Annotated in this window: 53 protein-coding genes (2 of these 53 only partly in view); 8 read left to right on the forward strand and 45 right to left on the reverse strand. The window is 54.4% G+C overall.

Going from position 1 to position 57,671, the window contains the following annotated elements:
* The 24 genes from MJO47_RS03390 to nadA all read right to left on the reverse strand — a co-directional run.
* Positions 1–170: the beginning of an efflux RND transporter permease subunit gene (locus tag MJO47_RS03390; RefSeq protein ID WP_253959710.1), read on the reverse strand. 4,273 nt of this gene lie to the left of the window's left edge; 170 of the gene's 4,443 nt are visible here — the first part of the coding sequence; its start codon is at positions 168–170; its stop codon lies beyond the left edge, outside the window.
* Positions 167–1,339: an efflux RND transporter periplasmic adaptor subunit gene (locus MJO47_RS03395; RefSeq protein ID WP_253959711.1), complete on the reverse strand. Its 1,173-nt coding sequence runs from the start codon at positions 1,337–1,339 to the stop codon at positions 167–169. Before MJO47_RS03395 ends, MJO47_RS03390 begins: the two co-directional genes overlap by 4 nt.
* A 2-nt stretch (positions 1,340–1,341) precedes the next feature.
* A complete protein-coding gene (locus tag MJO47_RS03400; RefSeq protein WP_253959712.1) occupies positions 1,342–1,782 on the reverse strand; it encodes a MarR family winged helix-turn-helix transcriptional regulator in 441 nt (146 codons plus the stop codon).
* An 86-nt stretch (positions 1,783–1,868) separates the two neighbouring features.
* Positions 1,869–2,873 carry a 4Fe-4S binding protein gene (locus tag MJO47_RS03405; protein ID WP_253959713.1) on the reverse strand — a complete coding sequence of 335 codons (1,005 nt, stop codon included), beginning with the start codon at positions 2,871–2,873 and terminating at the stop codon, positions 1,869–1,871.
* Between the two features lie 132 nt (positions 2,874–3,005).
* Positions 3,006–3,437, reverse strand: a complete 432-nt coding sequence (locus tag MJO47_RS03410) for a YqaA family protein (protein ID WP_253959714.1) — start codon at positions 3,435–3,437, stop codon at positions 3,006–3,008.
* Positions 3,438–3,530: 93 nt separating this feature from the next.
* Positions 3,531–3,689: a YqaE/Pmp3 family membrane protein gene (locus MJO47_RS03415; RefSeq protein ID WP_253959715.1), complete on the reverse strand. Its 159-nt coding sequence runs from the start codon at positions 3,687–3,689 to the stop codon at positions 3,531–3,533.
* Positions 3,690–3,742: 53 nt separating this feature from the next.
* Positions 3,743–4,423, reverse strand: coding sequence for a serine protease (locus MJO47_RS03420; RefSeq protein ID WP_253959716.1), 681 nt, complete (start codon positions 4,421–4,423; stop codon positions 3,743–3,745).
* Positions 4,424–4,500: 77 nt separating this feature from the next.
* Entirely contained in the window at positions 4,501–6,111 is a 1,611-nt protein-coding gene (locus MJO47_RS03425) for a BCCT family transporter (protein WP_253959717.1), read from the reverse strand.
* 235 nt (positions 6,112–6,346) lie between these two features.
* Positions 6,347–7,750: an efflux transporter outer membrane subunit gene (locus tag MJO47_RS03430; protein ID WP_253959718.1), complete on the reverse strand. Its 1,404-nt coding sequence runs from the start codon at positions 7,748–7,750 to the stop codon at positions 6,347–6,349.
* A gap of 1 nt (position 7,751) precedes the next feature.
* A complete protein-coding gene (locus tag MJO47_RS03435) occupies positions 7,752–10,889 on the reverse strand; it encodes an efflux RND transporter permease subunit (RefSeq protein WP_253959719.1) in 3,138 nt (1,045 codons plus the stop codon).
* Positions 10,890–10,900: 11 nt separating this feature from the next.
* Positions 10,901–12,076 carry an efflux RND transporter periplasmic adaptor subunit gene (locus tag MJO47_RS03440; RefSeq protein WP_253959720.1) on the reverse strand — a complete coding sequence of 392 codons (1,176 nt, stop codon included), beginning with the start codon at positions 12,074–12,076 and terminating at the stop codon, positions 10,901–10,903.
* Between the two features lie 71 nt (positions 12,077–12,147).
* Complete coding sequence (locus tag MJO47_RS03445) at positions 12,148–12,756, reverse strand: TetR/AcrR family transcriptional regulator (protein ID WP_253959721.1); 609 nt, start codon at positions 12,754–12,756, stop codon at positions 12,148–12,150.
* Between the two features lie 201 nt (positions 12,757–12,957).
* On the reverse strand, positions 12,958–13,494 hold the full coding sequence (purE, locus tag MJO47_RS03450) for a 5-(carboxyamino)imidazole ribonucleotide mutase (RefSeq protein ID WP_253959722.1): 537 nt from the start codon (positions 13,492–13,494) through the stop codon (positions 12,958–12,960).
* A 333-nt stretch (positions 13,495–13,827) separates the two neighbouring features.
* Positions 13,828–14,274, reverse strand: coding sequence for a class II SORL domain-containing protein (locus tag MJO47_RS03455; RefSeq protein WP_253959723.1), 447 nt, complete (start codon positions 14,272–14,274; stop codon positions 13,828–13,830).
* A gap of 415 nt (positions 14,275–14,689) precedes the next feature.
* The gene (locus tag MJO47_RS03460; RefSeq protein WP_253959724.1) at positions 14,690–16,072 is read right to left on the reverse strand and encodes a tetrathionate reductase family octaheme c-type cytochrome; all 1,383 of its coding nucleotides are present in this window, start codon (positions 16,070–16,072) and stop codon (positions 14,690–14,692) included.
* A 212-nt stretch (positions 16,073–16,284) separates the two neighbouring features.
* Positions 16,285–17,712: a cardiolipin synthase gene (gene cls / locus MJO47_RS03465; RefSeq protein WP_253959725.1), complete on the reverse strand. Its 1,428-nt coding sequence runs from the start codon at positions 17,710–17,712 to the stop codon at positions 16,285–16,287.
* Positions 17,713–18,385: 673 nt separating this feature from the next.
* Positions 18,386–19,045, reverse strand: a complete 660-nt coding sequence (locus MJO47_RS03470) for a TrkA family potassium uptake protein (protein ID WP_253959726.1) — start codon at positions 19,043–19,045, stop codon at positions 18,386–18,388.
* Positions 19,046–19,069: 24 nt separating this feature from the next.
* Positions 19,070–20,410, reverse strand: a complete 1,341-nt coding sequence (locus tag MJO47_RS03475; RefSeq protein ID WP_253959727.1) for a TrkH family potassium uptake protein — start codon at positions 20,408–20,410, stop codon at positions 19,070–19,072.
* 122 nt (positions 20,411–20,532) lie between these two features.
* On the reverse strand, positions 20,533–23,346 hold the full coding sequence (gene uvrA / locus MJO47_RS03480; protein WP_253959728.1) for an excinuclease ABC subunit UvrA: 2,814 nt from the start codon (positions 23,344–23,346) through the stop codon (positions 20,533–20,535).
* Entirely contained in the window at positions 23,343–24,374 is a 1,032-nt protein-coding gene (gene pdxA / locus MJO47_RS03485; RefSeq protein ID WP_253959729.1) for a 4-hydroxythreonine-4-phosphate dehydrogenase PdxA, read from the reverse strand. Before pdxA ends, uvrA begins: the two co-directional genes overlap by 4 nt.
* A gap of 117 nt (positions 24,375–24,491) precedes the next feature.
* Complete coding sequence (locus tag MJO47_RS03490) at positions 24,492–25,442, reverse strand: SurA N-terminal domain-containing protein (RefSeq protein WP_253959730.1); 951 nt, start codon at positions 25,440–25,442, stop codon at positions 24,492–24,494.
* 21 nt (positions 25,443–25,463) lie between these two features.
* Positions 25,464–26,393 carry a peptidyl-prolyl cis-trans isomerase gene (locus MJO47_RS03495; RefSeq protein ID WP_253959731.1) on the reverse strand — a complete coding sequence of 310 codons (930 nt, stop codon included), beginning with the start codon at positions 26,391–26,393 and terminating at the stop codon, positions 25,464–25,466.
* A gap of 102 nt (positions 26,394–26,495) precedes the next feature.
* Entirely contained in the window at positions 26,496–29,987 is a 3,492-nt protein-coding gene (gene mfd / locus MJO47_RS03500; RefSeq protein WP_253959732.1) for a transcription-repair coupling factor, read from the reverse strand.
* A gap of 74 nt (positions 29,988–30,061) precedes the next feature.
* Positions 30,062–30,976: a quinolinate synthase NadA gene (gene nadA / locus MJO47_RS03505; protein WP_253959733.1), complete on the reverse strand. Its 915-nt coding sequence runs from the start codon at positions 30,974–30,976 to the stop codon at positions 30,062–30,064.
* Positions 30,977–31,131: 155 nt separating this feature from the next.
* Here nadA and tatA point away from each other — a divergent pair, with 155 nt between their 5' ends.
* From tatA to MJO47_RS03525, 4 genes are read left to right on the forward strand one after another with little or no spacing between them, the layout of a single operon-like run.
* Positions 31,132–31,449: a twin-arginine translocase TatA/TatE family subunit gene (gene tatA, locus MJO47_RS03510; protein ID WP_253959734.1), complete on the forward strand. Its 318-nt coding sequence runs from the start codon at positions 31,132–31,134 to the stop codon at positions 31,447–31,449.
* 36 nt (positions 31,450–31,485) lie between these two features.
* A complete protein-coding gene (gene tatC / locus MJO47_RS03515) occupies positions 31,486–32,253 on the forward strand; it encodes a twin-arginine translocase subunit TatC (RefSeq protein ID WP_253959735.1) in 768 nt (255 codons plus the stop codon).
* A gap of 39 nt (positions 32,254–32,292) precedes the next feature.
* On the forward strand, positions 32,293–33,216 hold the full coding sequence (locus tag MJO47_RS03520; RefSeq protein ID WP_253959736.1) for an ABC transporter ATP-binding protein: 924 nt from the start codon (positions 32,293–32,295) through the stop codon (positions 33,214–33,216).
* Positions 33,213–34,007, forward strand: a complete 795-nt coding sequence (locus tag MJO47_RS03525; protein ID WP_253959737.1) for an ABC transporter permease — start codon at positions 33,213–33,215, stop codon at positions 34,005–34,007. The genes MJO47_RS03520 and MJO47_RS03525 overlap by 4 nt, the downstream gene beginning before the upstream one ends.
* A 32-nt stretch (positions 34,008–34,039) precedes the next feature.
* Here the strand turns inward: MJO47_RS03525 and MJO47_RS03530 are convergent, their stop codons facing one another.
* From MJO47_RS03530 to MJO47_RS03540, 3 genes are all read right to left on the reverse strand, one after another.
* Positions 34,040–34,972 (reverse strand): HD-GYP domain-containing protein, encoded by a 933-nt coding sequence (locus MJO47_RS03530; protein WP_253959738.1) that lies wholly within the window; start codon positions 34,970–34,972, stop codon positions 34,040–34,042.
* Positions 34,973–35,005: 33 nt separating this feature from the next.
* Entirely contained in the window at positions 35,006–35,575 is a 570-nt protein-coding gene (locus MJO47_RS03535; RefSeq protein WP_253959739.1) for a hypothetical protein, read from the reverse strand.
* A gap of 174 nt (positions 35,576–35,749) precedes the next feature.
* Positions 35,750–36,460, reverse strand: a complete 711-nt coding sequence (locus MJO47_RS03540) for a GntR family transcriptional regulator (RefSeq protein ID WP_253959740.1) — start codon at positions 36,458–36,460, stop codon at positions 35,750–35,752.
* A gap of 308 nt (positions 36,461–36,768) precedes the next feature.
* Here MJO47_RS03540 and MJO47_RS03545 point away from each other — a divergent pair, with 308 nt between their 5' ends.
* Complete coding sequence (locus MJO47_RS03545; protein WP_253959741.1) at positions 36,769–37,554, forward strand: TIM barrel protein; 786 nt, start codon at positions 36,769–36,771, stop codon at positions 37,552–37,554.
* On the opposite strand, the gene dinB is transcribed toward MJO47_RS03545, so the two are convergent.
* The 18 genes from dinB to rpmH form a co-directional block, all read right to left on the reverse strand.
* Positions 37,551–38,744 carry a DNA polymerase IV gene (gene dinB / locus MJO47_RS03550; protein ID WP_371926619.1) on the reverse strand — a complete coding sequence of 398 codons (1,194 nt, stop codon included), beginning with the start codon at positions 38,742–38,744 and terminating at the stop codon, positions 37,551–37,553. The genes MJO47_RS03545 and dinB overlap by 4 nt on opposite strands.
* A gap of 63 nt (positions 38,745–38,807) precedes the next feature.
* Complete coding sequence (locus MJO47_RS03555; protein ID WP_253959742.1) at positions 38,808–39,221, reverse strand: F0F1 ATP synthase subunit epsilon; 414 nt, start codon at positions 39,219–39,221, stop codon at positions 38,808–38,810.
* Between the two features lie 57 nt (positions 39,222–39,278).
* Positions 39,279–40,685 (reverse strand): F0F1 ATP synthase subunit beta, encoded by a 1,407-nt coding sequence (gene atpD, locus MJO47_RS03560; RefSeq protein ID WP_253959743.1) that lies wholly within the window; start codon positions 40,683–40,685, stop codon positions 39,279–39,281.
* A 60-nt stretch (positions 40,686–40,745) separates the two neighbouring features.
* Positions 40,746–41,612: an ATP synthase F1 subunit gamma gene (gene atpG / locus MJO47_RS03565; protein ID WP_253959744.1), complete on the reverse strand. Its 867-nt coding sequence runs from the start codon at positions 41,610–41,612 to the stop codon at positions 40,746–40,748.
* Positions 41,613–41,636: 24 nt separating this feature from the next.
* Positions 41,637–43,145: a F0F1 ATP synthase subunit alpha gene (gene atpA, locus MJO47_RS03570; RefSeq protein WP_253959745.1), complete on the reverse strand. Its 1,509-nt coding sequence runs from the start codon at positions 43,143–43,145 to the stop codon at positions 41,637–41,639.
* A 9-nt stretch (positions 43,146–43,154) separates the two neighbouring features.
* Positions 43,155–43,697, reverse strand: coding sequence for an ATP synthase F1 subunit delta (gene atpH / locus MJO47_RS03575; protein WP_253959746.1), 543 nt, complete (start codon positions 43,695–43,697; stop codon positions 43,155–43,157).
* A complete protein-coding gene (locus tag MJO47_RS03580; RefSeq protein ID WP_253959747.1) occupies positions 43,694–44,272 on the reverse strand; it encodes an ATP synthase F0 subunit B in 579 nt (192 codons plus the stop codon). Before MJO47_RS03580 ends, atpH begins: the two co-directional genes overlap by 4 nt.
* Positions 44,273–44,292: 20 nt before the next feature.
* Positions 44,293–44,718 carry an ATP synthase F0 subunit B gene (locus MJO47_RS03585; RefSeq protein WP_253959748.1) on the reverse strand — a complete coding sequence of 142 codons (426 nt, stop codon included), beginning with the start codon at positions 44,716–44,718 and terminating at the stop codon, positions 44,293–44,295.
* A gap of 208 nt (positions 44,719–44,926) precedes the next feature.
* Positions 44,927–45,334, reverse strand: a complete 408-nt coding sequence (locus MJO47_RS03590; RefSeq protein WP_253959749.1) for a polymer-forming cytoskeletal protein — start codon at positions 45,332–45,334, stop codon at positions 44,927–44,929.
* Positions 45,335–45,360: 26 nt separating this feature from the next.
* The gene (locus tag MJO47_RS03595) at positions 45,361–46,215 is read right to left on the reverse strand and encodes a ParB/RepB/Spo0J family partition protein (protein WP_253959750.1); all 855 of its coding nucleotides are present in this window, start codon (positions 46,213–46,215) and stop codon (positions 45,361–45,363) included.
* Between the two features lies 1 nt (position 46,216).
* Positions 46,217–46,981, reverse strand: coding sequence for a ParA family protein (locus MJO47_RS03600; RefSeq protein WP_253959751.1), 765 nt, complete (start codon positions 46,979–46,981; stop codon positions 46,217–46,219).
* Positions 46,982–47,091: 110 nt separating this feature from the next.
* Positions 47,092–47,781: a 16S rRNA (guanine(527)-N(7))-methyltransferase RsmG gene (gene rsmG / locus MJO47_RS03605; RefSeq protein ID WP_253959752.1), complete on the reverse strand. Its 690-nt coding sequence runs from the start codon at positions 47,779–47,781 to the stop codon at positions 47,092–47,094.
* Positions 47,778–49,643 (reverse strand): tRNA uridine-5-carboxymethylaminomethyl(34) synthesis enzyme MnmG, encoded by a 1,866-nt coding sequence (gene mnmG, locus MJO47_RS03610; protein WP_305882391.1) that lies wholly within the window; start codon positions 49,641–49,643, stop codon positions 47,778–47,780. The genes rsmG and mnmG overlap by 4 nt, the downstream gene beginning before the upstream one ends.
* A gap of 26 nt (positions 49,644–49,669) precedes the next feature.
* A complete protein-coding gene (mnmE, locus tag MJO47_RS03615) occupies positions 49,670–51,037 on the reverse strand; it encodes a tRNA uridine-5-carboxymethylaminomethyl(34) synthesis GTPase MnmE (RefSeq protein ID WP_253959754.1) in 1,368 nt (455 codons plus the stop codon).
* Between the two features lie 160 nt (positions 51,038–51,197).
* On the reverse strand, positions 51,198–52,811 hold the full coding sequence (yidC, locus tag MJO47_RS03620) for a membrane protein insertase YidC (RefSeq protein ID WP_253959755.1): 1,614 nt from the start codon (positions 52,809–52,811) through the stop codon (positions 51,198–51,200).
* Between the two features lie 21 nt (positions 52,812–52,832).
* On the reverse strand, positions 52,833–53,042 hold the full coding sequence (gene yidD, locus MJO47_RS03625) for a membrane protein insertion efficiency factor YidD (RefSeq protein WP_253959756.1): 210 nt from the start codon (positions 53,040–53,042) through the stop codon (positions 52,833–52,835).
* A 5-nt stretch (positions 53,043–53,047) separates the two neighbouring features.
* Positions 53,048–53,452: a ribonuclease P protein component gene (gene rnpA, locus MJO47_RS15580; protein WP_371926620.1), complete on the reverse strand. Its 405-nt coding sequence runs from the start codon at positions 53,450–53,452 to the stop codon at positions 53,048–53,050.
* On the reverse strand, positions 53,412–53,561 hold the full coding sequence (rpmH, locus tag MJO47_RS03630) for a 50S ribosomal protein L34 (RefSeq protein WP_253959757.1): 150 nt from the start codon (positions 53,559–53,561) through the stop codon (positions 53,412–53,414). Before rpmH ends, rnpA begins: the two co-directional genes overlap by 41 nt.
* 306 nt (positions 53,562–53,867) lie before the next feature.
* Here rpmH and dnaA point away from each other — a divergent pair, with 306 nt between their 5' ends.
* From dnaA to MJO47_RS03645, 3 genes are all read left to right on the forward strand, one after another.
* On the forward strand, positions 53,868–55,229 hold the full coding sequence (dnaA, locus tag MJO47_RS03635; protein WP_253959758.1) for a chromosomal replication initiator protein DnaA: 1,362 nt from the start codon (positions 53,868–53,870) through the stop codon (positions 55,227–55,229).
* 253 nt (positions 55,230–55,482) lie between these two features.
* Positions 55,483–56,601 (forward strand): DNA polymerase III subunit beta, encoded by a 1,119-nt coding sequence (dnaN, locus tag MJO47_RS03640; protein WP_253959759.1) that lies wholly within the window; start codon positions 55,483–55,485, stop codon positions 56,599–56,601.
* On the forward strand, positions 56,555–57,671 hold the 5' portion of the coding sequence (locus MJO47_RS03645; RefSeq protein ID WP_253959760.1) for a DNA replication/repair protein RecF. The gene runs 8 nt beyond the window's last position; 1,117 of the gene's 1,125 nt are visible here — the first part of the coding sequence; it begins with the start codon at positions 56,555–56,557; the stop codon falls past the right edge of the window. Before dnaN ends, MJO47_RS03645 begins: the two co-directional genes overlap by 47 nt.

Here is a 57,671-nt window from a genome sequence, read left to right on the forward strand (position 1 = left end):
CGCGCCACCGCCCCCGGCTTCACGGTGACCACCGCCACCTGCGGTGGCACCGTGTCGGGAAAGAGATCCGTCGGCGTTTTCCAGAAGGCGAACCCGCCGAGAGCGAAGACGACCATCGCCAGCGCCGCCACCAGGTGCGGTTGCTTCAGCGCGAAACGAGGCAGACTCATGGCCTAACCTCCACGGCTTCCCCGCCGGCGAGGCGATTCCAGCCCAGATAGGTGCTGAGCACTACCGTGACCCCTTCATCGAGGCCGCTTACCGCCGCCAGCCCGGCCTCCGACAGCAGCAGCTGCACCGGAAGGGGACGGGTAACGCCCTCCTCGACGACGAAAACCGCCAGCCCCCCTTCCGGCGACGGGATCAGGCTATCTTCCGGCACCAGGATGACATCCGCCGCCCGCTCCACCACCGTGGACACGGGGACATAGGCTCCGGGTCGCCAGGAGGTCACAGCCGGCAGCTCCGCCTCCATGGTCAGGGTCTGGTCGGGATTGACGGTGGGATACAGGCGGGAGATGGCCAGGGCGTGACTCTGCCCGTCTTCCTCAACGATGACCTGACGCTCCTTTTCGACCAGGTGCACATCCTTTTGGGGTATGTCGAAACGTATCTGCAGCCGGCTGTGGTCCTCAATTTCCAGCAGGCGCTGGCCCGGCGCCGCCAAATCGCCGGGGTCGACCAGGCGGCGGGCGACCAGGCCGTCAAAGGGGCTGCGAATTTCCGCGTAGGCCAGGCGCGCTGCCGCCTCCTGCTGCTGCTGCCGCTGGGATTCCACCAGGCTGCGGGCGGCCTGCAGCGACTGCAGGGTCGCCTCCAGCTCGCCGCGCACCTGATTCAGGCGGTCGGCCGTGGCCTCGGCCTGGGCCGGGGCGATGGCACCGGCCGAGGCCAGGGTGCGGTCCCGTTCCTCTTCCTTCTTCCAGAAAGCCAGACTCTGCCGCAGGCTGCTTATCTTGGCCGCCACCGCCTCGGCCTGCTCACGGGCATTGGCCACCCGGGCAGCCGCTCCCTGCAACGCCCGGCGCAGCTCGGTGTCGTCGAGGCGCAGCAGTACCTCGCCCTGTCGAACCCTTTCGCCTTCCCGCACTTTAACCTCGGCGACCACCGAGGTGAGCCGGCTCGAAATGTCGGCGCTCTGCCAGGCTTCCACTCGGCCCAGGTAGGTGCGCGTGCGGGTCAGGTCACCCCGCTCGCTTACAGCCGTACGGATCACCGTCGGCTGCAGGGTGGGACGTGGCGCCTCGGCCAGCTCCATTTTTTTGCGCGCGACCAGCAACAGGGCCGCGGCCAGCACGACGAGCAGGATCAGCATTCCCAGAAGGCGTTTCTTCATCATGTTCAACTCCCCGAACTTTCGAGATTATGACGTACGCGGGTGAGCACTGCGATGGCCCGGGCGATTTCAGCGCTCTCGATCCCTTGACTGGCCTGTTCCAGCACGTCGCGGGCGTAAAATGAAATTTCCGCCCACATGGAGTGCGCTTTTTCCGTGATGATCAGGCGATTGACCCGGCGGTCCCTGGAATCGGGCTGACGCTCCACCCAACCGTCGCGCTCCATGCGGTCGACGAGACGGGCGGTGGAGGCGGCGGTGATAAAGAGCTTGTCGCCCAGTTCATTCTGGGAAAGGGGGCCCAGCGCCATCAGGTGAGCAAGAGCGAGAACATGGACCGGGCTGATGCCGGTGCCCTGCAGGCGTTTCTCCAGGGCCTGGCGAAAGGCCTTGAAGGTGAGGGAGCAATGGAAGCCGATGCTGTCGGCCGGATTAAAGTATGGCATGCCTGTCTCCTTTAGTTGTCAGGGCAATATTTAGCAGGCTAACTAATAACTGTCAAGAGGAGGCCACTATCAGGGCAACAACCACTTTAATGCCCCAGATAGGGGACCAAGGGGATCAGCTGCTGGTAATGCTGAGTGGTCAGCGAGGTTTCCCAATGCCCTGTCGCCATGCCGAGCAGAACACCGCCGCCATAGAGGGAGAGGGCGAGGACCGGGAAAACCCAGCGGGGAAAAGTCGTGGAGACGGCTGGTGGCGCCATGGCCAGGGCGCGCTCGGGGCAGGCCTCGACGCAGGTCAGGCAGCCGGTGCACTCGGGACTGCGCACCGTTGCCTTGTGCTGCACGGGGAGCCAGGCCGGACAGGCACGACTGCAGGCACCGCAGGCGGTGCATCGCTCCGGGTTACGGCGAATCTTGAAGGGGCTGAGCAGACTGGCCAAGCCCATGAGGGCGCCATAGGGGCAGAGGTAGCGGCACCAGAAATTCTGGTAGAGGAGCGACAACCCGGCGAGCACGAGGCTGACGACCAGGGCCGTCAGGCTCATGTGAGTGAAGAAGCGCAGCATCTTGACGTCGCTCACCGCCCAGTAGGGCGCATCCATGAAGGCCCCCAGGGCGCGGGCCGGCATATCGAGCAGGATGATCTTGGCGAAGAAAAAGAGCAGGAGATATTTGAGGGAGCGCAGCAGCGTATCGAGCCAGCGCCAGGGCTGGAAGGTGCGGCCGAAAAGACGGCAGCCCAGCTTCCAGGCCCCTTCCGACAGGGTGCCCACCGGACAGAGCCAGGAACAGAAGGATTTCTTGGCCAGCAGGCTCATGACCAGAAAGGTCAGAAAAAGGACCAGGGCCGCCGGATGCACGTCATGAACAAAACCGTTGACCAGCCAGTGCTTGAGGCTGACCAGGGCGCCGATGGGAAGAAAGCCCTCCACGCCCGGGGGGCGTGAAACGTAGGGGGCGGCACCGCCTGACTCAAAATGGCGCACAAAGAGGCCAAAGCGAATACCGATGGCGATAATCCAGGCCAGAAAGCCCCACTGGACGAGGGCGCGCCAGAAGGTCACTTTTTTCCCTGCCTCAAACTTGTTCATCCCTGATCTCCTTCATCTCTGGAACAAAAATAAAAAGACGGTAGCCCAGAGATTTCATCACTTCTTTGACCTGGGTCATTTTTCATGGACCGAAAGGGTCTTTTGCGGGATTGCACAGGGAGGTTTCGGGCTTTACATCGGCCACCAGGAAGAGAGGGTGAGGATGGACAGGTAGCGCAGCCCCTTGCCAAGGGCCACCAGCAGCAAAAAAAGCCAGACGCGCACCTTCATCACCCCCGCCACCAGCGTCAGGGCGTCCCCCACCACCGGCAGCCAGGCCAGCAGCAACACCCAGAAACCAGTGCGCTGAAACCAGCGCTGGCCTTTGCCGATCTGTTCTTCGCTGAAGTAGAACCAGCGGCGGTCGCGGTAGTGCAGCAGCCAGCGCCCCAGCCCATAGTTGGCGAAGGAACCCAGGGTATTGCCCAGGGTCGCCGTCGCCAGCAGCACCAGGGGGGGATAACCTTCGCGCAGCAGGGCGAAAAGGATCACCTCGGAAGAAAAGGGCAGAATGGTCGCCGCCAGAAAGGAAGCGGCAAAGAGCATCAGGCAGGACAGGGCCATAGCGTCAGTCGGTCAGGGGGGAGATGGAGCAGGCATCAAAAAAGTTCCCCCGGACAACACGGTCCGGGGGCGGTAAAAAAGCAATTCATCGCCCTAGCGCTTGGCAATGATCCAGACGGCATGCACGATGCCCGGTATGTAGCCGAGCAGGGTCAGCAGGATATTGATCCAGAATTGTGCCCCGATGCCCACTTGCAGAAAGACCCCGAGGGGAGGCAGCAAAATAGCGATGAGAATGCGTATAAGATCCATGAAAAACGTCCTTTCCTGTATGGTTTGCCTTTTTGCGTGCGTTCGAACCGACCTCAGTGCGGCTTGAGACCCTCTTTCTCCATCAGGTCGACTCCGTAATCAATGGCCACGGCGTAGGATATGTTGGTGTTCGTCTCCACTGTATTGCGCCCATCCGTGTACTCTTTGGAGGCCTCCTGAGGGTCGAAGCGGCCGTTGATGATCCCGATGATCAGCCCGTCTTCGACACTCACCAAAGGCCCGCCCCGGTCACCGTGATGAATCATGCTGTCGAACAGCAGAATCCGGGTCTGGTTGTTGGAGATCACCTTGGCGCTCACCACGGCGTTCATCGCCACCAGATTATGGAGAGCCTGGTGGCCGAAGGCGAAGCCTAAGGCCATGACACTATTGCCGATCAGCGAGCTTGTCGCGGTGCCGATAAAATGATCCGGCATGCGGATACCGATGTGCTGATCCATTTTGAGCAGGGCGATATCCCGTTCGAGGCTGCGTCGAACGACTTTCACCGGGATGGAGGTCACGGTCTCCTGACTGATGGGAGCGAATTCACTGCCGACTTCCCCCGGCACGACCATCAATTGCCCTTCCTCGGGCAGAATATGGGAAACCGACAGAAGATAACCCTCCTCATGCACGAGAAAAGCGGTGCCGAGAAACTGGACGACCTCCCCCTGGCGCCGAAAGACCATCATGCAGCCGCCGCTGAATTTCTGAAAGACGTTGCCGAGCATAGACCCCCCGTTTTCTGCTGTCGTATATCAGGGTTATTCTGGTGCAGCACCCATGGTACCTCAGGCCTTATGTTTTTCTACCAGAACCGCCGCCGGCCGAAGGTGGGCAATTTGGCCGTCGGCCGGGTCTTGAACTCCCGTGTCCGCACCCCTTCGATGGACAGTTCGAATCCCTGGCCTTCCTTGTATTCCGCCAGTCCCTTGTGCAGGGCGACGCACATGCCCAACAGAATCACCGAAAATGGCAGACCGGTGGTGATGGCTGCCGTCTGCAAAGCAACCAGACCACCGCCGAAAAGGAGCACCGCTGCGACCAGGCCTTCAAGGACCGCCCAGAATATGCGCTGGATCAGCGGCGGCTCGGGATTGCCCCCCGCCGTGATGATGTCGATGACCAAGGAACCCGAATCGGAGGAGGTGACAAAAAAGGTAACAACCACGACGATGGCCAGCATGGAGGTCACCGACTGCAGGGGGTAGTGCTCCAGCAGCTTGAACAGGGAGACCGGGACATTTTCCTGCACCGCCTTGGCAATATCGCCGGCCCCGAACATCTCGATATTGATGGCGCTGTTGCCGAAAACCGTGATCCACACGAAGGTGATGAAGGTGGGAATCAGCAGGACCCCTTTAATAAACTCGCCCACCGTACGGCCGTAGGAAACCCGGGCGATGAACATGCCGACAAAAGGCGACCAGGAAATCCACCAGCCCCAGTAGAAAATCGTCCAGGCCTGCTGCCAGTCGGTGGCCTCGTAGGTCTCGTTCCAGGTGGCCAGCTGCGGCAGGTTCTGCAGGTAAAACCCGATATTCTCCATTAGAGCTTTCATGATGAACAAAGTCGGCCCCAGCAGCAGGACAAAGAGCATCAGGCCGGCGGCAAGGTAGACGTTGATCTCGCTGAGCAGCTTGATGCCGCTATTGATGCCGCGCACCACAGACCAGGTGGCTACGGCCGTAATGCAGGCAATGAGTATCATCTGCACCGTAATCGACTGGGGAACGCCGAAAAGATGATTGAGGCCGGCGTTGACCTGCTGAACGCCGAGCCCGAGAGAAGTGGCCACGCCGAACAGGGTCGCCACCGTGGCCATGATATCGATGACATTGCCGATGGGCCCGTAAATCCGCTCCCCGAACAACGGGTAGAAGACCGAACGGATCGATAGGGGCAGCCCTTTGTTAAAGGCGAAGAAGGCCAGGGAAAGACCGACGATGGCGTAGATGGCCCAAGGATGAAGGCCCCAGTGGAGAAAGGTCAGGTCCATCCCGACCCGGGCCGCCTCGGCCGTCCCCGGTTCTACCAGGGGCGAGGCGATGAAATGGAACATCGGTTCGGCCACTCCGTAAAAGAGCAGACCGATCCCCATCCCGGCCGAGAACAGCATGGAAAACCAGCCCAGGGTGGTAAACTCGGGAACCGCTTCTGCCCCCCCGAGGCGGATGCCGGAGAAGCGCCCCAACAGCAGAGAGACGACATAGACCAGAATAATGTTCATGGTCCAGACAAAAAACCAGCCGGCATAGGTGCCGATCAAGGACTGCAGATTGGCGAAAAAATCGTCGACATTGGCTCCGAAAATCAAGGTCAGCGCGACAAATAGAACGATGAGCCCGGCCGAGGTGAAAAACACCCACGGGTGGACATCCAGATGAAACCAGCCTTTATCCTCCCCTTTTTCGTCCATGACGGAACCTCCCGGTCTCGAGATTTATCGCGGGTCCTCAGTCCAATTGTGCCGAGAAAGTCTAACAAAGCTAGTAGGTTTTGCAAGACTTTGAATCTTTTGCCCCCGATAGGAGCGATAACCGAGTATTCTCCCGGGCCAGGATTTTCATCTCGTAAAGCTCAGAAAAAAGCCCTGGTATCTTTTCAAAAAATACCAGGGCTTCGCACAAACAGACGCGGTGGGGGTCTATACGTTAAAACGCCCCTCCGCCCAACACTTTGTAAAGGGTTACCAAGTTCTCCAGGCGCGCCAGCCGAACGGCTACCAGGCCCTGGCGGGCGCCGTACAAGGAGCGCTGGGAGTCGAGCACGCTGAGAAAGCTGTCCACGCCCCGCGTATAACGCAGCTCGGAAAGGTTGTACGTGGCCTCGGTCGCCTCGACCAGGGCCTGCTGGGCCTGCAGTTGATCGACGATCGTTTCCTGCCGGACCAGGGCGTCGGCCACTTCACGGAAAGCCCCCTGGATGGCCCCTTCGTAGCGGGCCAGGGAGATCTCCCGGTCGACCTTGGAGACCTGCAGGCGCGCCCGCAGGCTGCCCGCCGTGAAGATGGGCAAATCCAGCCGGGGCGAGAAGGCCCAGGCTCGGGAGGCGTCGTCGAAGAGGGTCGAGAGCTCCGAACTGCCAAAGCCGGCCGAGGCCGTCAGTGCGATGCGCGGGAAGAAGGCGGCCCGGGCCGCACCAATATTGGCATACGCGGCTTTGAGCTGATGTTCGGCGGCCAGGATATCCGGGCGCTGCTGGAGCACCTCGGAAGGGACGCCGACGGGCAACTCGGTCACGGCCGCCAGCTTGGTCACCGGCGCCTCGGGCAGCAGGTCGGGCGAAAATTCCTGCCCCACCAGCTGGCGCAGGGCGTTTTCCCCCTCGACCACGAGGCTCTGGTAGCGGGCCCTATCCACCCGCGCCGCCTCGACGCTGGTCTGGGCCTGGCGCAGATCGAGCTCGGAGGCGACCCCGGCATCATAGCGCCGCTGGGTCAGCTTCAGGGTTTCCTGGTAGCTGGCCTGCGTTTCTGCCGCCAATTGCAGCCGTTCCCGGTCGGCGGCCAGCATCAGGTACGCCCTCGCTACCTCGGAGACCAGGGCCAGTCGGGCGCTGCGATAGGCTTCTTCGCTGGCCAGATACGTTTGAAGCGCCTGCTTTTTCAGGCTGCGCAGTCGTCCGAAAAAGTCGATCTCCCAGGCCGTCGTTCCCAGGGACACATTGTACTGCTCCAGATGGATAACGCGGCCAAACCCCGACGTATCGGGGACCCGCTGGCGGTTGTAGCCAGCGCCCGCCTGCAGGTCTGGGAAGAGTTCGGCACGCTGGATGCGGTACTGGGCGCGGGTCCGCTCAATTGTTAAGGCTGTTATCCGCAGGTCGCGATTGCTTTCCAGAGCCAGCCTGATGAGTTCCTTGAGGTTTTCATCCACGAAAAAGTCCTGCCACGACAGTTCATACGCAGGGGCAGCCTGAGCGTCCCCCGCCTCCGCGGCGGGGTCGGCGGCCCAGGAAGCCGGGACTGGAGCCTCCGGCCGGCTGTAATGGGGCGCCAGCGTGCAGCCGCTTAGCAGCAAAACAGTCAATAGCAGGCAGATCGCCATTCTATGCATATCAGTGGCCCTCCTTGGTTGGCGCAGGCTTGGCCTTGAAAAGTCGGCGGATGGTGACAAAAAAGACCGGTACGAAAAATATCGCCAGCACCGTGGCGGTGACCATGGCGCCGTTTACAGCGGTACCCATGGCGTTCTGGGCACCCGAGCCCGCCCCCGTGTTGAGCGCCAGGGGCAGCACACCGAAGAAGAAGGCCAGCGAGGTCATCAGGATGGGGCGCAGGCGCAAACGGGCGCCTTCCAGGGTCGCCTCGATCAGGCCCATGCCCCGCTCCATCTGCTCCTTGGCAAACTCGACGATGAGGATGGCATTTTTGGACGACAGACCGATGGTGGTCAAAATGGCGATCTGGAAATAGACGTCATTGGAGTAGCCCCGGGATGTGGCGGCCATGACGGCGCCAATGATCCCCAGGGGTACGACCAGCATAACGGAAAAGGGCACCGCCCAACTCTCGTAAAGAGCCGCCAGACAGAGAAAGACCACCAGCAGGGAGATGGCGTAGAGGGCCGGGGCCTGGGCGCCGGCCAGCCTTTCCTCGTAAGAGAGGCCGGTCCATTCGTAGCCGATGCCCGCAGGCAGCTGCGCCGCCAGCTCTTCCATCTGGGCCATGGCCTCCCCCGAACTCACGCCTGGAGCCGCCTGCCCCATGATCTGGATGGAGGGCATCCCGTTGTAACGCTCCAGGCGCGGCGAGCCATACTGCCAGTGGGCCGTAGAAAAGGCCGAGAAGGGCACCATCTCGCCGCGGTTGTTGCGGGCATACCAGCGGCCGATATCCTCGGGGAGCATACGATACTGGGGGGCCCCCTGAACGTAGACCCTTTTGACCCGGCCATTCTGGATAAAGTCATTGACATAGCTACTGCCCCAGGCTGTGGCCAGCAGGCTGTTGGCCTGGGCCAGAGGGATCCCCAGGGCGCCGGCGCGCACATCATCCACATCCAGCTTGTACTGGGGGGTATCGTCCTGGCCGTTGGGGCGCACCGCCACCAGGTTAGGGCTCTGCATCGCCATGCCCAGCAGCTGGTTGCGGGCGGCCATGAGTTGGTCATGGCCGAGACCGCCGCGGTCCTGCAACTGGAAGTCGAAGCCGTTAGCGTTGCCCAGCTCCATCACCGCCGGCGGCACAAAGGCGAAGACCATGGCGTCTTTGATCTGACTGAAGGCCCCCATGGCCCGCCCGGCAATCGCCGGGGCCTTAAGGGCACGGTCCTGGCGCAGCTCCCAGTCTTTCAGACGGATAAAGGCGATCCCCATGTTCTGGCCGCGACCGGCGAAACTGAAGCCGGCCACCGTCATGAGGGAATCGATCGCTTCCCCCTCCTTTTCCAGAAAATGATGCTCGACCTGCTTGATCACCTCCATGGTTCTGGCCTGAGTGGCCCCGGCCGGCAGCTGAAGCTGCACCATGATGAAACCCTGATCTTCCTCCGGCAAAAAAGCCGTGGGCATACGCAGGAAGAGCCAGGCCATGACCAGGACGATGAGCCCGTAGATCACCATGAATCGGCCGGTGCGCTGCAGCATGCGGCCGACCAGGGATTGATACATATGGTTGCTGCGGTCGAACCATTTGTTGAACCAGCGGAAGAATCCTTTGAACCAGCCGTGATCCGCCGCCAAATGCCCCTTGGCCACCGGTTTGAGCAGGGTAGCGCAGAGGGCCGGGGTCAGGATAACGGCCACCAGCACCGACAGCACCATGGCCGAGACGATGGTGATAGAAAACTGCCGGTAGATGACCCCGGTGGAGCCACTGAAAAAGGCCATGGGGACAAAAACCGCCGACAGGACAAGGGCGATGCCGACCAGGGCGCCGATGATCTGGTCCATGGACTTGATAGTCGCCTCGCGCGGCGGCAGGCCCTCCTCCGTCATGATGCGCTCGACGTTCTCCACCACGACGATGGCGTCGTCCACCAGCAGACCGATGGCCAGCACCATGGCGAACATGGTCAGCGTGTTGATGGAGAAACCCGCGGCCGCCAGCACACCGAAGGTGCCGAGGAGCACCACCGGCACGGCGATGGTGGGAATGAGGGTGGCGCGGATGTTCTGCAGAAACAGAAACATGACGACGAAGACCAGGAAGACGGCCTCGATGAGAGTTCGCACCACCTCTTCTATGGATATCTTGACGAAGGGGGTGGTGTCGTAGGGATAGACGACCTTCATCCCCTGCGGGAAGAATCTGGACAGCTCCACCATCTTCTCTTTGATGCGTTCGGCCGTATCGAGGGCATTGGCCCCGGCAGCCAGCTTGATCCCCAGACCGGCGGCCGGGCTTCCTTTGTAGCGGGCCAGTATGTCGTAGTTTTCGGTGCCGATGGCCACCTCGGCTACGTCCTTCAGGCGGACGGTGGAGCCGTCGGCGTTGGTCCGCAGCACAATGGCCTCAAACTGCGCCGGCGTCTGCAGCAGGGTTCTGGCCGTTATGGTGGCATTGAGCTGCTGCCCCGCCACGGCCGGCAAGCCGCCAAACTGGCCGGCGGATACCTGAGCGTTCTGCGCCTGCAGCGCCGTCACCACATCGGCCGGGATCAGCTTGTAATTGGTCAGCTTGGTCGGGTTGAGCCAGATGCGCATGGCGTTCTGGGAGCCGAAGAGCTGCACCTCGCCCACCCCTTCGAGGCGGCTGAGAATATCCTGGATATTGGAGACGGCATAGTCGGCGAGGTCGTAGCGGGTCATGGAGCCATCCTCCGAGACCAGGCCGACAATCAGCAGAAAGTTGCGCGTCGACTTGACGACGGAGATACCCTGGCGCTGGACCACTTCGGGCAGCAGAGGTGTCGCCAGCTGCAGCTTGTTCTGAACCTGCACCTGGGCCAGATTGGGGTCGGTGCCGGCCTTGAAGGTCAGCGTCACCGTTCCCAGGCCGGCCGAGTCGCTGTTGGACGCCATGTAGATCAGGTTGTCGATCCCGTTCATCTTCTGTTCGATGATCTGGGTAACCGTATCCTGCACCGTCTGGGCTGAGGCTCCCGGGTAGACGGCGTTGATGGATATCTGCGGCGGCGCGATGGAAGGATACTGGGAAACCGGCAGCACCTTGATCGCCAGCAGGCCGGCCAGCATGATGATAATCGCAATGACCCAAGCAAATATGGGTCGGTCTATGAAGAATCGGGCCATGTGGAACTCCTTTAGTTGCCGGGGACCGCGTTTTGAGGGGTGACAAAGGGCACGGTTTTGACGGATGTTCCCGGTCTCGCCTTCTGAATGCCTTCCATAATCACCCGATCACCGGCCTGCAGGCCCTCTTCCACCAGCCACTGATCGCCGATGGTGCGATTCACCTCGATGACCTGAGGAGCAACCTTGTCTTCTGCGGTGACCACAAAAACCATGGCCTTACCGGCCGGGTTGCGGGTCACCGCCCGCTGCGGCACCAGTATGGCCTGTTCTTTGACCCCCTCAAGGACGATGGCCCGGACAAAAAGACCGGGCAGCAGTGTCTGCTCGGGATTGGGGAAGAGGGTGCGCAGGGTGACTGAACCCGTGCTCTCCTCTACGGTTACCTCGGAGAACTTCAGGGTTCCCGCCAGCGGGTAGGGGGTGCCATCCTCCAGCACCAGTTTCACTTCGGCCTGGCGGGAGTCGCCTTCCTGAACCAGTCCGCCGGCAATCTGGCGTTTGAGACTCAGGAGCTCCGCCGCCGACTGGGTCACATCGACATACATGGGGTCTAGCTGCCGGATGGTGGCCAGAGGTGTGGCCTGGCTGGCCGTGACCAACGCGCCGGTGGTGACGGAAGAACGACCGATTCGACCTGCAATCGGGGCCTTGATCTGTGTGTAGTCCAGGTTGATCCGGGCTCGCTCCACCGCGGCCCTGGCCGCTTCGATCTCAGCCTGGGCGCTCTTCATCGCCGAACGCGTATCGTCGTAGTCCTGCTGGCTGACCGCTTTCATACCGACCAACTCCCGATAACGCTCCTCCCGCAGATGCCAGGCCTCGAAAGTGGCTTCGGCCTGGGCCAGAGCGGCTTTGGCGCTGTTGTATTCCGCCAGGTAAACCGCCGGATCAATCTGGTACAAGACCTGCCCCGCGGTCACCTCGGAACCTTCGGTGAAGAGCCGTTTCTGGATGATGCCGCCCACCTGGGGACGCACCTCGGCAATGAGGCGCGGAGCCGTACGGCCCGGCAGTTCCGTGTTCAGGGTCACCGGCTGTGCCTCCAGCGTCAGTACCGACACTTCCGGGGCCGGCCTGGCCCCCTGGGGCCCGGCCGGCCCACTTTTTTCGCAGCCGGCCAGCAGCAATCCGGCGATGAGGAGCCCTGTCAATGTCATGATCGTTTTTTTAGAACTGGTTCGCATAAACACCTCTATCCTTGTCATAGATGATATGGAGTAACTTGCAGGCGAGCCGATGGGCGCGGTCGTCGCTGTTAAGATTTCACGCGCTCCTCGACTTCAGCGGCCGGCGTTTTCACTGCATCCCAACAGGCCTTGATTGTTTCCTCGATCAAGCGGTCGTCCAAGAGCAAAAAACCAAGCACATGGTCGCGGGCCACAGACAAAATGGGACCGAAAGCCAGGGCCAGCAGAATGGATAGTGGCAGGTCTTTCAGTAGCTTTTTGGACACGCCTTCGTCAAAGAGATGCAGACAGACATCCCGCTCCTCTCGACGCACCAACAGCCGTTCCCGGCGAAAGGCGACGCCATAGGGGGAATTGTGAAACTGTTCGACATAGCGGAAATCGAGAGGGTTTTCGGTAAAATATTTCAGCAGCGCCTTGAGCACGTGGAAAAAGCGCTGCCGAAAAGGCTGGTTCACCTCATACCCGGCCGTGATAACCGGATAGACGCGGTTTTCCACTTCCTGGTAGAGTTCGGTGATCAACACATCCTTGTTCGCAAAATAACGATAGATCGTGCCGGCCCCCACCTTGGCCTGCTCGGCGATCAGGGCCATGGGCGTGCCGTGGTACCCCCGCTCGGCGATCAGCTCAAGGGCGGCCCTGACGATCTCCTCCCTTTTGTCTGTCTTGGTCATGTCCTGTCCTTGCTGCGGAATGAATAATCATTCCGTTTTATAGAAAAGGCGAGACAACGTCCAGCATTTTTTCGGCCAAAAACAAAAAAGATTAAAATGACGGCTTCGCGGTAGGAATAAAAGCGGAAAGGCGGCGGGGAAAACCCCCGCCGCCTTTGCCGTCATGCATGAAGAGCGCTCGTACTGGAGAACAAGTCAGGCTCAGGCTTTTTTGTCACTGAGGCGGGCCAGCGCCTCGTCGGCGGTCTGGTCGTAACGGGCCCGCTCTTTTTCGGCCATATCCTTCAGCCCCTGAGCGATAGCCGGATATTTGAGGGCCAGGATACGGGCCGCCATGATGGCGGCATTGCGCGAACCGTCGATGGCCACCGTCGCCACCGGCACGCCCGGCGGCATCTGCACAGTGGAGAGGAGGCTGTCCCAGCCGGAGAGGGGACCGTTGCCCAGGGGCAGGCCGATGACCGGCAGCTGGGTGTGACCGGCGATCACGCCGGCCAGATGGGCGGCCACACCGGCGCAGCCGATAAGGACCTCAACGCCTTCGGCGTGGGCGCGTTCAAGATAGGCGAAAACCTTGTCGGGGGTGCGGTGGGCCGAAGCAACGACAATTTCGCTGCGAATGCCCAGTTCATCCAGGGTATCCCGCACCTTGACCACCTTGGGCAGATCATTGGGGCTGCCGGTAAGAATGCCGACGAGAACCTTGTCCTTGGGTGAAACCGTTTCTGCTTCCGTCACTTTACAATCTCCTTGGTTAGGGGGAGGCCGGCTGGGCCGCCACGACATGCATTTTAAAAATACACCGGTGTGTTGAGCTCGGTTAAAGAGGCCATCGTGCTGATGAAGGAAAAAACAAAAGACCTTTACTCACATCACTTCGATTCGTGGTGTGAATAAAGGTCTTGCCAATTCCGATCAAAGATCGCAACCCCGCGTCCGGGTGACTGGCACCGTACTGACGAACCGCGGGCCGGCTCTTTTCCAGCCGGAAGCTACTCCCCTTTAAAGGGAAAAATTTTATTGGACGCGCGGGCCCGTGTCAATAGAAATAGGCGCTATGCAACGACTTCTTTACCCTACGGCAACCTGCCTGGTTTCTTCCCATAGCCCATGCAGATTGCAGAACTCGCGGGCCTTGAGGGTGGCTGGTCCCTCCAGGGCAATAAAAAAGGTGACCTTGGGAGCATTCTGGCCTGGCGTCAACGTTGCCTTGCCCGCCCGTTTCCCGTCGACGTACAATTCGACGTAGTCGATGTAATGTTCTTTGGTCATGGGGTGAATGACTTCCCCCACCGTAACCGTTACCGGGAAAGGCACCCCCTTGGTGATGGATTCCGGCACTTCGATCACCGGCACATGTTTTTGCTCTAACAAGGTTTTGTTGGCCGGATCCTTGACCGTGAAAACATGCATATCGGCCTCGGCGGCGCGCGCCCTGGGAACGCTCAGGAACAGACCAGCCGCCAGAACCGTCGATCCTGTGAGCAAAAATTCTCGTCGCTTTACCTCATTACTCATACGTGTGCCTCCCTGTTTGGATATTTCCTGTACTATAGCCGGCTTTGCGCTTCTCGCAAGGGGCGGCACATTTGCCCGGGCGATTTCACTTGCTAGTATCCAGAGAGATATTATATATTAAAAAGCCTATCTAACGGAGGAGCCTTATGGAAATACTCAGTATCCTCGGCATTGTTGCCATCTGGTACGTCGTCAACAAATGGGTGCTACCCAAAATGGGCGTCCAGACCTGACTGTCCGACAGTTGCAGCCTTCCGGTCCGGAAGGAAGAAGAAAAGAAGGAAAACCCATAATTCTTGTATCCATGCATTCAGCCCCCCTGAAAGACCATTCCGGCGGGGCTGATTTTTTTTGCAAACAAAAGGGCCACCCAGATTGGGCGGCCCTTTTGTTTGCTTAGTGTTCTTGACCGTATTTATTTGCTCCGGGCCCACTTGGGGTTGACCATCGGATCCCCTTTGTAGCCCAGCTCTTTCCAGTTCAGGCGGCCGTTGTCGCCATGACAGTCGAGACAGTTGAGAGCTTCGCTGGCCGGCGAGACCATGTGGTTGAGGCGCCAGTACATCCGGGTCTCAATAAAATCGACCTCGCCGCTGAAGGGCAGACCCGCCGCCTTCATGCCAATTTCGGCCGAGCGCTTCCAGTCGAAGGTGGTCCAGTAACCATCGTCGCCGATCTGATGAACGGCCAGCAGGGTTTTGTTGACGGGGTCGAAAGCCTGTTTGCCACCCATCACCTTAAAGGGATAGATGCGGGCCTTTTTGTCCTTGATGGTTGACGTCGGTCCGGCCACAATCAGCACCTTGCTCGGGTCCTTGATCTTCTGGCCCCGCACATGGTTGACGGCCTCGCCCGTTTCAAACCAGGCATACTCGGGCTGTACCATTTTGCCGTATTTCATGTCGCCCTTTTTCTTTACGTACAGGGGCAGACCGTATTTGTCCTTGACGACGTCGCGGCTGTCATCGCCGGCAGTCGACCAGTCCCACCAGATTTTGGTCGGGATCTCTTTGGCGTAGTAGGGGATGTGGCAGGTCTGGCAGGCAATGTTGGCGGCGTGGTCGTTAAGACGGCTTTCCGGGTGGACCGCACCGGCATGGCAGTCTTCACAGCGAAGCTGGCTGGCGGCACCCGGAGAGACGCCGAGGGAATTGCCGGGGATGACATGATTCTTGGTCACATGGCAACTCTGGCAGGCGAAATCCTGGCCGTCGAGGCCCATGTGGATGTCCGTCTTGCTTTCCGGATAGGACATGGAGGAATCGAGGTCGCCGTGCTTGACGGCATCGCCGCCGCCACCGTAGAAGTGGCAGGCACCGCAATTGTCACGCACAGGTTCGCCAACATTCTGAGCAATCCGCAGCAGATTGAGACCTTCGGCGGGCCAGCCGGCATCGCCCTTGGCGTAAGTGCCTGTCGTATCGTGGCAGACGAGACAATCTACGCGGGTCTTGTCGCTGAAGTCAAAACTGTCGTCCTCGTAGCCGTAACCGGCATGACAGCGGTTGCAGGAAGTCTCGTTGCTCTTGATCTGGGTACAGTAGTTGTTAAGCACATTGCGCTTGCCGGCGACGACTTTTTTACCGGCAATCTTTTGCTCCAACGCCCAGGTCCAGTGACTGGTCTTCATAAAATCATCGGCCTGCTGTTCATGGCACTCCAGGCACACCTTGGTGACATCGGGTCCGGTTTTGAATTCCCCTTGGACATAATCGGTATGGGGGTTGGCGGCCAGGGCCGTTCCTCCCCATAAACCCAGGACCAGAAAAGAAGCAAAAACCCTTTTCAACTGTCGCATGCATCGACCTCCTTATAATGTTACGGATGATGGGAACACGCTAACCAAAGCAAATTAAATGCCATCTTCCCTGAAGATATGGATCGTTTACTGGAGAAGTGAGGTCAGTCGGTTAGAGAAGTTGAGCTCGATCGGGGAGGGGGAAGGTACCACGCGAGGGGCGCCAAATGGCTCAGGGTCCGTTAAATGGCGAGAAGAGTCGCTGGGAGCAGCTACAGATAGGGCGAAAAGAGCTTGACCGCGGCATCACGAACTTTTTGCCAGATCGGGCGAGCATCGACCTTTTCGAGGGTTATCAGGGTCGAAACCTCCCGAATCCGATCAAAGTGCTGGGACATTTCTTGAACAAAGTGACGGTCGTAGATTTCCATGGTAAATTCGAAATTAAGCCGCAGGCTGCGCGGATCCAGGTTGGCCGAGCCGATCTGGGCATAATGATCATCGACCAGCAGCAGTTTGCTGTGCACAAAAGGAGGGGGCTGATAGTAGACGGCCACACCGTGCTGAAGAAGTTCCCATAGATACGACCGGGTCGCCCAGTCGACATAGGGCAGGTTGTTCTTTTCCGGCAGCAGGATCTCGACCCTGACCCCCCTTAACGCCGCCGTATTGATGGCGGTAATCATCGCCCTGTCCGGAATGAAGTAGGGTGTCATGATGCGCACCCGGCTGCGCGCGCAGTTCAGGGCCCCGATGAGCAGCCACACCAGCTTTTCGAAATCTTCGTTGGGTCCGGCGCTGATGCCTCGACAGAAAGCATGCCCCGCATCAGGTGGCGGGGGATAGGCGACAGCCCTAAAGGGTTCGCGGGTAGCAAAGGACCAGTCCTCCAGAAAAGCCTCCTGCAACTGACCGACCACCGGCCCTTCCACGCGAAAATGGATGTCGACCACGCGAGCGGGATCCTGGCGTTGCGCCAGGTGACGTTCGCCGATATTCATACCGCCGGTATAACCGGTTTCGCCATCCACCACCAGCAGCTTGCGATGGTTGCGTAGATTGAGATGGATTCCTCGCCCGGATAAAGACGGAGGCAGAAAACGCACAAACCGTACTTTCGATTTCCTGAACTGCCGGCGAATGGGGGGAAACGAATAACGCTCCCCGAGGCCATCGACCAGAACCCGCACATCTACCCCCCGTTCGGCAGCCTCCCTGAGGGCCTCGGCAAACTGGAAGCCGATACCGTCCGAGTCAAATATGTAGGTGGAGAGATAAATGGAATGCCGCGCCGTCGCGAGGCTTTGCAGCATGGCCGGATAAGCCTCTTCACCGTTGTGGAGGGGGGTAATTTTGTTCCCTTGCAGCAGCGGTCGTCGCGTCACCTTGTCAGCGAGAGCCAGCTGGGCGCAGAAATTTTCGAGGCGAAAGGGCTGGTCCATGCCCTGATCAAAGGACCAGGGGCACAGTTCGCTTTCGTGCCAGAACATCCCCTGACCCCGTAGCTGCCAGTCCTTGGCGGTTGACCGAATGCGGTTGACCCCGAGCACCCAGTAGAAAAAGGCCCCCACACCCGGCACACCGAGGCACAACACGATCCAGATCAGCGCCGAACGCGGATCGCGCTTATTGAGCAGCGCGTGGCCAGCCGACCAGGCGCCGAACAGGATCAGCAGCCATCCTAGGGCCCACTGCAGCAAAATACCCCCATCGATTTATGAGCGGTCCCGGTGTTCATCGCAAACTGGTCGCGCAACGGGGGCAGGTGAGCATGCTGGTGGAAGGTACGCGGTGCCCGCAGGTCGGGCAGAAGAACCAGTAGCGGCAATATTTGCATTGAGGTTCGGAAACCCCTTGTTTTTTCTTACACTTGGGGCACACGCGATACATTTTTTTCTGTTCGATGTAGTCCGCAAAGATCAGGGCACAACGGGGGCATTCCTGCGCCTGGCGATTGCGAATCTCAGCACCACAATTAGGATTGGGGCACAAAAAGACCGTTTTGCAGCCGCTGCACCAATATTTTCCCTTTTTCATTTCCTTACATACGGGGCACTTATCCATGATCAACCTCTTGACTTTCGTGTTGCGGCCGAACCGATAGCTGGCAACTTGCGTAAAAAAAGCCGGTCCCTGAAGACCGGCTCTTGGTGGGGCCATTCCTCACGGGGATAAAACTAGGATGGGACGATGCGTTCCTGACCGCAATCCCTCGCCTGAATCCAGGATCCGGCCAAAAAATAGATGGATGATTTTGGTACGTTGTTCACTGGTTATCCCTTCTCGATGCCTTGCCTTGTGAAACCTGTCTAAGCCGCCGAAGTTTGATTATTCTACAGACACCGGGCCTTGTCAACCGGGACCAGGAAAATCTCACGGCGCCACTATTTTCAGTTTTTCCAGGTTCTCCTTTTTCCCCATGAGGATCATGGCCGAGTCTGCCGCAAAAACAAACTGGGCCGAGGGGATGAGATGGATCCGGTCCGTCAAAATCTCTTTCACCGCGATCACGACGACATCATGATGGCGCCGCAGATCGATATCACCCAGACTACGCCCGATAAAGGGATCCGGTACCGCGACTTCCACGATATCGTAATCGGGCGCCAGCGGAATATGCTCGATCAGGTTCGGTTGGTGCAGGGTGCGCGCCAGATGGCGGGCCCCTTCCTGTTCGGGGTTGATCCACTCCGTTGCGCCGATGGCTTTGACGATCTTGCCGATGGCGGGGGTCTCGGCCTTGACGATGATGCGCTTTACGCCGAGATCAACCAGGTTGAGCGTGGTCAGGGCGATGGCTTCGAGGTTATCGCCAAGATTGAGTATGGCCGCCTCCATATCGGCACTGACCAGGTCGACCAGGGCTTCCTGCTCTCGGGCGTCGGCAATGAGACAGGCCGTTACCTGGTCTTTCAGCTCTTCAACCCGTTTTTCATCCCTATCCACGGCCAGGACGTCCTCCCCATAGGAGGCGAGTTCGAGGGCGACATTCCGGCCGAAATTTCCCAAGCCGATCACCACATAACTTTTCATTCGTCTCCTCCCCTCTCTTTCGGCTCAACCCAAAACCAGGTCGGCCTCGGGATAGCTGTAACGCTCTTTTTTGTTGCGCCTGAAAAGAGAATACCCCAACACCAGGGGACCGATCCGGCCAGCAAGCATGGTCAGCAGGATCAGGCTCTTGCCGAAGGGCGTCAGGTCGGGGGTCAGCCCCGTGGAAAGGCCGACTGTTCCCAGGGCCGAGACGACCTCAAACAGGAGTCCTGCCAATTCGGCCTCCTCGGTAAAGAGAAGGATCCCCGTCGCCAGGATGGTCCAGAGAAAAGCCAGGCTGACCAGGGCCAATACCTTGTTCAGCAGGAGAGGCGAAATCTTGCTGCCCCCGGCGACGGTATCCGCTCTGCCAGCCAGATGGTCGCGCAGATACACCCACAGCAAGGCCATTGACAGCGTTTTGATCCCCCCTCCCGAGCCCCCCGGCGAGGCCCCGATAAACATGAGAACGATGAGCACCCACAGCGTCGCCGTCGGCAGACTACCAATATCCAGCGTGTAAAATCCCGTGGTGGTGGCCGCCGACAGCGCCTGGAAGGCGGCGTCAAGCCCCTGTTGTCCGAGGGGAACGCCCGCCGTCGGCAGCGGCCGATGGCCCAGCCACACCAGGATCGTCCCGGCAACAGCGAGGCCAAGGCTTGTTTTGATGACCAGACGGCTCTGCAGGGACAGTTTTTTCCTTCCGCCACCCGCTCCCCGCTTCCTGACCGCCACCAGGTCATGGATCACCAGGAACCCCAGGGCGCCCAGCCCCATGAGGACATAAATCACCAGCTGAATTGCTGCCGACTGGCGGAACCCGCTCAGGCTGTCGGCATAAAGCCCGAAACCCGCCGTGCAAAAAGCCGAAACGGCGTGAAAAAAGCCGCTGTAGAGAGCCTCTGGCGCCGGATAGTCCGCACTGAACAGCCAGGCCAAGCCCAGGGTTCCGGTCAATTCCACCGCCAGGGTCAGGCCCACGATGAATTTGCCATAGGTCAGCATGTCCACCCGCGGGGGCCGGGCCATGGATTCCCGCAGCAGAACCCGCGAGTTCAGGGACAGCCTGCCGCCCAGGCCGGTGAGGATGCCGGCCAGCAGGAGCATATAACCGAGGCCGCCGATCTGGAAGAGAACCAGGATGACCAGCTCGCCAAAAAGGGAGTAGGCTGAGCCGATATCCACCACGGTCAGGCCGGTGGTGGTGACGGCGGAGGTGGCACAGAACAGGGTATCGAGGAACGGTTGAGAGTGGGCGTCCGCGCTGGCCGCTGGCAGCTGGAGCAGCAAGGCCCCCGCCAGGATGATGACGACATAGCCGAGGACGATCTGTTGCAGAGCGCTGAGTCTGGGGCGGTGCGTCATGACTTTTCCAGTTCGGCGAAAGAGGGGAGGACCGGCAGACCAGGGCGCCCTGGTCTGAATTTTCAGTCCCTGTTATCCCTCTATCAGCCACCGGGGAAAAGTCAATGCACGACGGGCCGCCTTTAAAGATTCAGGTAAGAACGCAGATAGCGTCCGGTGTGGGAGGCCGAACAGCGGGCGACCTCCTCGGGCGTGCCACACACGACGATCTCGCCGCCGCGACTGCCGCCTTCCGGCCCCAGATCGATCAGGTGATCGGCCACCTTGATCACATCCAGATTATGCTCGATGATGATCACCGTATTGCCCGCATCGACCAAGCGCTGCAAGACGTCCAGCAGCTTCTGAATATCGGCGAAGTGCAGTCCCGTGGTCGGTTCGTCCAAAATATAGATGGTCTTGCCGGTGGCCCGCTTGGACAGCTCCTTAGCCAGCTTGACCCGCTGGGCTTCGCCGCCGGAGAGGGTGGTGGCGCTCTGCCCCACCTTGATGTAACCGAGGCCCACGTCGCGCAGGGTCTGCAGCTTGTTGCGGATACGGGGGATATTTTCCAGAAACTCGCTGGCCTGATTGACCGTCATGTCCAGCACATCGGCGATGCTCTTGCCCTTGTAGCGCACCTCCAGGGTCTCCCGGTTGTAGCGCGCCCCCTTGCAGACCTCGCACTGGACATACACGTCGGGCAGAAAATGCATTTCGATTTTAAGGATACCATCGCCCTGGCAGGCTTCGCAGCGCCCACCCTTGACATTGAAGGAAAAACGCCCCGCCTTGTAACCGCGCACCTTGGCCTCGGGGAGCTGGGCGAAGAGATCGCGGATATCCGTAAAAACGCCCGTGTAGGTCGCCGGATTCGAGCGGGGGGTGCGTCCGATGGGGGACTGGTCGATATCGATAACCTTGTCCAGCATGTCGAGACCGATGATGGCGTCGACCTTGCCCGCCTTCTCTTTGGAGCGGTAGAGCTGCTGGGACAGGGCTCGAAAGAGGGTGTCAATGACCAGGGTGGATTTGCCGGAGCCGGAGGCGCCGGTGACGCAGGTCATCACTCCCAGGGGAAAAGCCACATCGACCCCCTTGAGGTTGTTTTCGCGGGCATTTTTGATCTCGAGAAAGCGGTCGCTGCGCCGGCGCTGCTTGGGCAGCGGGATGGAGAGGGCACCGGACAGGTAGCGCCCCGTCAGCGAATTGGGATCGCGCAGAATTTCCTGCGGCGTACCCTGGGCTACGATGCTGCCTCCGTGCACACCGGCGGCCGGGCCCATATCGATAACGTGGTCGGCCTCCAGAATCGTCTCTTCATCATGCTCGACTACCAGCACGGTATTGCCGAGATCCCGCAAGCGTTTGAGGGTTTCGAGCAGGCGGCGGTTGTCCCGCTGGTGCAGGCCAATGGAGGGTTCGTCGAGAATGTAAAGCACCCCCACCAGGGAAGAACCGACCTGGGTGGCCAGCCGAATACGCTGCCCTTCACCACCGGAGAGGGTGCCCGAAGCCCGGTCCAGGGTCAGGTAGTCGAGTCCGACATGGGTCAGGAAGGAAAGACGCTCGCGGATCTCCTTGAAAATACGTCGGGCAATCTCCTCCTCTTTGGGGGTGAGGGTGATGGCGGCGAAAAAGGCCTCCGCCTCGACGATGGACATCGCCGTCACCTCGCGGATGCTTTTGCCCGCCACCCGCACATTCAGGGACTCGGGACGCAGGCGGGCGCCGTGGCAGGTGGGGCAGGGCATGACGTTCATGAAGCGTTCGAGATTTTCCCGCACATTTTCCGAATCGGTCTCTCGATATTTGCGCTCCAGGTTCGGGATGATGCCCTCGAACACCTTGTGATAGAAGTGACGGCGGCCGCCCTGATCGAAAAAGAAGCGGACCTCTTCCTTGCCGCTGCCGTGCAGCAACACTTCCCGGATGCGCGCCGGCAGCTCAGCGAAGGGGGTGTTGATGTCGAAACCGTAGTGATCGGCCAGCGCCTCGATCAACTGCTGATAATAGAAGCCGGTGCGGGTCTCCCAGGGAACGACCGCCCCTTCGCGCAAGGACAGGGCCGGATTGGGCACCACCTGTTCCGGGTCGAAGTACATACGGGTTCCCAGACCGGAACAGTCGGGGCAGGCGCCGTAAGGGTTGTTGAAGGAGAACATGCGGGGGGTGATTTCAGGATAGGAGATGCCGCAGTCGACGCAGGCGTGCTTTTCGGAAAAGAGCTGGCTCTCGCCGTCGACGACTTCCACCCGCACCACCCCGTCGGCCAGACGCAGGGCCGTCTCCAGCGAATCGGCCAGGCGGCTTTCCAACCCCTCCTTGATAACCAGGCGGTCTACGACCACTTCAATCGTATGCTTTTTGTTCTTGTCAAGCTCGATGGACTCACCCAGTTCATGCATCTGTCCATCGACCCGTACCCGCACGAAGCCGTCGGCCTGCAACTGCTTGAGTTCCTTGCGGTACTCGCCCTTGCGCCCGGCCACGATGGGGGCCAGCAGCATCAGCTTCGTCTTTTCGGGCAGCTGCATAACGCGATCGACCATCTGCTCCACGGTCTGTGAGGCGATCTCCTTGCCGCAGCCCGGGCAGTAGACTCGGCCCACGCGAGCGAAGAGCAGGCGCAGATAGTCATAGATTTCGGTGACCGTGCCGACGGTAGAGCGGGGATTTTTCGAGGTCGTCTTCTGTTCGATGGAGATGGCCGGCGACAGGCCCTCAATGCTGTCGACGTCGGGCTTCTCCATCTGCCCCAGAAACTGGCGGGCATAGGCGGAGAGGCTCTCGACGTAGCGACGCTGGCCTTCGGCATAAATGGTGTCGAAGGCCAGGGTGCTCTTGCCGGAGCCGGAAACGCCGGTAATGACGACCAGCTTTTCCCGAGGGATTTCGACGTCGATCCCCTTGAGGTTATGCTCGCGGGCACCCTTTATAATGATCTTGTCAATCATGGATTTGATCCTTTGTGTTCATCGCGGTCTTTGGCGGCCATGTCCCCGGCCAGGCGGAGCGCCGCCAGCAGGCTCTGGCAACTGGCCCTTCCTGTGCCGACCAGATCGTAGGCCGTGCCGTGATCGACGGAGGTACGAATGATGGGCAGGCCGAGGGTGACGTTGACCCCATCCTCGAAGTGGAGCAGCTTCAGGGGGATAAGCCCCTGGTCGTGATACATGCAGACCACGGCGTCATGAGCACCCTGGACGGCAAAGTGAAAGAGGGTGTCGGCACTGTGGGGTCCGCTGGCCTCGATCCCCTCCCGACGGGCGGCCTCAATGGCCGGCACGATGAGACGCTGCTCTTCGTCGCCGAAAAGTCCTCCCTCGCCAGCATGGGGGTTCAGGGCCAGCACGGCGAGGCGAGGGGCTCTCTCCTTCACGAAATAGCGGCGGAAGGCGGCATCGGTGATCCGTATCGTCTCGAGGATGTCCGCCGTGGTCAGAGCCCTCGGCACCTGGCGCAGGGCCATATGGGTCGTCACCAGGCAGACCTTGAGCCGCTCGCCGCCGAGCATCATGACAACCTGCGGCACCCCGCAGCGATGGGCCAGTAGCTCGGTGTGGCCGGGAAAATCGCAGCCGGCCGCATGAATGGCTTCCTTGTTGATGGGCCCGGTCACCATGGCCCTGCCATGACCGGCCAATACCTGGTCGCAGCTCCATTCGATATAGTCGAGCATGGCACGGCCACAGGCCGGCGTCGGCTGGCCGAAGGACAGACCGGATGCCGGCAGCTCGGACAGCGCGCGCACGGAAAGGATGTTTCCCTCGATCTCAAGCTGGTGCGTGGCCAGACCCCGGCCCGGAGTCAGCACGGCGGTCCGGCCGAAAATCCGGGCGGCCCGGGCCAGCACGCCGACATCCCCGGCTACCAGCAAGGCGGGGGCGGCCGCCAGCAGCTCGCCGGAAATAAGAGCTTTGATCAAAAGTTCCGGGCCAACCCCAACAGGATCTCCCATGCTGACGATAACAGGTTTTTCCATTCCTGGCTCCTGACCGATAGTATTCCGAAGGTCTTTCTGTTTATTGGCCTCAAAGACAGGAGCCCCGCCGATGGTTCGACGGGGCCCCTGACATCGGTGAGGTTACGGCGCGTGGATTTATATCTTGATCTCGATGAAGGCCTTCGCTTTGAGCTCTTCCATCCAGTCCTTGACTCCTTGCGTCTTTTTACTCTCGATCACCTTGCGGCTGATTTCCTCTTTAACGGTGTCGAAGTGCCGGATATTGCCATCGCTGCGCTCTATCATAAAGAGGACATGGTAGCCTTCCGGGGTTGACACCACATCGCTGACCTGGCCCTGCTGCAGACCCGCAACGGCCCGTTCAAAGGCCGGGGACAGCTCCCCTTGACCAAAGGCGCCCAGATCCCCGCCCCCCGCCTGCCCACTTTCCGCATAGCTGGCCAGCACCCTGGCAAAGTCCTCCCCCAATTGGAGACGGGAGACGGCTTCCTGCGCCAGGGCATAGCGCCTGTCCAGCTCTGCCTTGCTGGCGCCGGGAGCAACCGGGAAGGTGATATGGCTCAGACGGATAAAGGGGTTCCCGCGAAATTCATCGATATGCTCCCGGAAATAGTCGCGGATTTCCTGGTTGGTCACCTCCAGGCGGCTCTGCACTTCGCGGCCGAGCAATTTGAAGCTCTGGATCTGCTCCCGCAGGTTTTCCCGGTATTCCTCAAAATCCATTCCCTGCGCGCTCAGCGCCTGCCGCAACTGTTCGCGGGTCAGGTTGTTCTGCTTCTCGACGTCGCGAATGGCTTCTTCCACTTCCGCATCGCTGACCGCCAGACCCAGCTCGGCGGCGCGCTGGCGCATGAGCGATTCCTCGACGAGACCCTGCAGGATCTCCCGGCGCCGGCTATCCATGGCCACAGGCCCCAGGCTTTCCTGCTCGGCCGGAGAAATCCGCTCGTCCACGGCCCTGTCCAAGTCATAGGTAGTTATCGCCTCTTCGTTGACGATGGCGGCAATTTCATTGAGGACCCTGGCCGAGGCCGAAGTGCCAAACAGCAGCAGGGCCGCCAGAGCGATGGTAACAATACGTCGCATGAAAAGATCCTTGTGGTTAATTTACAGCCGCTCCCAGTCGACCTCGATGACGGCCCGTCCTCGTAACTCATGGAGCCATTGCTGGTAGGCCCGTTCTTCCTTCTGGGTTCGCAGCGTCTGGCGGATGTCGTCTTTGACTTCGTCCAGCTTCAGACGTACGGCCTTTCGTTTTTCTTCCACCTTGAAAATATGATAGCCATAGGAACTTTGGGTCAGGTCGCTGATTCGCCCCACCGCCAGGCTGAATACCACGGCATCGAATTCAGCCGGCATTTCGCCCCGGCTGAAAAAGCCGAGATCCCCCCCCTCTTCAGCGTCGGGAGAGAGAGAGTGTTTGCGGGCGACGATATCGAACTCCTCACCCTGCCTCAGCAGGCCGAGCACACGCTCGCCTTCCTCCTGGCTGCTGACCAGGATCTGGCGAGCCCGAACCTGTTCAGGACGGTCGAACTCTTCCCGGTATTCGTCATAATAGGCGGAAATTTCCTCGTCACTGACCTCGACGCGGGAATAGACGGCCTCTTTCAGCACTTTTTCCATCAGCAGCCCGTCGCGCAATTCTCTCTTCCAGTCCTCCAGCGTGATGCCGCGATTTCCGAGCATCTGGTCGAAGGTGTTTTCGGGATAATCCCGACGGTATTCCTGAAAAGCCGCATCTTCCTCTTGCGGGCTGACCGTGAGACCGAGCCTGTCCGCCTCGGCCAAAGCCAGTTCCCGGTCGATGACCTGAACGAGAAAAGACCGCTTCATCTCACTTCGTTCCTCATCCGAGACGGACTGATCCGCCGGCAGGGATTTTTCCAGGTCGCGCTCGAATTGCTCCAGGGTGACAACGCGTCCATCCACTCGGACCAGGGCCTGGGCCTGGGTGGCATCTTTTTGCTGACAGGCACAGAGTCCGGCAGCCAGCAAAATGACCAGAAAAAGGGATACTAAGCGGCGATTGGGCATGGTGATTGGTGGCCTCGGGAAAAGCAGGGGAAAAGGTTCGCCCGTCGGAAAGCCAGCGGACTTCCGGTGAAAAACCGGTCTGAAAGAGTCACGCTAGCACAGTTACAAAAAAGCTTGCAATTCTTTTTTAGCCGCCTCAACCAGCTCTTCGGCCGACGTTTTCGCCAACCGGACCGAAAGGCGGTAATCCGGGGTAAAGCGATAGCGGCCGCTTTTGTCTTCCATCAATCGCAGAATCTTTTCCGGGGGAACCGGCGTCTCGGCGTGGAAACCAAACACCAGCTGGCGACCGTCAAATTCGGCGAACTCCACCTTCAACTGCTTCATCAGCAGGCGCAACTTCATGACCTCGAAGAGCAGAGAGGTCGGCGGGGGAATCTCGCCATAGCGATCGCGCAATTCATCGGCGATGGCGTAGAGCTGGGCCTCGTCAGGTACCGAAGCCATCTTTTTGTACAACACCAGACGCTGGTTGGGATCGGGAACGTACTTTTCCGGCAGGAAAGCGGAGACGCCCAGGCGGATTTCCGGGTCGATGCGCTCTTCGACCGCCTGGCCGCGCAATTCGTGCACCGTCTCTTCCAGCAGTTCGGCATAGAGCTCGAAGCCGATGGCGGCAATCTGGCCGGCCTGCCTGTCGCCCAGCAGGTCGCCGGCACCCCGCAATTCGAGGTCGTGGCTGGCGATACGAAAGCCCGCCCCCAGCTCCGTCAGCTCCTGCATGACCTTTAAACGCTCCCGCGCCTCCCGGGTCAAGGAGCCTTCACCGGGGATGAGCAGATAGGCATAGGCCCGCTGATTGGAACGCCCGACCCGGCCGCGAAGCTGATAGAGCTGGGCCAGCCCGAAGCAGTCGGCCCGATTGACGATAATGGTGTTGGCTCTGGAGATGTCCAGTCCGTTTTCGATAATGGTGCTGCTGACCAGAAGGTTGGTTTTGCCCTCAATGAAATCGAGCATGACCCTTTCCAGTTCCCGCTCACCCATCTGGCCATGGCCGACGGCAATTTTGGCTTCGGGGATGAGCGTGCCCAAAAATTCGGCCATGGCGCCGATGGTCTGCACCCGGTTATGGACAAAAAAGACCTGACCCCCGCGGCGCAGTTCCCGCAATACGGCCTCGCGGATCAACTCATCGTCAAAACGAGTCACATAGGTCCGCACCGCCAACCGATCAAGCGGGGGCGTGTCAATGACGGACAGGCTGCGCAGGCCCATGAGGCCCATGTGCAGGGTACGGGGGATGGGCGTCGCGGTGAGGGTGAGAGTCGCTACTTCGGCCCGCATCTTCTTCAGCCGCTCTTTGTGGGAAACGCCGAAACGCTGCTCCTCGTCGACGATCATAAGGCCCAGATCGCGGAACCGGACATCCCGCTGCAGCAGGCGATGGGTGCCGATGAGGACGTCGATTTTGCCTTCCGCCGTCTTCTGCAGAATATCTTTCTGCTCCCTGGGCGTGCGAAAGCGCGAGACCATCTCCACCTCGAGGGGATAGCCCTCGAAACGCTCCCGGAAACTCTCCAGGTGCTGCTGGGCGAGGATGGTGGTCGGGACCAGCACGGCCACCTGTTTGCCATCCATGGCCGCTTTAAAGGCCGCCCTGATGGCCACTTCCGTCTTGCCGAAGCCGACATCACCGCAGATCAGGCGATCCATGGGCTTGCCTGACTGCATATCCTCCAGGGTGTCCCCGATGGCGTCCAGCTGATCCGGCGTTTCCTCGTAGGGGAAGGCTGCCTCGAATTCCCGGAAGGTCCGGTCCGGTGGCGAAAAACGATAGGCCTCGGCCATCTCGCGGCGGGCATAGATATTGAGTAGTTCGCGGGCCAGTTCTTCTACCGCCGCCCGGGCTCGCAGGCGGGCTTTCTCCCAGGAACCGCTGCCCAAGCGGTCAAGGCGGGGTACATGGCCCTCGCCGCCGACATATTTCTGGACTTTTTCGATACGGTCCACCGGCAGGTAGAGCCGATCGCCACCAGCATACTCGATCTGCAGGAAATCCCCCTCGATGCCGTTCATCTCCAGGTGCTGGAGGCCGCGATAGAGCGCGATGCCGTGATCGGCATGGACGACATAGTCGCCTTCCTTGAGCTCCGCCAGGGAGGAGAGGAGCGCCTTGGCCCGGGCCTCGGAAAGGGCCCGGCGACGAACCCGCTGGCCAAAGATTTCCTCTTCGGTGATGACGGCCCACTTTTCTTCCGGCAAGCGGAAACCGGCCTGCAGTTCGCCCTGAACCAGGCGGACTTCGCCGGGCTCGGGGCGCTGCCCCTTATTTGAGGTGCCGGAGAAAAAGAGCTCCAGCCCGTAGGGGCGCAGCAGGTCGGCCATGCGCTCTGCCTGACCCCGCTGATGGCAGACCAGCAGGAGGCGCCAGGACTCCTCCTGCCACCGCGACAGTCTGTCGGCCAAGGGGGCCAGGCCATCCCTTCCCTGAAGCAAGCCACGGATATCCCCATTACCATCGACGCGAAGGCGGTACGGTTGACGGTCGTCCTGCAGACGGTACACCGGCAGGATGGGCAGGTCGATGCGGCCCGTACCGGCAGCCAGGGCCTGCTCCACCTCGGCGGCCGTCAGATACAGGTCGGCGGCTGGCGCATAGGGTTCATCCCGGTTCGCCGCATGCCGTTCTCCTTCGGCAATCTCGGCGCTAAATCGATCCATTTCCTGCTCCACCTCAGGCGGATCGACGACCACCAGTCGCGCCCTGGGAAGATAGGAAAAGAGGGTATCCAGCGAAGGATAGTTGAAAGGGAGGAGAAAAGCGCGACCGGGAGATAGCAGCCCTTCGCGCGCCTCTTCCAGGATAACCTCCCGCTGGGTGCGCGGCAGGCCGAGATCGTCGCAGCGTTCCTTCAGGCGGCGAGCGAAAGTCTCCAGATACTCGCCGGTCAGTATCATTTCCCGGGCCGGCAGCAGCTCGATCTCTTCCAGTTCCTGCTGTTCGGAACGCTGGGTCGCCGGGTGGAAGGGTCGCATGCGCTCGATGGTGTCGCCGAAAAATTCGATACGAACGGGAGCTGGGCGGGAGGCGGGAAAAATATCGAGGATATCGCCCCGCACCGAAAAGGTGCCCCGGTCTTCCACCAGCGGAACCGCATTGTAGCCCAGAGCCAGCAGGCGACCGGTAAGGGAATCCCGCTCGTAATCGTCCCCGCAGACCAGGGGGCTGCTCAGCTGGGCCAACACCTGTCCCGGAATGACTTTCTGCATCAGGGAACGCACCGGCATAACGGCTGCACGCACGCGCCCCTGCAGCATGGCGGTAAGGCTGGAGAGTCGGGCCGCTTCGACTTCCGGGTGAGGCGTCAGGGGCTCGTAGGGGTGCACCTCCCAGTGAGGAAGAGTCACGGTCTCCCCCTGTCGGCCATGGTAAAAGTCGAGGGCCGCCGCCAGGGTATCGGCCTGTTTCTGATCCGCTGTCAGCACCAGCAGCGTATCGCTGCTTTTGGCCAGATAGCGTGCGAGCAGATAGGCGGGACTGGAACCCGTCAGTCCCACCACTTCGGTCGGCTGACGACGCTCCAGCAGGCTGGCGACGCACTCCTCCACGGATGTTGGCGGCGTATCAGGAGGTGGCTGCTCGTTCGACATAGGTCTGACCCATAAAAGAAGGGCGTGCCCGTGCACGCCCCGTGTAAGCTAAGGATATCTGTCGTGGCAAGGCTTCAATCGCGCGGGACGGCCAGCATGCGGTCAAGGGCCGTGCGCGCCTTCTCCCGCACGTCTGCCGGCACGGTGATCTCCGGTGACAGGGTCTGCAAACTATGAAGAACGTCTTCCAACGACGTTAACTTCATATTGGGGCAGATCAGACGGGAGGTCGGCAGGATGAACTCTCGGTCCGGATTCTCCCGGCGCAGACGATAGAGGATACCGGCTTCCGTCCCGACAATGAACTGGCGATCGGCGCTGGTGCGCACATAGTCGTACATGCCGCTGGTGGAGCAGATATGATCGGCCATGGCCAGAATATCCGGATGACATTCAGGATGGGCCATGAACACCGCCTCCGGATAGTCCTTTTTGGCCCGTTCGACATCGGCCACCTGGAGGCGCTCATGGGTGGGACAGTAGCCTTCCCAGAAATGGCAGACCTTGTCGGTATGGCCGGCAATATAACGGCCCAGGTTGCGATCCGGCACCAGGATGACTTCGGCCGCGTCCAGGGAATTGACCACTTTAATGGCGTTGGCGCTGGTACAGCAGATATCGCTCTCCGCTTTTACCGCCGCGCTGGAGTTCACATAGGTGACAACGGGCACACCGGGATGGCGCGCCTTCAGCTGACGCAGGCCCTCGGGGGTCACCATGTCGGCCATGGGGCAACCGGCATCGGGACGCGGCAGCAGCACGATCTTCTCGGGGGCCAGAATTGCCGCACTCTCCGCCATGAAGTGAACGCCGCAAAAGACGATCACATCCTTGTCCGTTCTGGCTGCCTCCATGGAAAGACCCAGGGAGTCCCCCGTTATGTCGGCAATTTCCTGGATTTCATCCCGCTGATAGTTGTGGGCCAGAAGCAGGGCGTTTCTTTCCTGGGCCAACCGGCGAATTTCCGCTTTGATCTCTTGCTGGTTCATTGCCTACCTTTCCACAATTTTTAGCGCGTATACTACATGTAAAACTCCCGCTATGTCAAACCCTTATCGGGCTTCACCCTTGACAGGGCAGGGGATAAAGACTATCCTCTTCCCTTCTAATCCGTCCCTTTACATTTTATTTTGAGGCTCTTCCTATGTTTGGTATCGGCATGCCCGAACTGCTCTTGATCCTGGCGGTCGCTCTTATTGTCATCGGCCCCAAAAAACTCCCGGATATCGCCAAAGCGCTCGGTCGAGGGCTCGGTGAATTTAAAAAAGCCACCGAAGAGTTCAAAAACACCATCGATGTGGAGTCGCGCCAGGAAAACCAGCCGGACTCCCTGCTCAAAGCCGGCAAAATGACGCCGCCCGGCGCTGACTTGCAGAACGGGCAGGGGTCCGAGGATCAACAGGATTCGTCCGGAGAGGCTCCTTTGACCACCGATGAGGCCGAGACGAAAGATAAAGCTTAGATTCACCTCCCATTCCCTGACGAAGGACCGCACCGCATGAGCGACGAGGCTCTCCCTTTCACTGCCCACCTTGAAGAATTGCGCAAACGCCTTATTATTGCGGCTGGCGCCTGGTTCGTCGGTTTTCTGGCCTGTTACGGCTTTGCCGAACGCCTCTTTCAGTTGATTTCCGACCCCGTGCGCGCGGCCCTGCCCGAGGGGAGCTCGCTGGTTTTCATCAATGCGACCGAGCCTTTTTTCACCTATCTCAAGTTGGGGGCCTTAGCCGGCCTGCTCGTCTCGCTGCCGGTTATTCTTTGGCAAATCTGGGCCTTTATCGCCCCCGGTCTGTACGCCCATGAGAAAAAACTGGCGATTCCGTTTGTCGTCGCCAGCTTCCTCTGCTTCGCCAGCGGGGCCTACTTCGGCTTCTTCTATGTCTTTCCCCTTATCTTTACCTTTCTCATTCAATTCGGCACCGGCACCGGCCAAATCGAGGCCATGCTCTCCATGGGGGCCTATCTTTCCCTGTCCAGTAAGCTTCTACTCGCCTTTGGTCTGGTTTTCGAACTGCCGATTGTTATCTTCTTTCTGGCCCGGATGGGTATCGTGGACCATGTCTGGCTCGCCAAAAATCGCAAGTACGCCCTGCTGCTCGCTTTTATTATCGGCGCCGTGCTGACCCCACCCGACATCATCTCGCAAACGGCTCTGGCCGTTCCTTTCGCCATTCTGTATGAGGTGGGCATCTGGGTCGCTCGTTTCTTTGGGAAAAAGAAACGCACCGAGGATCCCCTTGACGAGGACAGCCCGGCTTCTTCCTAATCGTCAGTTTTTTATCCACCACCTTGCTTCAGGAAACCCATGAGTCTGGCTCTCGACATCCAGAAGCTTAATAAATCCTACGCCGGCACTCGGGTCGTCAAAGATCTCAGCTTTTCCATCGAACCTGGGGAAATTTTCGGCCTCCTTGGTCCCAACGGCGCCGGCAAGAGCACCACCATCAACATGGTGGGAGGCGTGACACGGATCGATACGGGAACCATCCGCGTCTTCGGGCACGACAATCAGCAGGAAAGCCTGGTTACCCGGCGGCTGGTGGGCGTCATGCATCAGGAAATCGTCACCGATACTTTTTTCACCATCGACCGCGCCCTCAAGATTCATCCCGGCTATTATGGTGTCCCCCTTGATACCGCCTGGATGGAACTGCTCATCGAGCGTCTCGCTCTCAGACCTCATCTGCACAAACCGATGAACAAACTTTCCGGCGGACTCAAGCGGCGGCTAATGGTTGCCAAGGCGCTCATTCACAAACCGCGGCTGCTCATTCTCGATGAACCCACCGCCGGGGTCGACGTCGAGCTGCGTCACAATCTCTGGCAGTTCGTACGTGAGATCAACCAGCAAGGGACCACGGTTCTGCTCACCACCCACTACCTGGAAGAAGCCCAGCAGATGTGTGGCCGCATCGCCATTATGAACCATGGCCGTCTGATTGCCCTGGGCAGTACGTCCCACCTTCTTTCGCAGGTGGAAGGACGTAAGATTGTTCTTCAACTCAGCCAACCCCTAACGGCCGTTCCCCTCGATTTGCAGGAATTCAACGGTCAGTTGCAGGGGGGAGGGACCCGGCTCACCCTGCGGCTGCCCCCTGGCATTGCCACCGGCGATGCCTTGCACCGCATGTGCGCCCTAGGGCTTCCCGTTACCGAAGTGGAAACCCAGAGCGTGAGCCTGGAGGATGTATTTATTGAATTGACCGGCCTCAAAGGGAGTTCCGAATGAACGGTTCGAGCCAGCAGGATCAATCCTTTTATCCCTGGTTGCCTTTTCTGACCCTGATGAAAAAAGAGGTTCTGCGATTTTTCCGCGTTTCTGTGCAGACGCTGCTGACTCCCATCATCTCCGCTTCTCTTTATCTTTTTGTCTTCGGCGCCACCCTCGGCACCCGCATCTCCGTGCTGGAGGGCTTCACCTACGCCCAGTTTGTCATCCCTGGCCTGGTCTTGATGGGGATCATTAACAACTCCTTTTCCAACGTCTCATCCTCGCTCTTCATGTCCCGCTACCTCGGCAACATCGTCGACCTGCTGGTAGCCCCCATCACTCCCAGCCAGATGATTTTTGCCTACACCTTTGCCGCCATGCTACGCGGCCTGCTGGTCGGCTCCGTGGTCACCCTTATCTCCCTCTTTTTCGCGCCGCTACCCTTTGCCCACCCTTTTTTGGCAGTACTCATGGGCTGTCTTGCCAGTTTTCTGTTCGCTCAATTCGGCATCATCGCCGCCATCTATTCCAACTCCTTCGACGCTCTCTCCATGTACAGCAATTTCCTTATCCTTCCCCTCATCTATCTGGGTGGGGTCTTTTATCCCATTTCCATCCTGCCCCCTTTCTGGGAAAACCTCTCCCGGGCCAATCCCCTGTTCTACCTGATTGATGGCTTTCGCTACGCTCTCATCGGGGTAGGTGAGGTTTCACTGCTTTTCTCCTTCGGTTTCGCCTGTTGTGTCAGCCTCGCCTTGTTCGGCTGGGCCGCGTTTCTCATAAAAAAAGGGCACCGTCTTCGTTCGTGACGGTGCCCCGGCGTACCTTGCGGACTGCCTTCCTAGGTCAAAAATAGTCTGACAAAGTGCTCAAAGAGGCTGGGCTCCATATCCACAACCAGCTTCTCTTTCATCAGTTTAAGGGTATCAAAGGTCGATGACCGGCGGTGGTAAGGGCGCTCGGAGGTCAAAGCCTCGTAGATATCCACAAGGCGGCAGATGCGGGCATAGGGGTGGATGTCCTGGCGGGTCAGCCCATAGGGGTAGCCGCCACCATCATCCCTTTCATGGTGTTGAAGAGTGAGACACTTCAGTTCCTCTGTCATCACCCCGTTTTCCTGCAGGATCTTATAGCCATCCTCGGGATGCCGGTTGACGATCAGCCGCTCCTGCGGTGTCAAAGGGCCTGGCTTGTTGATGATAGATAGAGGAATGCGGCACTTGCCCAGATCGTGGAGAAAAAACCCGGCGCCAAAGGCCTTCAGTTCTTTTTCAGCCTTCTGCCCATAATAGTTCCTGGCCAGGGCGATACCGAAAATACCGACGTTGGTCGAATGGGTGTAGGTCTGCTGATCATAATCGGTCAGTTTGATCAGGCAGCGAGTGGCCACATCGTCCGTGACAATCAGATCCATCGTCGGGGCGATGATATCCATGGCCAGGTGAATGAAGGAGGCGCGGGGATCGTCAAACACCTGTCGCAGGATTTCCTTGCAGGATGAATAGACGATCTGGGCCTTGCGCTCCGGTTTTTCCTTGCTGTCGGCAACGGCTTGTTCTGTCAGATTTTTAAGGCATTGGAAATAGGCGTCGCCCTCCGCTGGCTCTATGTACAGAGCGCTCACCGCGTTTTCACGGAGATTTTCGGCCAGACCCTGCGACAGGGGGAGCCCTTTACGGGCGAAGAGGATATACTCCTCATTGTGCACCCGGCGAAACATGTCGCAGGGCGCGGTGCTTTCCTGGTCAAGCAGGCTTAATCCGACGGCTATCATAGTGATAAGATCAGGACTTCCAGGGTCTCAAGGCTAAAACTGAGCGGTAAATCCTACCCGCACGGCCTCGTCAATATGTCTTGAATCCTGATGCTCAAAATCCGCATCCATATTCTGATAGGTCGCCTTTATTTTTATTTTGGGCGTCACTGCGTAAAAAAGGCCTACGGACGTTTCCAGCAGTCGCTCCAGGTCCATGAAACTGAAAATTTTCGGCGCGTAACATACTCTTCCATCCACACCCAAGCCGCCCAGGGTAGGGGGGGCAAAAGCGGCATTTCCGCAGACGCCCAGGCTCAGTATATCCTGGTGATAATCGGTGGTTCCTCCATAGAGTTCACCACCGATGCCGAATCGAAGTCCCGGCACATGCCCCGGTTCCCCCGAAAAATCAAGCCCCAAGCTTCCCAGTTTGGTTTCCTTGTCATCATTGTACAGACCTCGCAAATTTAGCGAAGAGGTGCCGTAACCATCTTGCTGAATGACGTGGGAGTAGCCCACCTGGGCGCTGTCATCATTGAATTCCAGGCTCAGTGAATCCCCATAAACATGGGTGCTGACCAACAGACTGACCAATATTGCCATTCCGATCTTTTTCAACATAAGACTCCTCACTTCCTTGATTTGTTTCTCGGCAATATCGCACAAGGTGACTCATGAATCAAGAATCGTTCAACCTGGCTTCTGGCTCAAAGGCACTAAACAACCGGCTGCCAACAAAAAAACCGGCGCCGTGGACAGGCAGCCGGTTCCATTTCGTTTATAGGTGCGCTGGTCTCAGACATCCACGGCTTGTTGGTAGATCGCCTTTTCCGCCGTGCGGCCCTGTTCTTTGGCCATGCTCTGCAACAGCACCTGCCCGCCATAGTTAGCGGTTTTCTTGACCAGGTTGTCCGCCTTGTCACCATTGTGCTCTTTAAAGGCTTCTATGATTTTCTTGTGTTCTTCGACCGAAATTTTCATGCGCCCGGGCAGAGAAAGAGAGGCCATACGCAGGCGATTGAAGCGCATCATCATCTGCCCGATAAGCTCTCGCAGTTTCTCATTGCCCGCGGCCCGGATGAACAAGTCATGAAACTCGTTGTGCACCTTGAAAAAGGTTTTTATATCCCCTTCGTCGGCCAACTGTTGCAGACGATCATTGATGCTCTCGAGTTTTTCGATGTCCTTTTCCGTCATATTTTCGGCCGCCATGCGCGCCGCATACCCTTCGAGGATACTTTTTATCGCATAAAACTCCTCGACATCCCTCTCGGACAGGGAGGTCACCACCGCGCCTTTACGTGGAATAACCGTAAGATATCCCTCTGTTTCCAATTGACGGAAGGCTTCCCTGATCGGTGTGCGACTGATCCCGAAACGTTCGGCCAATTCTGGCTCGGCAACCTTTTCCCCCGGTTTCATCGTGCCCTTGAGGATAGAGTCGCGGATCGTTTCCAGTATTTTTTCCCGCAGCGTCTGATGGCGTTCAATCGGTTTTTTTCGCATTGGGGGCTCTCCAATTTGAAATGAATTTTTCAAATTGTATACAGTATACATAATCTGTCAAGGCTTTTCTTGTTTACCCGGACTATGCCAAGGCCTTATATCTACTTGTCTTTTTACTATTTTACCCCTAAGATCGGTACTAATTCAGTCGGCATGATTTAGCGGTTATTTTCCCTGCTCCCCCTTTGCTCCGGATATTGGCTGTTTCAACCTTATGGGCAAGTCTCCGATTATTCCCCTGGTCGCCACGGGGGGACGGGTTTGATTCTCTGTAACTCTCTTTTTTATGTCTATTTTGGGATGATGTTGTGAAAAATGACCTCTTTGTCCATGTTCCCTGGAAACAGCTAGGCCCCAATTGGTCTTTTTTCGTCGATAACCGGGTTCAACCGGAAATCGCATTTAAGGCCGATGACTTCACCGACCCTGCCTTCGAACATGTTCGCGCCCTATCGGCAGAGCTTTCGCAACATGGCCTTCGGAATACTATCCATGCTCCTTTTCTTGACCTCAATCCCGGCGCTTTGGATCCCTTGGTGCTGGAGGCCACCCGAAAGCGATTCCATCAAACCATGGATTGCGCCGAAACTCTGGCGTCCGACCTTATCGTATTTCACCCTGGTTACGACCGATGGCGATACGGGAGCCAGAGTCAGTTATGGCTTGAGACGAACCTCCGCTTCTGGCCCGAGTTCATTCAACGGGCCGAGCGTATGGGCTGTACCCTGGTTCTTGAAAATATCTTCGAAGAATCCCCCAAGACTCTGGCTGCCCTGTTGCAGGCCATAGACTCTCCCTTTTTCGGAGCTTGTTTCGATATTGGCCATTGGCATCTCTTTGGTCAAAACGATTTGGAGGCCTGGCTTCGCCATATTGGCAAACATCTGCGGCACCTTCATCTGCACGACAATCATGGCACCTCAGATGAGCACCTGCCGCTAGGGGAGGGTTTAATCGACTTTCAGGCATTATTCCGGTCGCTTGACGCTGCCTCCGTCTGCCCCAGTATCACACTCGAGATTCATGAGCCGGAGGGTATCATTTCATCCATAGCCACTCTGACCCGATTATTCGACTCTGTTCAGAAACTTTAATCCACCAAGGTTCCTCGCGTGATTCCAGGATCTCCGTATTTTTCCCGTATGCGGTCAATGGCCTCGTCGAGTGCCTTTCCTTTCTTTTTTTCGCACTTATCCTCAAACAATGACATCTGGCTTGTTTCACAGGGAACAAGATTCCCGGCCGTAACCCCAAGCAGGCGGATTCCCCTCTGTCCTGATTCGGTTCTGGATAAAAGCTCCTTAGCGACTGGATAAAACTCGGGGACACTGGCTGATGGATTTTCCAGGGTTTTTGACCTCGTGACCTGCTCGAAATTTCCATATTTCACCTTAATGGTTAGAGCAGAGGCCAACAGACTTTTTTTTCGCAAGCGTGAGGCTACCTTTTCGGTAAGTCGTAGCAAGTGGGTTTGCAGGGTGTCCACGTCAAATAAATCAGCGGGGAAGGTCTCTTCCTGTCCTATCGATTTCACTGTGTCGTCCATGATAATTGGGCGATCATCGATCCCCCTCGCCAGCTCGTAAAATCGTTGCCCCGTCACCCCGAAAAGCTGGATTAACTGCGCCAGGCTCAAACGCCGCAGTTCACCGATGGTGTTTATCCCTAGTCGATTCAGCCTTTCTCTCCCTTTGCTACCGATTCCCCATAGAGCGCCTATGGGCAGGGGCAGGATAAATGCTTCAATTTCATGGGGATGTATCACTTTGAGTCCATCCGGTTTGGCTGCCTCAGAAGCCAGTTTGGCCAGATATTTATTGGGAGCCACACCGGCACTGGCAGGCAGGGCGAGCTCTTTCCGAATTGAATTTCTGATATTTTGAGCTATGGAGACCGCCTCGCCTAGAAGCCGCTCACAGCCGGTGACATCCAGGAAGGCTTCATCGATGGACAAGGGCTCGACCCGGTCCGTAAACTGCCTGAAAATGGCAAAAATTTTGCGCGACACGGCTTTGTATGCTTCCATTCTGACCGGAAGGACTACCGCCTCAGGGCACAACTGTACAGCCCGCGCCAGCGGCATGGCCGATCGAACTCCGAAGGCACGGGCTTCATAGGAACAGGCACTGACCACGCCCCTTGTGCGACTGCCGCCGACAATAACTGGTCGGTTTCGCAACTCGGGCTGATCCCGCTGCTCTACGGAGGCATAAAAGGCATCCATGTCGACGTGAATAATCTGGCGCGCTTGCTTTGTAGACATAGCTTCAGCTGTGCTCCCCATCTGGGCAAAACGACAAAAGGCGACCCCGCAGGATCGCCTTTTGTCGTTTCTTCTTAATGCGAATTAGTGGCCCTTGCGGCCAGCCACCTGAATGCGGATCAAGGCCCGCTCAAGAGCGGCTTCCATCACACGGAAATCTTTGTCGTCCTGTGACAGTTCTTTAAGGGCTTTTTCAGCCCGGCCCAGAGCAGCCTTGGCTCTTTCCAGGTCAATTTCATCGGCAGGTTCCGCGGTCTCGACCAGGACGGTAACCTTATCCTCTTCCACCTCAACATACCCCCAGTTAACAGCCAGATGGAAAGTCTCACTACCGGCACGATAGGTGAGTTCCCCGATTTTAAGGGTTGTAAGCATGGGAGTGTGCCCGGGAAGAATGCCGAATTCACCTATGGTGCCAGGTGCGGTAACCTCATCGACCTCTACCGAAAGAACCCTTTTATAAGGGGTTACCATTTCGAGTTTTAGCTTTTCTGCCATCGGTATATCCTTTAGCCGGATGGTAAAGCCGTGTGGGCTTCACCGGAACGAGATTGATCAAGCAGCCAGTTTTTTAGCTTTTTCGAGGGCTTCTTCGATCGTTCCCACCATATAGAACGCCTGCTCGGGAATATCGTCGTACTTACCGTCCACGATTGCCTTGAAGCCGGCAATGGTGTCCTTAAGCTCGACATACTTTCCGGGAGAGCCGGTAAATACCTCGGCCACGTGGAAAGGCTGCGAGAGGAAGCGCTGAATCTTCCGGGCGCGGGCTACCACAAGCTTGTCCTCTTCCGAGAGTTCGTCCATACCCAGAATGGCGATGATGTCCTGCAGATCCTTGTAGCGCTGCAAAACATACTGAACGTCACGGGCTACTTTGTAATGCTCCTCGCCGACGACCTGCGGGTCAAGAATACGGCTGGTGCTGTCCAGAGGGTCAACCGCCGGATAAATACCGAGCTCGGCAATCTGACGGGAGAGAACGGTGGTGGCGTCCAGGTGGGCGAAGGCCGTGGCGGGCGCCGGGTCAGTCAGGTCGTCAGCAGGTACATAGATGGCCTGTACCGAGGTGATAGAGCCTTTGTTGGTGGTCGTGATACGCTCCTGCAGCTCACCCATTTCTGTACTGAGGGTCGGCTGGTAACCAACGGCGGAAGGAATACGACCGAGCAGAGCCGATACTTCCGAACCGGCCTGGGTAAAGCGGAAAATGTTGTCGACGAACAGCAGAACGTCCTGTCCTTCTTCATCGCGGAAATATTCGGCCACGGTGAGAGCGGAAAGGGCGACGCGCGCACGAGCGCCGGGGGGTTCGTTCATCTGACCGTAAATTAGAGCGGCTTTGTCGAGAACGCCGGAGTCCTTCATTTCATGCCAGAGGTCATTGCCCTCACGCGTACGCTCACCGACACCGGCGAAAACCGAGAAGCCACCGTGCTGCTTGGCGATGTTGTGGATAAGCTCCATGATAAGAACCGTCTTGCCGACGCCGGCGCCGCCGAAGAGGCCGATTTTACCGCCACGGGCGTAAGGGGCCAGCAGGTCAACGACCTTGATGCCGGTTTCAAAAGCCTCAACCTTGGTGGACTGCTCGACGAATTCGGGGGTAGGGCGATGGATCTCCCATTCCTTGTCGGTATTAACGGGACCGGCTTCGTCAACAGGCTGGCCGACGACGTTCAGGATGCGGCCGAGGGTGTTGCGACCAACCGGCATAACAATCTGTTTGCCGGTATCCATGACATCCTGCCCGCGGACAAGGCCGTCGGTGGAGTCCATGGCGATGGTTCTAACGGTATTTTCACCAAGATGTTGGGCCACCTCGACGACGAGGTTCCATTCCTCTTCCCCAAGAGAAGGGTTGGTGATTTTAAGGGCGTGATAAATCTCGGGGAGTTTCCCGGCCTCAAATTCAACGTCCACGACGGGACCGATAACCTGAGTGATTTTTCCTTTATTCATGGCGAGTCGTTCCTCCTTTATTCCACCTGAAGACAGATGGGAATCAACGGTCTGTTAGTCTTATTTGATCGATTCGGCGCCGGAAATGATCTCCATGAGCTCTTTGGTAATAGCAGCCTGACGCGCTCTATTGTATTGAAGCGTAAGCTTGGAGATCATCTCTTTGGCATTTCTGCTGGCACTGTCCATGGCGCTCATGCGCGCACCATGTTCGGAGGCAACGGATTCCAGCAACCCACGGAAAATCTGTACCTCAATGTGCTTGGGCAAAATTTGATCGAGAACTTCACCGCGGTTGGGTTCGTAAAGGTACTGGGGAACATGGGTTCCCTCCTCGACCTCTAGGGGAACAATCGGCAGGAGTTTTTCGATCAGCGGATCCTGGGAAATCGCGCTACGGAAAGCGTTATAGGCCAGATATACCGCGTCATATTTTCCTTCGGTATACTCCGACACGATATCCTGACCCAGAAGAGACGCCGTGCTGTAGGAAATGGACCCGGTGATATTTTCATGCACCTTGACGATGTTCATTCCTTTGCGCGTTCTGAGGTAGTCTCTCCCCTTGCGGCCAATGATCATAATGTCGATGTCGGCGAACCCTTCGGGGTTCTGCCGAACAAATCGCTCCACGGCCTTGGAAATATTGGCATTGAAACCGCCGCACAGACCTCGATCAGCCGTCATAAGGACGACAAGTGCGCGTCCCTTGCCTCGTTGCTGAAGCAGCGGGTGAGCTTCGGTGTCTTCACGCAGCGCCAGGCTGGAGAGAACCTCCAGCATTTTCTCGGCGTAAGGGCGGGCGGAGACAACGGCATCCTGGGCTCGACGCAACTTGGCCGCCGAGACCATTTTCATGGCCTTGGTGATCTGACTGGTATTTTTGACCGAAGAGATTCTCTTCTTAATATCCTTCAGGCTTGCCATCTGTTCATACCTTTTGAATACGTTTTAGGCGACGAACTGACCCTTGAACTCATCCAGTGCCGCTTTGATGCGGGCTTCAAGGTCACTATCGATGGCCTTTTTCTCGCGAACATCGGCCAAAAGCTGACCTTGGGTGCTCTCAAGATAAGAGAGCAGTTCGGCCTCGTAGCGCTGAATTGCGGTGGTTGGGTAATCATCCACATAGCCATTGTTGGCCGCATAGATGACCAGGACCTGCTTTTCAACGGGCAGAGGCTTATACTGGCCTTGCTTGAGAATCTCAACCAGACGGGCGCCACGGGCGAGCTGACGCTGTGTAGCAGCGTCAAGGTCAGATCCGAACTGAGCGAACGCTGCCATTTCACGGTACTGGGCCAAGGCTAGACGCAGCGTACCAGCGACCTGTTTCATCGCTTTAACCTGGGCGCTACCGCCGACGCGGGATACTGACAGACCGACGTTGATAGCCGGACGGACACCGGAATAGAAAAGATCGGTTTCCAGGAAGATCTGACCGTCGGTGATCGAAATAACGTTGGTCGGGATGTAAGCGGAAACGTCACCGGCCTGCGTTTCGATGATGGGCAGAGCAGTAAGGCTGCCGGCGCCGAGGTCATCGTTAAGCTTAGCCGCACGCTCAAGAAGGCGGCTGTGCAGGTAAAAGACGTCGCCGGGGTAGGCTTCGCGTCCGGGCGGACGACGCAGCAGCAGGGACAACTGGCGGTAAGCAACAGCCTGCTTGGACAGGTCATCATAGATGATCAGAGCATGCTTGCCGTTGTCACGGAAGAATTCCCCCATGGTAACCCCAGTATAAGGGGCGATAAACTGCAGAGGAGCCGGATCGGAAGCGGTAGCGGCAACGACGATCGTGTAATCCATGGCGCCATGCTGCTTCAGCTTGTCAACGACCTGCGCCACAGTAGAGCGCTTCTGGCCGATAGCTACGTAGATACAGACAACATTTTGGCCTTTTTGATTGATAATGGTATCTATGGCAACGGCCGTTTTACCCGTCTGACGGTCACCGATGATCAATTCGCGCTGACCACGGCCGATGGGCACCATCGCGTCAATCGCTTTAAGACCCGTTTGCATGGGTTCGTGAACGGACTTACGAGCGACGATGCCGGGTGCCTTGATTTCGACCTGACGGAAATCCTTCGTGTCGATTTCTCCGGCCCCATCGATGGGGAGACCGATACCATCAACGACCCGGCCGGTGAGTGCATCCCCGACAGGAACCTGCACAATCCGCTCGGTTCTCTTGACCGTGTCGCCCTCTTTGATGTGGTGAGCCTCACCGAGGATGGCGGCCCCAACGTTGTCTTCCTCAAGGTTGAGAACCATACCCATAACGCCACCGGGAAACTCCAGGAGCTCACCAGCCATGGCCTTATCAAGGCCATGAATACGAGCGATACCGTCACCAACGGAAATGATGGTACCTGTCTCGCTAACCTCTACCTCACGGCCGAAGTTCTCGATCTGCTTTTTGATAATCGCGCTGATTTCTTCTGCTTTGATTTCCATAAGACCTTCTCACCCCTTCTTTAAGGTATCTTCAATCCGTTTCAACTGGGTTTTTATACTTCCGTCAAAAAGCTGACCGGCAATTTCAGCCTGCAGCCCCCCGATAAGGGCGGGATCAACATCCATGGTGACGTCAATCCGTTTGCCCGTTTTCTTTTCCAAAGCGGAAGCAATGTCCCTTACCTGTTCCTCGGCGAGAGGAGAGGCAGATTTCAGCCGTGCCCGCAAAACACCGGACAGTTCATCGGCCAGCTTCCGGTAATCCCCTTCTATCAGGGAGAGGTACTTAAGTCGGTCGTTCTCCAAGAGAAGTCCCAGAAAATTGCGAACACCCTCAGAGAGTTCCAGGCTTTTTGCCACCTCTTGCAGAATGGTCGTTTTCTTCTCTAAAGGAAAAGTCGGACTCTCCATAAGAAGCCGGAGAAAATCCTCCGAGGCAAAAATCGAGGACACCTTGGCTAATTCCTGGCCAAAGTCCTCCACCATCTTTTGCTCGGCACCCAGGTTCACCAGGGCCTTCGCATACCGCCTGGATATAGCGCTGATACTCAATGTAATTCTCCCACCTTTTGAATATATTCATTCACCAGACGTTTTTGATCGTCTCCGGTAACCTTTTGGGTGAGCAGATCCCTCGCTATCTCGATAGCCATATTGGTCGCCTCCTGCCGGAGTTCAGCTTTGGCCTTGGCTATTTCCCGAGAAGCAGCTTTCTCTGCGTCCTGACTGATTTTTTCTGCCATTTCTTTCGCTTCGGCGATAATCCGGTCACGCTCCAGCTCGCCCTCGCGTTTGATCGAAGCATAGATGTCGTCGATCTCTGCGGAAGCCTTGGTCAGCTTTTCATCATACTCCGCATAACGTGCTTCGGCCTTCTCCTTGGCGTCCTGGGCCTCCTTAAGGGCTTTTTCAATCCCTTCACGGCGCCCCGCCAGCCCTTTGCGAATAGGCTTGGTTACGAAATAGGCCAGCAGCCCGAAGGTAACCGCGAAATTGAACATGCGGTAAAGAAAGTCCTTGATGAGAACACCGCTATCCACGTGATGAGCGTCACCGGCGGCGACCGCGACAGAAGCGGAAACAATAAGCAGCAGGGCTGCCGTGGAAGATATGATTTTTTTATTCATCAAAATCCCTCTAAAGTTCATTACAGGCTCCTTCCCAGGAGTTTGGCAGCAATATCGGACGCCAAAGCCTCCGCATCGGATCTCAGGGCTTTACGCGCTTCGTCTGCCTCGCCGGCAACTTTTACCTTCATGGATTCCAAAGTTTCTGTAGCACTCTGCCGGGCGGCCGAAAGGATTTCCGTTTCCTTGGCTACCGCCTCCTCTTTCATGGTCGCCTTTTCTTTGCCGGCGGTGATTTTGGCTTCCTGCAGTTTTTCCTGATAGGCAGCCATTTTTTCTTCAACCTGAACAGCCAGATCCTTAGCCCGCTGATGGGAACCATCGACGGTTTCCTTGCGCTTTTGCAGCATGCTGCGAAGCGGTTTATAAAGGATAAAGTTCAGCGCAACCATCAAAACGACAAAGTTGACAAACTGGACAATTATGGTTCCGTTGATTTCAATCACAGCAATACCTCATAAACGTCTTTGGGCGTTTGTTTAAATATTCGTATACTGTATACAGGGGAACAGGAGGGTTATAGACCCCCCGGGGGCTAAATCGGGCAATAGCTATCACATGACCCATGTTATGTCAAGGTCTTTTGCCCATGTCCGGGGAAAGGCTCCCTTGTGGCGCACCTTGATGCCCCGCTATTTTTTTTCGGATCTGGTTTTATTTGTCTTTGACAGGCGTGGGGGTTGCCCCTTTTTCCACTTTCATGCTGATGTTGCTGTTGACCCGGACACCCTCTTCAACGATCAGCACCGGCGTCTCGATATTACCCTCCACCATCGCCGGGTTACGTAGTTCGACGCGACTGGAGGCTTTAATATTTCCCTTGAAACGACCACTCAGTATAAGGCTTCCAACCGTTATCTCGGCTTGAATGTCAGCCGCCTCTCCCACAATCAACGTATCTTTTGAGGCAATTTCTCCTCGAAAGGCTCCATCCAGTCGGACAATGTCGTCAAAAACAAGCTTGCCCTCAAATTCGCTACCGGGTCCAAGGAAGGCCTTTATCTCGCGCTTTTCAATGGGCGTTTCTTTTTTCATCGCGTTATCTTCCTTTTTAGTAAACATGGCAGAGAGACTCCCCTCTAACTAATCTATAAAGTGAGGCCCAAGACTTCCATTAATCTTTCCAGCTCTTGCGGCGAAAAATAAGTGATTTCAATTTTGCCGCCTTTGCCTTTGGCCGAAATTTTTACCTGAGTCCCCAAGGCTCTTTTCAGCTCTCCAGCCAGATGGACCAACTCCGGGTTTTCCACCTGCTTCGTTTTCGGCTTGGCGACCACCCCAAAACTCTTTATTTTCTTTACCAGCGCTTCCGTTTCCCGAACAGAGAGCTTTTTCTCCAAAACCTGGTTTCTGGCTTCGACGATATCCTCATCCGACTCAAGCGAAAGCAGGCTTCGTGCGTGGCCCATAGTCAGACGGCTGCTCAACACATCGTCACGAACAGGATCCGGCAGCCTTAGCAGCCGCAGCGAGTTGGCCACGGTCGACCGGTCTTTGCCAACCCTTCGCGCGACTTCTTCCTGTGAAAGATCGAAACCATCCATAAGGTTTCGATAGGCTTCGGCCTCTTCAATGGGGTTCAAATCCTCCCGCTGGATGTTTTCTATCAGGGCCACTTCCAGGGCCCAGTCTTCCGACACATCCTGAATAACGACGGGAATCTCTCGCAATCCCGCCTTTTGGGCAGCTCTCCACCGGCGCTCTCCCGCTATGATCTGATAAGAATCCTCGACTCTCCGGACCACGAGAGGTTGAATGACCCCCTTCTCCTTGACCGAGGCGACGAGTTCGGCCATTTTTTCATCGTTAAAAGTTTTGCGGGGCTGTTTGCTGTGCGGTTTTAGCTCTTCGATGGGACATAGAAAATACTTCCGCCCCCCTTCCTGGGTGGCGGAATTGAGCAAAGCGCCTATTCCTTTTCCCAGCGCCGGACGTTTGGCCATATCAACTCTCCATCTCTATGATTTCCTTAGCTAATTCCAAGTAAGCCATTGCTCCGCGAGAGGTGATATCGTATAAAATCACCGGTAATCCGTGGCTGGGCGCCTCGGACAGGCGAACATTTCTGGGAATCACCGAATCGAATACCTTGTCGGAGAAATGGTTTCGTATTTCTTCACTTACCTGGTGAGACAAATTATTGCGCCCATCGAACATGGTCAGCAGAATTCCACCAATTTTCAAGCGAGGATTCAACTCTTTCTGAATAAGGCGTATGGTCTTGGTCAACTGGCTCAATCCTTCCATGGCATAAAATTCACACTGGAGCGGAATAAGAACCCTGTCGGCCGCGGTCAGAGCATTGACCGTCAGCAACCCGAGAGAGGGCGGACAGTCGATAATAATAAAATCATACTCGGATTCTACTTCCCGCAAAACGCCCTGCAACTTTACTTCTCTGGCCAGGGCCGATACCAGTTCAATTTCAGCCCCAATAAGATCAGTATTAGCCGGCAAAATATCCAAGTTGGGCATCTGGGTGTGAAGGAGAATGTCTTTGGCTTTGGCCTCACCCAACAAGGCATTATAGATCGTCAATTCCTGAGAACCCTTATCCACGCCAAGTCCGCTGCAGGCATTCCCCTGGGGATCCATATCCACCAGAAGTGTCTTTTTTTCAGCGGCAGCCAGTGAAGCTGACAGGTTTACAGCCGTGGTAGTCTTTCCCACTCCACCCTTCTGATTGGCTACAACAATAATACGGGCCATCGAGTCTCTCCTCACCCTCATTTCAAGAGGCCAAAGATTACCACAACAGGGGTCTTCGTCCAAGAAAAAAGCCCTTTATTACAAGGTCTTATTTCACTTCAAGATATAGTCTATCCTGCCGACAAACCACAAGATCTTGGGCTCACCAACCCCTCTTGAAACACCAAAAGGGTTCTCTTCGCCCCGGAAAAAGGTAGTTCCAGGCATTTTATTTCCAGACAACTCACACCCAACTCCTGGAGCCAGGGACGGTTGGACTCATATTCGGCCTCGCCCTCCGGGCCCTTCATACTAACAATGCGGCCGCCCGGCTTAAGGAAGGGAAGGGCGAACTGTATGAAGGTTCTTAAGTCTGAAAAAGCCCTGGAAATGACGACATCAAAAGCATGGTCCATCTCTTCCCTGGACGACAAAATCTCGGCCCGCCCGTGACAGGACTCGATACCAGAAAGTTTCTGACTACGACATACATGACGTTGAAATAGAATTTTTTTTTGGATGGCATCAACCAGGACGACCTGTAACTCGGGCAAGACAATCTTCAGAGGGATACCAGGGAGCCCAGCCCCTGAGCCCAAATCAAGGAGATTTTTTCTCCCAGAAACGAGTGGACAAACCGTCAAGGAGTCAACAAGGTGCTTCTCAATCGCTTCACTTCTGTCTTTGATGGCGGTTAGGTTTATTTTTTTATTCCATGCCAGCATCTCATCGAGGTAACTCAGCAGAGCTCCTACTTGTGAACCAGACAGCTTCACGCCAAACCTAGAGGCTCCCTCCTGCAAAAGGGTCTCATCTTTCACTTGTGGCGCCTCAAGAGGATGGTCAAAATCGCGATGGCAGCCGGGGTAACTCCCGGAATTCTTGCAGCCTGCCCCAAATTTACAGGCCGAACCCTTTCCAGCTTCTCCCTGACCTCCGCTGTTAAACCTGACACGGCCCGATAATCGAAGCTTTCGGGAATCAAAACTTCCTCCGTTTTTCTAAATCGCTTGACCTGCTCTTCCTGTCGTCGGATATAGCCCTCGTATTTAACCTCAACCTCCAAAAGGTTCAATACCGCTGGTTCCAACAAAGCCAAATCAGGCGCCAAAAACTTCACATCCTCAATCGCCAACTCTGGCCGACGCAGAAGCTCTTCCAGAGTGAGGGCGTTTTTCAATTCTTCCAAACCCAACCTAGCAGAAACCTCCCTATCTGCAGGTGTAATGCGGTTTCGCTGGAGAGTTGTTCTTCCCTTTGCCAAAGCCTCCATCTTGTCATTAAATGAGCGCCATCGTTCCCCATCAACAAGCCCAACCTTCTGGCCCACTGGCGTTAAACGCTGGTCAGCATTATCTTCACGCAGCAACAGTCGATGCTCTGCCCGAGAAGTGAACATCCGATAAGGCTCCTGCGTCCCCTTATTCACAAGATCATCGATCAGCACGCCAAGATAACCCTGGTCTCGGCCTATAACTACCTCATCATGACCCTTGGCAAACAGCGCGGCATTGATACCCGCAAGCAATCCCTGGGCGGCGGCCTCTTCATACCCCGAAGTCCCGTTGATCTGACCGGCATGGTAAAGACCTGTTATTTCTTTGGTGGCAAGAGTCGGTTTCAGTTGGATTGGATCCACGAAATCATACTCGATTGCGTAGCCGGGACGCATTATTTCGACATTTTCAAGACCTTCAATGGTCCGCAGAAAAGCGAGCTGCACATCGGGAGGCAACGATGTTGATACGCCATTGGGGTAAATCTCCAAACTATCCAAGCCCTCCGGCTCCAAAAACACTTGGTGCTGAGCCTTTTCACGAAAGCGAACAACCTTGTCTTCAATAGAAGGACAATACCTGGCACCAACCCCCTCAATAACCCCCGAGTACATCGGGGACCGACCCAAGTTATTGAGAATGATTTCGTGGGTTTTTTCGTTTGTATAGGTGATAAAACAGGGCCTCTTATTTACCGGTCTGTGCTTGGGAACAAAAGAAAAAGGCTCAAAAAACTCATCACCCCACTGTTGCTCAAGACGTGTAAAATCGATACTTGCCGCAGACAATCGCGCCGGCGTTCCGGTCTTGAGACGCCCTACCGAAAAACCCAAAGACTTCAACTGAGCTGACAGCCCCTCCGAAGAGGGTTCGCCTGCTCGCCCCCCAGGATAATTCTGCATACCCACATGAATCAATCCCCGCATAAATGTGCCGGTAGTCAACACAACGGATCTCGATTGGAAAACAATCCCTTCGCGCGTCTCTACCCCGGACACACCCTGCCCATCCAACATGAGACGAACCACAACCCCCTGCTTGAGGTCGAGGCCTGGCGTTTGCTCGACCACACCCTTCATTCGCCGACTATAAAGGTAGCGGTCAGCCTGCGCTCTCGACGCTCTTACAGCCGGCCCCTTTTTTGTATTCAGGGTCCGGAACTGTATTCCGGTCGCATCGATATTTCTCGCCATCTCACCCCCGAGCGCATCAACCTCCTTGACCAGGTGCCCCTTAGCCAACCCCCCAACAGCAGGGTTACACGACATCTGGGCAACCGCATCAAGACTGATGTTCAACAAAAGAGTGACACACCCCATACGAGCAGCAGCAAGGGCCGCCTCACAACCAGCATGGCCAGCACCCACCACGATTACATCATAGATTTTCCCATAATCACTTTTCATGACGACCATGTTTCACGTGAAACAGTTTATTTTCCGATACAGAACTTACTGAAAATACAGTTCAAAACATCATCAGGGGTGGTCTCGCCGGTGATCTCACCGAGGTGGGATATCGCCTCGCGGAGGTCCATTGCCAGGAATTCGGAAGAGAAGTTTCCTGTGGCATTTTCCAGAAAACCTTGAAGACTTTGGCGGCAGCGTAGAAGAGACTGGAAATGTCGACGATCAGAAAGCATAAAGGACTCGCGCTCCTCCTGAGACCTGTCCTTAAGGATGATTTGCTTAATGCGCTTAATGAGTTCATTGATACCCTCGCCGGTGCGTACAGAAACGCTGACATGGGGTATCGCAGAAAATAGAGGGTCCAGTGAGGCCGGGGAAAGGTCGGCTTTATTTACGACCAGAAGTGAGGGGATATTCTCAAGCAAATTCAGTGCGAGACGATCATCGGGGGTAATCCCGATATGTCCGTCGACAACCAATAAAACAAGATCGGCGCCGGCAATTTTATCTTTGGCTCGCTTAACACCTTCAGCCTCGACTATATCTTCCGTGTGTCGAACACCGGCGGTATCTATGAGCCGCAAGGATAAACCGTCCAACAGAACCGTTTCCTCAAGGGTGTCTCGGGTAGTCCCGGCCACATCCGTAACAATCGCCCGCGATTCACCTAAAAAGGCATTTAGAAGAGAACTTTTACCGACATTAGGACGACCGAAAATTAATACAGAGACCCCTTCCCGTATGACCCGACCGGAGTTAAAAGTAGACAATAAGTGATCAATATCTTCTACTAACTGGTGAACCTGAAGGGAGATGCCATCAAAGGTTTTAGGATCGATTTCATCTTCAGGAAAATCAATATCAGCTTCCACGTGTGACAAGACGTCGAGAAGGGTGTTTTTGTACTGCAAAAGTGACCGATGCAATTTGCCTTGAAGTTGACTAACCGCTATACGTGCGGCGCCCTCACTCCGAGACCTGATGAGATCAACGATAGCTTCAGCACGAGTTAGATCAATACGGCCGTTTAAAAAGGCGCGATAAGTAAATTCTCCTGGGGAGGCGAGTCGGGCCCCAGACTCAATTAAAAGGTCGAGAATCTGCGTGACCACGACGGATCCACCGTGGCAATGAATTTCTACAACGTCTTCCCTGGTGAAAGACTTAGGACCACGCATGAGCACGGCCATAACTTCATCAATCATAAGGCCATTCGCTTTTTGGATATGGCCGTAGTAGAGATGATGCGTGGACAGGTTGTCAACGGGTTGGCTGGGAAAAAAGCAGGTTTTTAGAATAGTTTCGCTCAAAGGCCCCGACATTCTGATGATGGCAATACCACCTTCACCAACAGCGGTGGCCGGAGCTGCAATTGTATCCTCTGAATACACCTTTACCCTCGCACAAGAGACGCCATGAGACAGGAAAAGTCAAACAGCCCCTCCCCAAAAATACCTAAAAAACCCTACAACAGAAGAAGGTGTTTTAAAGAAATGATTTCCAACCAGGTACCCTTACAAACGTGAGATAAAAAACCAATCCCAGAGATTGCTAGATTTTTACGGCAGATTTATTAATCAGATATTGTTGCAAAATAGTGAGAACATTATTTACGAGCCAATAAATAACCAGTCCAGAAGGGAAATTAAGAAAAAGAAAAGTGAAAACAATGGGCATGACCATGAAAATTTTAGCCTGGGTAGGATCCATGGTCGAGGGAGTCATTTTCTGCTGCAAGAACATGGTACCGCCCATAATAATAGGGGTAATATAGTAAGGGTCTTTGGCAGAAAGGTCGGTTATCCAGAACGCAAAGGGTGCGTGTCTTAAATCTATATTTCCAAGCAGAACCTTATAGAGTGCAAAAAAGACTGGAATCTGTATAAGCATGGGAAGGCACCCCCCTAAAGGATTGACCCTTTTTGTTTTATAAAGTTCCATAATTTCGCGGTTAAGACGCTCTTTATCATTCTTGAACTTTTCCCTGATTTTTTGCATCTCAGGTTGCAGGGTCTGCATGGCCTTCATAGAAGAATAACTCTTCTGGGTTAAGGGCCAGAAAACTATTTTAATAACAACAGTTAACAAAATGATGGCGACACCGTAGTTCCCGACAAAGCTATAAAAGAAGTTCAGGACGAAAAGCAGGGGCCTGGCAATAAAATCAAAAATACCGAAATCGATAATTTCAGAAAGACGATAATTGACCGATTCAAGAATACCAGGGTCGCGAGGACCCATATAAACAAAGTAGTCGAATGAAACAGATGTCTGTGGCAGAAGGGTCTGGAGGGGCGCCTTGACTTGATTTAATATGGAATTTCCCTCACGGTAAATTTTTAGACTTTCGAGGGCATTATCCAATGGAACAATAGCAGACATGAAGTACTCGTCTTCAAAAGCTGTCCAGATAATATCGTCACCATACTCAACGGTCTCTTCAATAGCTTTCTTTTTGACAGTATCAACGTCATCTTTGACCAAAGTAGCGGGACCAACGAAGGAAAGACTGGAAGACTCGTTAAGCCTTTCGAAAGGGTTTACCAGTGACAGGGAAATCTTCCCATCAACGGTTTTGTCAGAATTATTGTAGACAAGAATCTGAGTGGGAAAATGATATCCACTCCCTTCAAGAGAGTATTTTTTAACCAGGGTGATCCCGTGATCATTTACAACCTGAAATGAAAGTTCTTTTTTGTCTCCCGGTTTTATATAAATGTAGTCTTCTTCAACATTAGCCTGAAAAAGATCATCTTTTCTAAAAAAGAGAAAACCTTCCCCAGCACTGGTAAGGGTAGGCTGCAAAGGATTTAACACCAAATTAACAAAACCAGCCCCTTCTTTAGCTGTCTCTTTATATTTTTTTAACTGAAAACTCTTTAAATTGGCTCCGGCATTAGAGAAAACGGCGATATAATTATCAGTTTCCACCGTAATTTCACGAATTTTGATGTCTTTTAGGGTATGATCCGAGACCGGGAGTGTATCTCTCACCATTTTTGGTTCAAGAGAAGCTGAAACCACTGTCTTGACCTGCTTCTCGTTGGAAGAAACAGTTTCAGACTGAACTGATGCTTGATCAACCTGGGTTTGAGAATAAAGGGTAAAACCAACCCAGACAACCAGCATAAGAACCAGGGCAATAATAGTATTTTTATTTTCCATATCACGTTCTCCAGAAAAACATCAGGCGGGATCATAACCCCCGGGATGAAAAGGGTGACATTTCATTAAACGAATGAAAATTTTGAATAGGCCTTTCAAAAATCCATATTTTTCAAGACATTGAATGGCATATGAACTACAAGAGGGATAAAAACGGCAGGAAGGCGCCTTTAACGGCGATATAAAAATCTGGTAAAGTCGAAGAAAGGCAATTAAGAGTTTCCTAACCATAGAGATTATTTATTCTCATTTCCTTGGGTAAGGAAATTGAGTTCCGAGGAAACTTGAGCGTAAGTGAGAGTGGATGCGCCTCTTTTGCAAATAATAGAGATATCAGTAAAGTCAGGTAATTCGTAATAGTGTAGCCTGAAAAATTCCCTGATAAGGCGTTTAATGTGATTTCGCTGAACGGCGTTCCCTGTTTTGCGACTGGCCGTAATACCCAATCGTTTTTCAGGCCTGTCTTTACTGACCTTATAAATAACAAATGATTTGGTGCGATAAACCGATCCATTTTCCCGCACTAACATAAATTCCCACCTGTTTCGCAAGCGATAACCAGGTGGGAATTTATAGGAGCGGTTTAAGGACACGAGTCGTTTATTTTTTAGGAATAGAAACGACCAGTTGTTTCCGTCCACGAGCGCGACGGCGTTTCAACACCAGCCGGCCATTTTTGGTTTGCATACGCTGCCGAAAACCGTGCGTTCTTTTTCTACGAATTTTGCTAGGCTGATAAGTACGTTTCATATCAGGTCAACTCCCTTTTTGAAATCATTTAAAACAAATCGCATTTTTACCTTTAGAGACTACCGAATGTCAAGAAAATTTTTAAAAACACACAAAGAAGCAGACTGGCATCACATTCATGGGGCCTAAAAAAATCTTGCAAAGAATCAGCAGCTTTGGTACTTTCACTGGCAGGTTTAAAGGCTTCTGATTCCAAAAAGGTCTTTCCTGTTCAATGTTTTAGAAATATTCACAGTTGTGGAAAACTCTGTTAATATCCTCCCTCGCCATCCCTTTTTAAGTAACCAGCAAGTAAAGAATTAAGTCATGAATAAACTTTGGCGAGAAACACTGGGGCTATTGGAGCAACAACTTCCGCCCCAGCATTTCTCCACGTGGATAAAACCAATTCGCTTTATAAGCGTCGATAAGGACCTGGTCAAACTCGAGGTTCCTAATCGTTTTATATTAGACTGGATCAACGAGCACTACCTTTTTTTAATTAAAAAACTATTGGAAGAGGTGGGCGCTATTCCCTATCAGGTCAAAGTTAAAGTAGGAGCCAGTCCAAAAGAGGCAAAGGTTAATCAATTTAAAGAAACAAACAAAGAGCCTTTAAAACCAAATACAGAAACCCTTTCCCACCAAAAGGATAATACCTGGAACGGGGCTATAAACCTCAATCCAAAATACACTTTTGAGGAATTTGTTTCGGGATCCTCCAACCAGTTTGCTTCAGCAGCTGCCATGGCTGTTGCCAACAACCCCGCTACGACATACAACCCTCTTTTTATTTACGGCGGCGTGGGCCTTGGAAAAACGCATCTTATAAATGCAATAGGAAATAAAATTCTTACAGAGAATCCCTCAATGAAGGTCTGCTATTATACTTCTGAAAAATTCATGAACGAACTTATAAACTCGCTAAGATATGCAAAAATGGATGAGTTTAGAAACAAGTTCAGAAGTATGGATGTACTTTTAATTGACGACGTTCAATTTATTGCCGGGAAAGAAAGAACACAGGAAGAATTTTTTCATACATTCAATTCTTTATATGAATCACATAAGCAAATTGTTGTAACATCAGATAAATTTCCTAAAGAAATACCAGGTCTTGAAGAAAGACTAAGATCTAGATTTGAATGGGGTCTAATAGCAGATATACAAGCTCCTGACGTAGAAACAAAACAGGCTATTTTAAAAATGAAGGCTGAACAAAACAGAATACATCTACCAGAAGATGTTGCACTATTTTTATCTAATTCAATAAGTAGTAACGTCAGAGAGTTAGAAGGATATTTAGTGAGACTTGGTGCATATGCAAGTCTTACAGCAACACCAGTTTCACTAACAATGGCCAAAGAAGTTTTAAAGGACATTCTGGTAGAAAAAAATAAAGAAATAACGGTCGAAGAAATACAAAAAATAGTAGCTGCATACTATAACTTAAAAATAATAGACCTTAAATCTTCTAAAAGATTAAAGACTTTAGTATTGCCAAGACAAATAGCAATGTATTTATCAAGACAATTGACATCATGCTCTTTTCCAGATATAGGCGAAAAATTTGGGGGTAAGGATCATTCAACCATCATACATGCTATAAAAAAAATAGAAAAAGCCATGGATGACGATATGCAACTAAGAGTAACAATATCTAATATAAAAAACAGTATAACAAATTAGTTTTTAGGTTGTTAAAAACCTCAAAATAGCTTGTTAATAAAGCATTTTTTATCCACAGGAAAAAAATCTGTGTAGGTTTATCAACAAAACAGTACTTTTTTCATATAAATTGTCAACATAGTTTTAAACAACCTAACTACTTAAAAAAAAAGATATTTTTAAAAAATTAAAGAAATTAACAACCCCTACTATTACTACTATGTTTTAAATAAAAACATAATAATAATAGTAGAATAAAACTCAGGAGCTAAAAATGCATTTTACTATATCAAAAGATTGTTTTCTTCGAGGTTTAGGAAAAGTGCAAGGAATTGTTGAGAAAAGGAATACAATTCCAATTTTATCAAATGTACTAATAGAAGCCAAAAATAATGAAGTAATTTTTACTGCAACGGACCTGGAAGTTGGAATTCAAACATCATATGAATCGAATGTTAAAGATCCTGGAAAAATAACAGTATCAGCAAAAAAGATTTATGAAATAGTAAAAGAATTACCTGACTATGAAATATCTTTTAAATCAAAGGATAATTCTTGGATAGAAATAAAATGTAATAAATCCATATTTAATATAGTTGGACTCTCTTCAGATGAATTTCCTTATTTTCCAGAATTTGATAATATTAATTTTATTGATATTAATTCTGAAATAATAAAAGAAATGTTAGAAAAAACTTCCTTTTCAATATCAAATGATGAAACAAAATATAATCTAAACGGAATTTTCATAAAGAAAATAAATATCGAGTCTATTATCAAACTCAGATTTGTTTCAACAGATGGTCACAGATTATCTTTAATACAAAAAAACATTGAAATGGGAGATTTTCCTGAACTGACTAAAGGAGTTATAATTCCCAAAAAAGGTATAATGGAATTAAAAAAATTATTAGATGATAGTGTAAATAAAATAAATGTCGGATTCATTGATAACAACGCTATAATTAGACAAGGTAAAACGAATTTATTGATGAGATTGGTTGATGGAGAATTTCCTGATTATGATAGGGTAATACCTAAAGAAAATAATATAAATATAGAGATTGATGTTGATAATTTTTTTCACGCTTTAAAAAGAATTAGCATTTTAGCAAGTGAAAAATCAAAAGGTGTAAAACTTTCGTTCAACGAAAATAATTTGATTATATCGTCTTCTAATCCTGATTATGGCGATGCTAAGGAAGATATTGCTATTGTCTATAGTGGTCCAGATTTATCTATCGGATTTAATGCAAAATACTTGTTAGATATATTAGCGAGTTTTAGCGATAAAACCTTTAAATTATCAGTCAAGGATAATCTTTCTCCAGGATTGATTACACCAATTGATAATACTGATTACTTTGCCGTGGTCATGCCAATGCGTTTATAATCAAACTAGTATGATTTTAAAAAACATTGATATCCAAAATTTTCGTAATTTAATAAATATTAATATAAATTTTTCTGATAAATTTAATATTTTTTTTGGTGATAATGGCCAAGGTAAAACTAACATTATTGAGGCTATATATTTATTAGCCAATATGAAAAGCTTTAGATCTGGAAATAATTCAGATTTTATTAAATTTAATGAAAATAAAGCTTCTATAAGTTCTGATATAAGATTTTCGAAATATAATAGGAATTATAAACTTATTATAAATAATGAAGGGAAAAGTTATTTTTTAGATAATAAAAAACCTACTTATTTGAACGAATATCTAGGAAGCCTAAAGGCTGTAGTTTTTAATCCAGAAGATTTAAATATAATTAAAGGATATCCACAGCAAAGAAGAGCTCTATTAGATAGAGCTATTTTTCTTTCTAATTCAAATTATTTGTCAAAAATTTTATATTTCAATAAATGCTTGAAACAAAGGAATACAATTTTAAAAACTAATCCTAAATATATCGGAGCATATACTGATATTTATTTGAAATCTTCGTATGAGATTTATAAAAGTCGCATCGAATTTATAGAAAAAATAAGTCCATATTTTAAAAATATATATTCCTCCATTTCAAATAGTCGTGAAACACCAGATATTATTTATACAAATCGTGATCCAAAATTTCTTTTAGAAAAACTGACAGTAGATTTAGAAAAAAACAATTTTAGGGAAGTAGAATTAGGCCAGACAATTTACGGACCTCATAGAGATGACCCTCTATTTTTATTAAATAAAAATTCCATTAAAAAATATGGATCCCAGGGACAACAAAAATCTTTTATTTTAGCATTTAAGGCTGCTCAAATATTAGAACTAAAAAATAGCATTGGAATCTCGCCTATATTAATTTTAGACGATATGACAAGTGAATTGGACAAAAGTAGACAGAGTTTTTTTTATGATTTTCTTTTAAATCAACATGGGCAGGTTTTTATTACAAGTACGGATAAATATTTGCTCAAAAGTAATCGACTATCATGTGAATTTTTCGAAGTCTTAAATGGCAGAA

The organism is Desulfuromonas sp. KJ2020, assembly GCF_024197615.1.
Taxonomy (GTDB): domain Bacteria; phylum Desulfobacterota; class Desulfuromonadia; order Desulfuromonadales; family SZUA-540; genus SZUA-540.

Excerpts from the sequence above, each read along its gene's own strand:
- MJO47_RS03395 (WP_253959711.1), bottom strand. The coding sequence starts at position 1,339 with ATGATGAAGAAACGCCTTCTGGGAATGCTGATCCTGCTCGTCGTGCTG.
- MJO47_RS03400 (WP_253959712.1), bottom strand. The coding sequence starts at position 1,782 with ATGCCATACTTTAATCCGGCCGACAGCATCGGCTTCCATTGCTCCCTC.
- MJO47_RS03405 (WP_253959713.1), bottom strand. The coding sequence starts at position 2,873 with ATGAACAAGTTTGAGGCAGGGAAAAAAGTGACCTTCTGGCGCGCCCTC.
- MJO47_RS03410 (WP_253959714.1), bottom strand. The coding sequence starts at position 3,437 with ATGGCCCTGTCCTGCCTGATGCTCTTTGCCGCTTCCTTTCTGGCGGCG.
- MJO47_RS03415 (WP_253959715.1), bottom strand. The coding sequence starts at position 3,689 with ATGGATCTTATACGCATTCTCATCGCTATTTTGCTGCCTCCCCTCGGG.
- MJO47_RS03420 (WP_253959716.1), bottom strand. The coding sequence starts at position 4,423 with ATGCTCGGCAACGTCTTTCAGAAATTCAGCGGCGGCTGCATGATGGTC.
- MJO47_RS03425 (WP_253959717.1), bottom strand. The coding sequence starts at position 6,111 with ATGGACGAAAAAGGGGAGGATAAAGGCTGGTTTCATCTGGATGTCCAC.
- MJO47_RS03430 (WP_253959718.1), bottom strand. The coding sequence starts at position 7,750 with ATGCATAGAATGGCGATCTGCCTGCTATTGACTGTTTTGCTGCTAAGC.
- MJO47_RS03435 (WP_253959719.1), bottom strand. The coding sequence starts at position 10,889 with ATGGCCCGATTCTTCATAGACCGACCCATATTTGCTTGGGTCATTGCG.
- MJO47_RS03440 (WP_253959720.1), bottom strand. The coding sequence starts at position 12,076 with ATGCGAACCAGTTCTAAAAAAACGATCATGACATTGACAGGGCTCCTC.
- MJO47_RS03445 (WP_253959721.1), bottom strand. The coding sequence starts at position 12,756 with ATGACCAAGACAGACAAAAGGGAGGAGATCGTCAGGGCCGCCCTTGAG.
- MJO47_RS03455 (WP_253959723.1), bottom strand. The coding sequence starts at position 14,274 with ATGAGTAATGAGGTAAAGCGACGAGAATTTTTGCTCACAGGATCGACG.
- MJO47_RS03460 (WP_253959724.1), bottom strand. The coding sequence starts at position 16,072 with ATGCGACAGTTGAAAAGGGTTTTTGCTTCTTTTCTGGTCCTGGGTTTA.
- MJO47_RS03470 (WP_253959726.1), bottom strand. The coding sequence starts at position 19,045 with ATGAAAAGTTATGTGGTGATCGGCTTGGGAAATTTCGGCCGGAATGTC.
- MJO47_RS03475 (WP_253959727.1), bottom strand. The coding sequence starts at position 20,410 with ATGACGCACCGCCCCAGACTCAGCGCTCTGCAACAGATCGTCCTCGGC.
- uvrA (WP_253959728.1), bottom strand. The coding sequence starts at position 23,346 with ATGATTGACAAGATCATTATAAAGGGTGCCCGCGAGCATAACCTCAAG.
- pdxA (WP_253959729.1), bottom strand. The coding sequence starts at position 24,374 with ATGGAAAAACCTGTTATCGTCAGCATGGGAGATCCTGTTGGGGTTGGC.
- MJO47_RS03490 (WP_253959730.1), bottom strand. The coding sequence starts at position 25,442 with ATGCGACGTATTGTTACCATCGCTCTGGCGGCCCTGCTGCTGTTTGGC.
- MJO47_RS03495 (WP_253959731.1), bottom strand. The coding sequence starts at position 26,393 with ATGCCCAATCGCCGCTTAGTATCCCTTTTTCTGGTCATTTTGCTGGCT.
- mfd (WP_253959732.1), bottom strand. The coding sequence starts at position 29,987 with ATGTCGAACGAGCAGCCACCTCCTGATACGCCGCCAACATCCGTGGAG.
- nadA (WP_253959733.1), bottom strand. The coding sequence starts at position 30,976 with ATGAACCAGCAAGAGATCAAAGCGGAAATTCGCCGGTTGGCCCAGGAA.
- tatA (WP_253959734.1), top strand. The coding sequence starts at position 31,132 with ATGTTTGGTATCGGCATGCCCGAACTGCTCTTGATCCTGGCGGTCGCT.
- tatC (WP_253959735.1), top strand. The coding sequence starts at position 31,486 with ATGAGCGACGAGGCTCTCCCTTTCACTGCCCACCTTGAAGAATTGCGC.
- MJO47_RS03520 (WP_253959736.1), top strand. The coding sequence starts at position 32,293 with ATGAGTCTGGCTCTCGACATCCAGAAGCTTAATAAATCCTACGCCGGC.
- MJO47_RS03525 (WP_253959737.1), top strand. The coding sequence starts at position 33,213 with ATGAACGGTTCGAGCCAGCAGGATCAATCCTTTTATCCCTGGTTGCCT.
- MJO47_RS03530 (WP_253959738.1), bottom strand. The coding sequence starts at position 34,972 with ATGATAGCCGTCGGATTAAGCCTGCTTGACCAGGAAAGCACCGCGCCC.
- MJO47_RS03535 (WP_253959739.1), bottom strand. The coding sequence starts at position 35,575 with ATGTTGAAAAAGATCGGAATGGCAATATTGGTCAGTCTGTTGGTCAGC.
- MJO47_RS03540 (WP_253959740.1), bottom strand. The coding sequence starts at position 36,460 with ATGCGAAAAAAACCGATTGAACGCCATCAGACGCTGCGGGAAAAAATA.
- dinB (WP_371926619.1), bottom strand. The coding sequence starts at position 38,744 with ATGGGGAGCACAGCTGAAGCTATGTCTACAAAGCAAGCGCGCCAGATT.
- MJO47_RS03555 (WP_253959742.1), bottom strand. The coding sequence starts at position 39,221 with ATGGCAGAAAAGCTAAAACTCGAAATGGTAACCCCTTATAAAAGGGTT.
- atpD (WP_253959743.1), bottom strand. The coding sequence starts at position 40,685 with ATGAATAAAGGAAAAATCACTCAGGTTATCGGTCCCGTCGTGGACGTT.
- atpG (WP_253959744.1), bottom strand. The coding sequence starts at position 41,612 with ATGGCAAGCCTGAAGGATATTAAGAAGAGAATCTCTTCGGTCAAAAAT.
- atpA (WP_253959745.1), bottom strand. The coding sequence starts at position 43,145 with ATGGAAATCAAAGCAGAAGAAATCAGCGCGATTATCAAAAAGCAGATC.
- MJO47_RS03580 (WP_253959747.1), bottom strand. The coding sequence starts at position 44,272 with ATGAATAAAAAAATCATATCTTCCACGGCAGCCCTGCTGCTTATTGTT.
- MJO47_RS03590 (WP_253959749.1), bottom strand. The coding sequence starts at position 45,334 with ATGTTTACTAAAAAGGAAGATAACGCGATGAAAAAAGAAACGCCCATT.
- MJO47_RS03595 (WP_253959750.1), bottom strand. The coding sequence starts at position 46,215 with ATGGCCAAACGTCCGGCGCTGGGAAAAGGAATAGGCGCTTTGCTCAAT.
- MJO47_RS03600 (WP_253959751.1), bottom strand. The coding sequence starts at position 46,981 with ATGGCCCGTATTATTGTTGTAGCCAATCAGAAGGGTGGAGTGGGAAAG.
- mnmG (WP_305882391.1), bottom strand. The coding sequence starts at position 49,643 with ATGAAAAGTGATTATGGGAAAATCTATGATGTAATCGTGGTGGGTGCT.
- yidC (WP_253959755.1), bottom strand. The coding sequence starts at position 52,811 with ATGGAAAATAAAAATACTATTATTGCCCTGGTTCTTATGCTGGTTGTC.
- yidD (WP_253959756.1), bottom strand. The coding sequence starts at position 53,042 with ATGGTTAGGAAACTCTTAATTGCCTTTCTTCGACTTTACCAGATTTTT.
- rpmH (WP_253959757.1), bottom strand. The coding sequence starts at position 53,561 with ATGAAACGTACTTATCAGCCTAGCAAAATTCGTAGAAAAAGAACGCAC.
- dnaA (WP_253959758.1), top strand. The coding sequence starts at position 53,868 with ATGAATAAACTTTGGCGAGAAACACTGGGGCTATTGGAGCAACAACTT.
- dnaN (WP_253959759.1), top strand. The coding sequence starts at position 55,483 with ATGCATTTTACTATATCAAAAGATTGTTTTCTTCGAGGTTTAGGAAAA.